The 54570-nt window shown below is 45.8% G+C and carries 53 protein-coding genes and 4 pseudogenes; 4 read left to right on the top strand and 53 right to left on the bottom strand.

The features are described from left to right. Positions 1-65: 65 nt before the first annotated feature. The 9 genes from CK1_RS08420 to CK1_RS08385 form a co-directional block, all read right to left on the bottom strand. Positions 66-440, bottom strand: a complete 375-nt coding sequence (locus CK1_RS08420; RefSeq protein WP_015525839.1) for a RidA family protein — start codon at positions 438-440, stop codon at positions 66-68. A gap of 94 nt (positions 441-534) precedes the next feature. Next, complete coding sequence (locus tag CK1_RS08415; RefSeq protein WP_306288844.1) at positions 535-2013, bottom strand: serine hydrolase; 1479 nt, start codon at positions 2011-2013, stop codon at positions 535-537. A gap of 110 nt (positions 2014-2123) precedes the next feature. Continuing rightward, the gene (locus CK1_RS18215) at positions 2124-3647 is read right to left on the bottom strand and encodes an ATP-dependent DNA helicase (protein ID WP_353611234.1); all 1524 of its coding nucleotides are present in this window, start codon (positions 3645-3647) and stop codon (positions 2124-2126) included. Further along, entirely contained in the window at positions 3583-4491 is a 909-nt protein-coding gene (locus CK1_RS18210; protein ID WP_353611152.1) for a hypothetical protein, read from the bottom strand. Before CK1_RS18210 ends, CK1_RS18215 begins: the two co-directional genes overlap by 65 nt. Positions 4492-4669: 178 nt before the next feature. Continuing rightward, positions 4670-4891, bottom strand: coding sequence for an HPr family phosphocarrier protein (locus CK1_RS08405; RefSeq protein ID WP_015525837.1), 222 nt, complete (start codon positions 4889-4891; stop codon positions 4670-4672). 334 nt (positions 4892-5225) lie between these two features. Further along, a complete protein-coding gene (locus CK1_RS08400) occupies positions 5226-6545 on the bottom strand; it encodes an aspartate kinase (protein ID WP_015525836.1) in 1320 nt (439 codons plus the stop codon). A gap of 181 nt (positions 6546-6726) precedes the next feature. Next, positions 6727-7008, bottom strand: coding sequence for a DUF2325 domain-containing protein (locus CK1_RS08395; protein ID WP_015525835.1), 282 nt, complete (start codon positions 7006-7008; stop codon positions 6727-6729). Positions 7009-7151: 143 nt separating this feature from the next. Next, entirely contained in the window at positions 7152-7841 is a 690-nt protein-coding gene (gene tsaA / locus CK1_RS08390; RefSeq protein WP_015525834.1) for a tRNA (N6-threonylcarbamoyladenosine(37)-N6)-methyltransferase TrmO, read from the bottom strand. 87 nt (positions 7842-7928) lie between these two features. After that, positions 7929-8795, bottom strand: coding sequence for a GGDEF domain-containing protein (locus tag CK1_RS08385; RefSeq protein ID WP_015525833.1), 867 nt, complete (start codon positions 8793-8795; stop codon positions 7929-7931). A 135-nt stretch (positions 8796-8930) separates the two neighbouring features. Between CK1_RS08385 and CK1_RS08380 the strand changes: the two genes are divergently transcribed. Beyond that, on the top strand, positions 8931-9185 hold the full coding sequence (locus CK1_RS08380) for a hypothetical protein (protein WP_015525832.1): 255 nt from the start codon (positions 8931-8933) through the stop codon (positions 9183-9185). A 73-nt stretch (positions 9186-9258) separates the two neighbouring features. Here the strand turns inward: CK1_RS08380 and CK1_RS18205 are convergent, their stop codons facing one another. The 16 genes and pseudogenes from CK1_RS18205 to ppdK form a co-directional block, all read right to left on the bottom strand. After that, complete coding sequence (locus CK1_RS18205; protein WP_353611151.1) at positions 9259-9711, bottom strand: sugar phosphate isomerase family; 453 nt, start codon at positions 9709-9711, stop codon at positions 9259-9261. Between the two features lie 17 nt (positions 9712-9728). Then, a complete protein-coding gene (locus CK1_RS18835; RefSeq protein WP_502685127.1) occupies positions 9729-9917 on the bottom strand; it encodes a DeoR family transcriptional regulator in 189 nt (62 codons plus the stop codon). A 154-nt stretch (positions 9918-10071) separates the two neighbouring features. Further along, positions 10072-10329, bottom strand: a complete 258-nt coding sequence (locus CK1_RS08370) for an HPr family phosphocarrier protein (protein WP_015525831.1) — start codon at positions 10327-10329, stop codon at positions 10072-10074. A 39-nt stretch (positions 10330-10368) separates the two neighbouring features. Next, positions 10369-12282: a PTS fructose transporter subunit IIABC gene (locus CK1_RS08365; RefSeq protein ID WP_015525830.1), complete on the bottom strand. Its 1914-nt coding sequence runs from the start codon at positions 12280-12282 to the stop codon at positions 10369-10371. Positions 12283-12302: 20 nt separating this feature from the next. Next, complete coding sequence (gene pfkB, locus CK1_RS08360) at positions 12303-13214, bottom strand: 1-phosphofructokinase (RefSeq protein WP_173722581.1); 912 nt, start codon at positions 13212-13214, stop codon at positions 12303-12305. Between the two features lie 352 nt (positions 13215-13566). Further along, complete coding sequence (locus CK1_RS08355) at positions 13567-14148, bottom strand: aminotransferase class IV (RefSeq protein WP_353611150.1); 582 nt, start codon at positions 14146-14148, stop codon at positions 13567-13569. Next, on the bottom strand, positions 14109-14360 hold the full coding sequence (locus CK1_RS18200; RefSeq protein ID WP_015525827.1) for an aminotransferase class IV: 252 nt from the start codon (positions 14358-14360) through the stop codon (positions 14109-14111). The genes CK1_RS08355 and CK1_RS18200 overlap by 40 nt, the downstream gene beginning before the upstream one ends. Before the next feature lie 86 nt (positions 14361-14446). Further along, positions 14447-15298 (bottom strand): aminodeoxychorismate synthase component I, encoded by an 852-nt coding sequence (gene pabB / locus CK1_RS18195; RefSeq protein WP_353611149.1) that lies wholly within the window; start codon positions 15296-15298, stop codon positions 14447-14449. Beyond that, the gene (locus CK1_RS18190; protein ID WP_015525825.1) at positions 15214-15867 is read right to left on the bottom strand and encodes an Anthranilate/para-aminobenzoate synthase component I; all 654 of its coding nucleotides are present in this window, start codon (positions 15865-15867) and stop codon (positions 15214-15216) included. The genes pabB and CK1_RS18190 overlap by 85 nt, the downstream gene beginning before the upstream one ends. Before the next feature lie 4 nt (positions 15868-15871). Next, the gene (locus tag CK1_RS08345) at positions 15872-16459 is read right to left on the bottom strand and encodes an anthranilate synthase component II (RefSeq protein ID WP_015525824.1); all 588 of its coding nucleotides are present in this window, start codon (positions 16457-16459) and stop codon (positions 15872-15874) included. Positions 16460-16612: 153 nt separating this feature from the next. Then, positions 16613-16822: a DUF1858 domain-containing protein gene (locus CK1_RS08340; RefSeq protein ID WP_015525823.1), complete on the bottom strand. Its 210-nt coding sequence runs from the start codon at positions 16820-16822 to the stop codon at positions 16613-16615. A gap of 144 nt (positions 16823-16966) precedes the next feature. Next, positions 16967-18094 (bottom strand): MATE family efflux transporter, encoded by a 1128-nt coding sequence (locus CK1_RS08335; protein WP_353611233.1) that lies wholly within the window; start codon positions 18092-18094, stop codon positions 16967-16969. Positions 18095-18111: 17 nt separating this feature from the next. Continuing rightward, positions 18112-18327 (bottom strand): hypothetical protein, encoded by a 216-nt coding sequence (locus CK1_RS18185; RefSeq protein WP_353611148.1) that lies wholly within the window; start codon positions 18325-18327, stop codon positions 18112-18114. A gap of 38 nt (positions 18328-18365) precedes the next feature. Continuing rightward, positions 18366-18830 (bottom strand): GtrA family protein, encoded by a 465-nt coding sequence (locus CK1_RS08330; protein WP_015525821.1) that lies wholly within the window; start codon positions 18828-18830, stop codon positions 18366-18368. 141 nt (positions 18831-18971) lie between these two features. Then, a pseudogene (rsmH, locus tag CK1_RS08325) lies at positions 18972-20023 on the bottom strand (16S rRNA (cytosine(1402)-N(4))-methyltransferase RsmH). A gap of 195 nt (positions 20024-20218) precedes the next feature. Beyond that, positions 20219-22849 carry a pyruvate, phosphate dikinase gene (gene ppdK, locus CK1_RS08320; protein ID WP_015525819.1) on the bottom strand — a complete coding sequence of 877 codons (2631 nt, stop codon included), beginning with the start codon at positions 22847-22849 and terminating at the stop codon, positions 20219-20221. Positions 22850-23118: 269 nt separating this feature from the next. Here ppdK and CK1_RS08315 point away from each other — a divergent pair, with 269 nt between their 5' ends. Continuing rightward, positions 23119-23997, top strand: coding sequence for an aldose 1-epimerase family protein (locus tag CK1_RS08315; RefSeq protein WP_015525818.1), 879 nt, complete (start codon positions 23119-23121; stop codon positions 23995-23997). An 89-nt stretch (positions 23998-24086) separates the two neighbouring features. On the opposite strand, the gene CK1_RS08310 is transcribed toward CK1_RS08315, so the two are convergent. Genes CK1_RS08310 through CK1_RS08295 form a run of 4 tightly spaced genes read right to left on the bottom strand, consistent with a single transcriptional unit; the run spans position 24087 to position 29313 of the window. Beyond that, positions 24087-26267, bottom strand: a complete 2181-nt coding sequence (locus CK1_RS08310; RefSeq protein WP_015525817.1) for an alpha-galactosidase — start codon at positions 26265-26267, stop codon at positions 24087-24089. A 27-nt stretch (positions 26268-26294) separates the two neighbouring features. Next, positions 26295-27137: a carbohydrate ABC transporter permease gene (locus CK1_RS08305; RefSeq protein WP_015525816.1), complete on the bottom strand. Its 843-nt coding sequence runs from the start codon at positions 27135-27137 to the stop codon at positions 26295-26297. Then, positions 27137-28000, bottom strand: coding sequence for a carbohydrate ABC transporter permease (locus CK1_RS08300; protein ID WP_502685126.1), 864 nt, complete (start codon positions 27998-28000; stop codon positions 27137-27139). The genes CK1_RS08305 and CK1_RS08300 overlap by 1 nt, the downstream gene beginning before the upstream one ends. A 17-nt stretch (positions 28001-28017) precedes the next feature. Beyond that, positions 28018-29313 carry an ABC transporter substrate-binding protein gene (locus CK1_RS08295; RefSeq protein WP_015525814.1) on the bottom strand — a complete coding sequence of 432 codons (1296 nt, stop codon included), beginning with the start codon at positions 29311-29313 and terminating at the stop codon, positions 28018-28020. Between the two features lie 417 nt (positions 29314-29730). On the opposite strand from CK1_RS08295, the pseudogene CK1_RS08290 reads away from it, so the two are divergent. After that, positions 29731-30555: pseudogene (locus CK1_RS08290) on the top strand (AraC family ligand binding domain-containing protein); the annotation flags it as partial. Positions 30556-30678: 123 nt separating this feature from the next. Here CK1_RS08290 and CK1_RS08285 read toward each other — a convergent pair. The 8 genes from CK1_RS08285 to CK1_RS08250 all read right to left on the bottom strand — a co-directional run bounded on the left by CK1_RS08285 (position 30679) and on the right by CK1_RS08250 (position 40990). Continuing rightward, positions 30679-32073, bottom strand: coding sequence for a glycine--tRNA ligase (locus CK1_RS08285; RefSeq protein WP_015525811.1), 1395 nt, complete (start codon positions 32071-32073; stop codon positions 30679-30681). A gap of 193 nt (positions 32074-32266) precedes the next feature. After that, on the bottom strand, positions 32267-33025 hold the full coding sequence (gene recO / locus CK1_RS08280; protein ID WP_015525810.1) for a DNA repair protein RecO: 759 nt from the start codon (positions 33023-33025) through the stop codon (positions 32267-32269). Between the two features lie 2 nt (positions 33026-33027). Further along, positions 33028-33936 (bottom strand): GTPase Era, encoded by a 909-nt coding sequence (gene era / locus CK1_RS08275; RefSeq protein WP_015525809.1) that lies wholly within the window; start codon positions 33934-33936, stop codon positions 33028-33030. A 68-nt stretch (positions 33937-34004) separates the two neighbouring features. Next, positions 34005-36926, bottom strand: a complete 2922-nt coding sequence (locus CK1_RS08270; protein ID WP_015525808.1) for an insulinase family protein — start codon at positions 36924-36926, stop codon at positions 34005-34007. Between the two features lie 141 nt (positions 36927-37067). Beyond that, positions 37068-37646 (bottom strand): DUF6553 family protein, encoded by a 579-nt coding sequence (locus CK1_RS08265; protein WP_015525807.1) that lies wholly within the window; start codon positions 37644-37646, stop codon positions 37068-37070. A 92-nt stretch (positions 37647-37738) separates the two neighbouring features. Then, the gene (locus CK1_RS08260) at positions 37739-38296 is read right to left on the bottom strand and encodes a DUF5662 family protein (RefSeq protein WP_331476869.1); all 558 of its coding nucleotides are present in this window, start codon (positions 38294-38296) and stop codon (positions 37739-37741) included. Beyond that, the gene (locus CK1_RS08255) at positions 38247-40172 is read right to left on the bottom strand and encodes a Type II secretory pathway, pullulanase PulA and related glycosidase (RefSeq protein WP_059085211.1); all 1926 of its coding nucleotides are present in this window, start codon (positions 40170-40172) and stop codon (positions 38247-38249) included. Before CK1_RS08255 ends, CK1_RS08260 begins: the two co-directional genes overlap by 50 nt. Before the next feature lie 62 nt (positions 40173-40234). Beyond that, complete coding sequence (locus tag CK1_RS08250) at positions 40235-40990, bottom strand: exodeoxyribonuclease III (protein WP_015525806.1); 756 nt, start codon at positions 40988-40990, stop codon at positions 40235-40237. A 200-nt stretch (positions 40991-41190) separates the two neighbouring features. Here CK1_RS08250 and CK1_RS08245 point away from each other — a divergent pair, with 200 nt between their 5' ends. Then, positions 41191-41565 carry a DUF1292 domain-containing protein gene (locus CK1_RS08245; RefSeq protein ID WP_015525805.1) on the top strand — a complete coding sequence of 125 codons (375 nt, stop codon included), beginning with the start codon at positions 41191-41193 and terminating at the stop codon, positions 41563-41565. Positions 41566-41659: 94 nt separating this feature from the next. Here the strand turns inward: CK1_RS08245 and CK1_RS08240 are convergent, their stop codons facing one another. The 16 genes and pseudogenes from CK1_RS08240 to CK1_RS18830 form a co-directional block, all read right to left on the bottom strand. After that, positions 41660-42172, bottom strand: a complete 513-nt coding sequence (locus CK1_RS08240) for a dCTP deaminase/dUTPase family protein (protein ID WP_015525804.1) — start codon at positions 42170-42172, stop codon at positions 41660-41662. A 42-nt stretch (positions 42173-42214) separates the two neighbouring features. After that, complete coding sequence (gene nrdG / locus CK1_RS08235) at positions 42215-42709, bottom strand: anaerobic ribonucleoside-triphosphate reductase activating protein (protein WP_015525803.1); 495 nt, start codon at positions 42707-42709, stop codon at positions 42215-42217. Then, positions 42710-44803 carry a polyribonucleotide nucleotidyltransferase gene (locus CK1_RS08230; protein WP_015525802.1) on the bottom strand — a complete coding sequence of 698 codons (2094 nt, stop codon included), beginning with the start codon at positions 44801-44803 and terminating at the stop codon, positions 42710-42712. It abuts the gene before it with no gap. 197 nt (positions 44804-45000) lie between these two features. Next, the gene (gene rpsO, locus CK1_RS08225) at positions 45001-45267 is read right to left on the bottom strand and encodes a 30S ribosomal protein S15 (protein ID WP_015525801.1); all 267 of its coding nucleotides are present in this window, start codon (positions 45265-45267) and stop codon (positions 45001-45003) included. Positions 45268-45422: 155 nt separating this feature from the next. Continuing rightward, positions 45423-46322, bottom strand: a complete 900-nt coding sequence (locus tag CK1_RS08220; RefSeq protein ID WP_015525800.1) for a bifunctional riboflavin kinase/FAD synthetase — start codon at positions 46320-46322, stop codon at positions 45423-45425. A 34-nt stretch (positions 46323-46356) separates the two neighbouring features. Then, positions 46357-46686, bottom strand: coding sequence for a hypothetical protein (locus CK1_RS18180; RefSeq protein ID WP_353611232.1), 330 nt, complete (start codon positions 46684-46686; stop codon positions 46357-46359). Next, positions 46681-47162, bottom strand: a pseudogene (gene truB / locus CK1_RS18175) (tRNA pseudouridine(55) synthase TruB); the annotation flags it as partial. The pseudogene truB and the gene CK1_RS18180, both read right to left, overlap by 6 nt. A gap of 91 nt (positions 47163-47253) precedes the next feature. Continuing rightward, the gene (locus CK1_RS08210; protein ID WP_502685099.1) at positions 47254-47883 is read right to left on the bottom strand and encodes a DHH family phosphoesterase; all 630 of its coding nucleotides are present in this window, start codon (positions 47881-47883) and stop codon (positions 47254-47256) included. Continuing rightward, a complete protein-coding gene (locus tag CK1_RS18170; RefSeq protein ID WP_353611147.1) occupies positions 47880-48209 on the bottom strand; it encodes a DHH family phosphoesterase in 330 nt (109 codons plus the stop codon). The genes CK1_RS08210 and CK1_RS18170 overlap by 4 nt, the downstream gene beginning before the upstream one ends. A gap of 9 nt (positions 48210-48218) precedes the next feature. Next, the gene (rbfA, locus tag CK1_RS08205) at positions 48219-48587 is read right to left on the bottom strand and encodes a 30S ribosome-binding factor RbfA (RefSeq protein ID WP_015525797.1); all 369 of its coding nucleotides are present in this window, start codon (positions 48585-48587) and stop codon (positions 48219-48221) included. Between the two features lie 12 nt (positions 48588-48599). Next, the gene (gene infB, locus CK1_RS08200; protein WP_015525796.1) at positions 48600-51293 is read right to left on the bottom strand and encodes a translation initiation factor IF-2; all 2694 of its coding nucleotides are present in this window, start codon (positions 51291-51293) and stop codon (positions 48600-48602) included. A 42-nt stretch (positions 51294-51335) separates the two neighbouring features. Then, positions 51336-51653 (bottom strand): L7Ae/L30e/S12e/Gadd45 family ribosomal protein, encoded by a 318-nt coding sequence (locus CK1_RS08195; protein ID WP_021650310.1) that lies wholly within the window; start codon positions 51651-51653, stop codon positions 51336-51338. Further along, positions 51640-51918 carry an RNase P modulator RnpM gene (gene rnpM / locus CK1_RS08190; protein ID WP_015525795.1) on the bottom strand — a complete coding sequence of 93 codons (279 nt, stop codon included), beginning with the start codon at positions 51916-51918 and terminating at the stop codon, positions 51640-51642. Before rnpM ends, CK1_RS08195 begins: the two co-directional genes overlap by 14 nt. Further along, entirely contained in the window at positions 51918-53111 is a 1194-nt protein-coding gene (gene nusA / locus CK1_RS08185) for a transcription termination factor NusA (RefSeq protein WP_015525794.1), read from the bottom strand. The genes rnpM and nusA overlap by 1 nt, the downstream gene beginning before the upstream one ends. Before the next feature lie 41 nt (positions 53112-53152). Continuing rightward, positions 53153-53616, bottom strand: a pseudogene (gene rimP / locus CK1_RS08180) (ribosome maturation factor RimP). A gap of 735 nt (positions 53617-54351) precedes the next feature. Beyond that, positions 54352-54570 (bottom strand): hypothetical protein (locus tag CK1_RS18830; RefSeq protein ID WP_502685098.1); only part of this gene is annotated, 219 nt, incomplete at its 5' end.

Below are 54570 nucleotides of genomic sequence, written 5' to 3'. Positions count from 1 at the left end.
ATCAACCACGAAAAAAAAATCCCCGCTGTCTGACTGAAATCAGACAACAGGGATTTTTTATCAGATCATCCGATCGCTGCGATCACTTCTACCTCGCAGAGAACGTTCTTTGGCAGTGTCTTGACTGCAACACAGGAACGTGCAGGTTTATTTACGAAATATTTGGCATATACTTCATTAAATGCCGCAAAATCGTTCATATCTGCAAGGAAGCATACTGTCTTGATCGCATTCTCATAGCTGGAACCGGCAGCTTCCAGAACTGCTCCGAGATTCTTCATAACACGGTCAGCCTGCTCCTCGATGGTTGTGCCAACTACCTCTCCAGTTGCCGGATCCACCGGGATCTGACCGGATGTGTAAAGTGTATCTCCATGGATGATAGCCTGGGAGTATGGTCCGATTGCTGCAGGTGCTTTGTCTGTATGTACTGTCTTCATAATAGAATTCCCCTTTCATGAACATTTCGGATACTTCTCTGGCGGAAATATCCATCAGGATCTTACTCAGCTGTTTTTTATTCTAACTCACAGATCACCCCTGGTCAAGGTCCATATTCAGATAATTATAAACAATACCGGAAATATCCCGGATATGCGAAACTGCGTCCCCAGGTTTACAGTCTTCTGACATCACACAGAGGATATATGTAATCTTTTCTCCATATATAATGGCGATATCATGCTGGTCCGTATCCGTTTCTCCAGTCTTATTTGCAATTTCCACGGACACAGATATCCCGCTGGGGATCTTAGTAGTAACCTGCTGGTTCAGAAGCAGGTTCAGCATAGCCTCCGAAGCTTCTTTCGATACACATTCTCCTTTATAGATCCGGGAAAGAAGCTCTGTGCAGTCTTTTACAGAAGTGGTGTTCCTGCCACCGAGGCCGACATCCTTTGAAGAGGACGGGCTTAAGATGTGCTGTACGGAAGTATCTGCAAATTTCTGTTCCGCAAGAAATCCATTTACAGCCTGTGCTCCGTCCTTAAAAACACCCGATGCTGTCTGCAGACGTACCAGCTCATTAAAGGATTCATTGTCACTGACTGTGATCATATTCCAGAGAAGGTCATTGACCTTTGTGGATACGGACGGATCTGTAACATCTTTTTTCATTTTTGCCGCTTCGTTCTGAAGGACTGCATCCATGTTGGCATAGGTCTGGGCCATGACAAACACTTTGATCAGACTGGCTGAGTACAGTGACTGACTGTTCTGTTCAAACTCCTGATCACTGGTTAGATCCTTTACATAAACGCTCCATGTACCCTCATAGGTTCCAAGAAGATCCGCAAGCCGTTTCTCAAGGCCATCCATTCCCAGATCTTTCGTCTCGACTTTTCCGGATTTATCCACGGAAAATCCCTCCGGAGTCTCTCCCTCTTCCTGGAGCAGAACGCCGTTTTCTCCGCCAAAATAATAATATCCGTCAAACATCTGTCCTGCAGCATTCATTTCCAGATAATGGATACCTGGATCTGTAACCATTTTTCCATATTCATCAAAATAATACAGCCCGTTGTATGTTGTTTTGTCCACCACCAGCTCATCCATATAACGTACCTGTGGAGAAGCGCTGAGTTTTCCCAGATTGTTTACCATATAACAGCCGTCAAAAGAAACTTCCTCACCGCTACCGTCTTTTGCCGGAGCCTTCAGATCGGTGATCTGGACCATATGCGAGTTTCCCGCTGTAAATTTACCGCTTTCGTCGTGATAATAATATCCATCAAAAACCGTTCCGTCGATCTCAAAATGATCAAAATAATACACTGCCGGAGTATTTTCTTTGGTTCCATCTTCATTCAGGCAGTAAAAGCCATTGCTTTTCAGAATATATTTCCCGCTTTCACCGGGAATTGGAAGTATCTGGGACTCCTCCGTAACAGAACCAAGGCTTCCCTGTGCCGTCTGCTGCACTGTTGTCGCAAAAACCGGCTGTGCGAGCATCACTGTGCTCAGACAAAATGCCAATGCTTTATATATTTTTTTCGTCTCATATACTTCTTTCACTTTTCTTATGATCCTATTTTACAGTTTCTTGTCCTGATCCGGCATCCACACATTCCTCCAGTGATTTTCCAGATAAAGACTCTATAAGTATATCGGATTTCTCCGTTCTGTCAAGTAAACCTCTTCCAGAACGTCTCCACTGCACCTTCTACCGTATCCAGCCTGCAGCCTGTACGGTCCTGCCATTCCCTGGGAAAGATTTCCTGGTAATCCCGATCCCAGAAGCGGTCATCCAAAAGCAATATCACGCCTTTGTCCTCTTTTGTGCGGATCACGCGCCCGGCGGCCTGAAGCACCTTGTTCATACCCGGGTAGCGATATGCATAATCAAAACCACAGTGATTCTTTTTATCGTAATACTCTTTCAAGATCTCACGCTGACTGCCGATCTGGGGAAGTCCGGTTCCTACGATCACTGCCCCGATCAGACTTTCCCCTGTCAGATCAACACCCTCAGAAAAAATTCCTCCAAGGACACAGAACCCTACCAGGGTACCTTCCCGTTCCTGAAATTCCTCCAAAAATCCTTCCCGTTCCTGTTCTGTCATATCCGGCGTCTGACACACGCAGCGCACCCAGTCTACGGAAAATTCTTCCTCATAAACTTGCAGTACGTCTTCCATAAGACGATACGACGGAAAAAACACCATATAATTTCCCTGCCTCTGCCAGACACATCTGGCAATATATCCGGCGATCTTCCGGTATTCTGCACGATTTCTCCGGGTATACCGGCTGCTTACGTCGCTGCCGATAAGAATCCTGCGGTTTTCTTTTGGGAAAGGAGACTGCACATAAATCCCATAGGCATCACGGTCTGTTGTCAAAAGCTCCCGGTAATAGAGCATGGGAAACATTGTAGCTGAAAAGAAAATAGCACTTTTCCCTTTTTTCAGGTATTCTCCCAGATTTTCTGCCGGGTTCACACAGAACAGCCTCAGACGAAATCCTTCTTCTGCGTTGTTTTCGGTATATACTACATAATTTTCATCTACCAGCTCTGAAACATTTAAAAAATCACGCACTATAAAATAAAATTCCAGTATTTCCCTGCGTAGTTCTTCTTCCAGTTCTTTTTCCTCCAGTATTTCTTCCAGTTCACCTGATATTGTAAGAAATGTGATCGGCAGTACTCCGGGATTGGGAAGCACCTGATACCCTTTTCCTGTTTCCGCAAGATTCTCTTCCAGTTCCATCATCTGGCGATTTGCTTTATCCAGTGTTCTGGCCAGTTTTGAAAATCTCTTTCTTATCTTCTTTCGAAGTGCTACCAGACTCTGACGGGAAATACCGGCACTGTACATCTCTCTGCCACGTTCTACCAGATTATGTGCCTCATCGATCAGAAAAATATAATCCCCGGAAATATTTTCCCCGAAAAAACGTTTCAGATGAACATTGGGATCAAACACGTAATTATAATCACAGATGATCCCGTCTACCCAGATTGAAAGATCCAGACACATTTCAAAAGGGCACACCTGCCATTTTTCTGCATGAGCACGGATCACTTCTCGGGAATATACCTCTTCAGTGGTCCAGAGCTCATAAACCGCATCATTTACCCGGTCAAAATGCCCCTTTGCATAAGGACATTTCTCCGGTGTACATTCCGGAGTATCCTGAAAACACAGCTTTTCCTTTGCCGTGATCGCCGTTACCTTGAATTTCAGACCTTTTTTCCCGCAGGATGTGAAATGCCTCCTGCGCCACAGTTCCTGTGATGGTTTTTGCGGTAAGATAAAAAAGTGTTTCACCTTTTCCCTCACCGATGGCGCGCACGGACGGAAAAATGGCAGACATGGTTTTTCCCACACCGGTAGGCGCCTGAACAAATAAGGTCTTCCCGCTGGAAACCGTATGGTACACACCACTAACAATATCCCGCTGCCCTTCTCTGTATGGAAACGGAAACTGCAGATCCTTCATGGATGCATTTCTCTCTTTTTTCCAGTTAAGAGAATATGCGATCCATTTGTGATAGGCATCCAGAAGCTTCTGATACCAGCCTTTAAGCTCCTCTATGGAAAAATCCTCACGAAATCTCCTGGTTTCTTCCGTCTCAAGATGAGCGTATGTCATCTGAATGTGGATTTCAGAAATCCCTTCTTTTTCTCCCCAGATCATTCCGTAACACATGGCCTGGGCACGGTGGACAGGTATTGGCATGTCCATTGCCTGGACATTTCCGTAAGTCCCCTTGATCTCATCAATATAAACGGCTCCGTCCTCTGTAAAGATCCCATCTGCACGGCCCTCGACCTGAATGACCACATCGTCGTATTCACTTTCTTTTTTCAGAGAAACCTCTGCCTGATAATCGCCCTTCATACTCCGCTGTATCTTGCGGTGAAGCCTTCCGCCTTTTAACATGGCTTCCTTATCTCCGGATGTCCCACTGCTGTTATCCAGATCTCCGCTCCTCAGTATAAATTCCACAAGATTTCTGACAGAAATCCGCACTCTTGGTTTTTCCATATTTTCACTCCCGGCAGCTGCCGGAATTCCAGTCCGGCAGCTATTCTTTTTCCATGCTATACCAGGATTATACCATAAAATATGATCCGAAAGCTTCCCATAATAAAAAGGACGCATGTTCTGCTTTTCTTCTCATGAACTGCGCCCTTTTATCACCGTTTTTCTTTATTCATATTTCTCAACCTGCTGCATACTTGGAAAGAACACGATTAAAATCCTCATCTTCTCCGTAACACTTTACTGTCAGAGTCTTTGTCAGATCCAGACTCAAAAGTCCGAGGATCGACTTTGCATCAATGATAATACGGTTATAAAATACATCAATATCAAAATTACATCTGCTGGCTGCACTGACAAACTCCTGTGCACTTTTTTCATCCAGTTTGATCTGTTTCTCCATAGCTGACCGCCTGCCTTTCTGATTTTTTCATATTTCAGTTTTACACAAAAGTTAAGTTTTTGTCAATACTGTTTATTTCATATCAAACTTTTTTCGACACAATGTACAATATCTTTGTCTTTCCTTTGGAAATCCTGTTGAATTTGATTGTATTATTTTTAGATAAATCTTGGATTTTTTCCAAAAAAATCCGCCGCAGGACGGTATGTTACACGTACTGCGGCGGTTTTAAATAAATCGGATATTCGGAATCCGTTTCCGGATTTATATAAATCGGATATTCGGAATCCGCTTCGCTACTTCCTCATAAACAAAATCCGTTTCCGGATTTTGTTTATATCCGTGTCAGAACAAAAATATCGTAGATTGCTCTGACTGCTTTTTCGAAATCACGATTCTCTACACCGATGATGATATTCAGCTCACTGGAACCCTGGTCGATCATTTTTACGTTTACATTTGCATGGGCAAGAGCAGAGAAGATCCTTCCTGCAGTGCCTCTCTGGGATTTCATTCCACGACCAACAACTGCGATCAGTGCAAGGTCAGATTCCATCTCCACAAAATCAGGCTGCACCAGACGGTGGATACCTGCGATAACCTGCTGCTCTTTCTCCTCAAATTCGTCCTGATGAACATATACAGTCATAGTATCGATTCCGGATGGTACATGCTCAAAGCTGATCCCCTGATCTTCAAATACCTGAAGTACCTTGCGTCCGAACCCGATCTCACTGTTCATCATAGATTTCTCGATATTAATAGAGCAGAAACCTTTCTTTCCGGCGATACCGGTAATAGTAAATTTCGGCTTCTTACAGGTGCTCTCTACGATCAGAGTACCTTTATCCTCCGGGCTGTTTGTGTTACGGATATTGATTGGAATTCCCTCTTTACGAACCGGGAAAATGGCATCCTCATGAAGAACAGTAGCTCCCATGTAGGAAAGCTCACGAAGCTCTCTGTATGTGATTGCCTCGATAGGCTCCGGATTGTGAACGATACGCGGATCTGTTACAAGAAAACCGGAAACGTCCGTCCAGTTCTCATAAATATCTGCATGGATAGCTTTTGCAACCAGGGAACCTGTCACATCAGAACCACCTCTGGAAAATGTCTTTACTGTGCCATCTGCACATGCGCCGTAAAATCCCGGAATAACCGCATGCTGGGATTTGCTGAGTTTTTTGGAAAGGAGTTTATTGGTCTCCTCCGCTTCCAGATTACCAGCTTTATCAAAACGGATCACAGAAGCTGCATCCACAAAATCATATCCAAGATATGCAGCCATGATCTTACCATTGAGGAACTCTCCTCTGGATGCCGCATACTGGATTCCTGCCTGTGCACGGAAATCTTCATCGATCTTCTTGAACTCCTCCTCAAGAGAAAGGCTCAGTCCGAGTCCCTTGATGATCTCATAATATCGCGCCTTGATCGCATTGATCTTCTCAGTGATATCCTCCCCTTTGGATGCTGCGTCATAACATCCATAAAGCATATCCGTCACTTTGATATCCTCGTCAAATCTCTTTCCCGGAGCTGACGGAACTACATAACGGCGGCTCTCATCACTGCGGATGATATCGCCCACTTTCTGGAACTGCTCCGCATTTGCAAGAGAACTTCCACCGAATTTTACAACTTTTTTCATGATAACACCTCTCACCTGTAATTTCGACTTCCAGCGCCGCCTTTTCACCATTCACTGCAACGCTTTACCACAGAAACCTACGGCTATTTTATTGAATAATTTGTAATTTTGCAAGCCTTTCCGTAACATTTCTGCAAAAAAGTCAAATTATACAAGAGAAAAGTATCTCCTGATCTGTTTCTTATGCACAGTACTGCTTCAAAATGTTCTCGAGAGCTGCAGCGCTGCTTGTGTGACAGCGGCATACCGGAATGGATTTTTTCTTTGCTTCTTCTACTGCGCAGTTTACCATTTTGTGGGAAACGGTACTGGTGAACAGGATCATCAGATCCGGCACCCCGATCTTTTTCTTCATGGCTCCTTTTTCCTTGGCAAAAACTTTCGCCTTGCATCCGAAGCCTTTGCAGATATCCTCATACTGACATACCATTCTTTCATTACCGCCTACAATTACAACGCTCATAATTCACTCTCCTTTGATCTCTGAACTTTTATATGACTGTTTCAAGGTTATTTTAAACTAACTTCACTTTTAAAATATTGAGTTAGCACTTGCTAACTCATTTATTATAATACCATCTCACAAAAAGTTTGTCAAAGGTAATTTTAAATTCTGTCTAATTTTTTATATCCTGTGATCTCACATACTGTAAGTATGCCGTTTTTTACCTGAAAATGAACATCCATTCCTGCAAAAGGCATTCCGTATATCCTCTCCGGATCTTTCTGGTAGGCAGGCCTCGGATCCTCTCTGAGCACGCCTTCCAACGCAGTAAGCTTATCCTCCGGAATCCTTGCCTTCCATTCTTCCGGGATCTCTACCTGCAGAAAATGCTGCTCCACCTTCGTCGCAAAGCCGCCCAGCGCTTCCGGATGGCAGTCTGCCACAGGCAGATATGGCTTAATATCATAGATAGGGGTTCCATCCATCAGGTCCGCACCGGATACGATCAGTACAGGAGCTTCTTTGCTTTCCAGATCGATCTTTTCAAGCTTCACACAGGATAAGCCTACAGGATTGGGACGGAAGGGCGATCTGGTGGCAAATACGCCCATCCTTTCATTTCCGCCCAGGCGTGGCGGACGTACTGTAGGGGACCAGTTCTCACGGATCGACTGTGAAAACTCCCACAGCAGCCAGATATGCGAAAAATCTTCCAGTCCTTTTACCGCTTCCCGTACCCGGTATTCCGGTTCAAAAACAATACAGGCTGTCAGTTCTTCCACTCGACCGCTCTGACGCGGGATTCCGAATTTTGTCGGAAAATCACTTCTGATCCTTGCGATTATCTTCATATCCCTATTCTCCCTTTCACTTGCCAGATATACACCTCATGCGCCTGTTACATAATTCTGCTTTCAATGACTGTCATGTCATTTCCGTCAGATCCTCTTGTAGGCAACACAGTTTTTTTGCCGCTTGGCCTGATAGAGAAGCCTGTCCGCTTCCATCACTCCATCTCTGACCTTACAGCTTCCATATACACCTCCCACGCTCATGGAAAGCCGGATTTCTTTGTATTCCGGCACATCTGCCATTGCGATCTCTTCCCGGATATCTTCCAGCTTCTGCTGAAATACCTTTTCCGGGATTTCTTCAAACATCAGAAGAAATTCGTCTCCTCCATAACGCAGTACCACGTCATCTGCCCGCACATGCTCAAAGATCATTCTGACAATGGTACAAAGCGCCGCATCTCCAGCTACATGGCCATAGCTGTCATTGATCTGTTTAAAATTGTCCACGTCGATCATAGCTATAGCCCCCATCTTATCCAGGGATTTCAGCTGTTCCTCAAAATATCTCCGGTTTCTGGCACCAGTCAGCGGATCTTCATATAATTCCCGGTTGAATCTGCTGATCTTATCGATCAGAGATCCGCTTCCATAAGCTCCCAGAAAGATCTTATCCGTCATTTTAAAGACCATTTCCATGACAAGAGGTGTCCCGTCTATAACCACATATTTGGCGATTACCTGATAAATGTCATCATTGACGAACTCAAATTTCGTCATTTTGTTTTTACGGGCAAAAACTTTGGCAGAAATACAGTTCTCACATCTTCTGCCTTTATTCCACACTGCAAAGCATTTATGTTCTGCTTCATAAGAGCAATCGTCTAAGCCAATATTTACCGGAGCTGTACGGCTGACATCCACCAGTCTTACAATGTCAAAAACCGTCTTCAGCATTTCTATTTCCATATTTACTTCCCGGGCAGTCATAAATACACCCTTATCTTTATCCATAGTATTTTCCTGCGTTTCTGAAATATTATATACATTCATGATAACATATTGCACATCAATTCACAATTGTATTTCATCGTCGTTTATGCTATTGTATAGTGTATAAGAAGTAATATTTTTATCAGGAGGTTTCATATGGCACAGAGACGTACAAAGATAGAAGTACTCAATGAGAAAATTTCCAAAGTAGATTCCAAGATTGCTGCCTGCACCGAAAAGATAGCAGCGCTGGAGGATGAAAAAACTGCACTGGCAGCTCAGCTGGATGAGATCCGCAAAGCTGAAAAAAAGGCAAAGGAAGCTGCTGAACTGAAACGTCTGCTCAAGCTGATGCACAAAAAAGACATTTCCGTAGAAGATCTAGAAGCCATGATCTCCAGGGAAGCCTGAAACAGATCCTCAGCAAACAAAAAACCGGTTTACGAAGAATTTTTTCTTCCAAACCGGTTTTTTTGCGATCTTTCTATGATACGATCTGTATATTTCTGCAATCTTTATATTCTTTGGAACAGCTTTCCGTCAGGATCACTGCTCCGTCAAATGAAAAGAACGTCACCGCACTGATCTGTCCGAATTTGGAGCTGTCAGACACTACGTACTTTTCCAGACACTGCTCCATGGCGGTTCGCTTTACCAGTGCTTCATTGGATTCCGGCGTGGTAAAGCCTTCTCTCTGAGTCATCCCGTTGGTCCCGAAAAAGCCCTTTGTAAAATGATAATTCTTCAGCATCTGCATGGCCTGACTTCCGATCACAGCTTCCGTAGATCCCTTCAGTTCTCCGCCGATCAGCAGCACACGGACTCCCATCTGAGCCAGAGCCCTGGCATGGGAAACACCATTGGTGACAAAAGTCGCCCCGGAGCCTTCCAGATGCTCCAGCATATATCCGGTAGTCGTTCCCGCATCCAGATACACAAAATCTTCCGGACGGATCAGAGCTGCCGCATAGGCTGCGATCTTCTTTTTTCTTCAATATTCAGCTCAACTTTCTGGGCTACGGTAGGCTCATAGGCATTGACAGTATGTTCCAGTGCCACCGCACCGCCAAAAACCCTGGTCAGCTTCCCCGCCTTGTAAAGCGCCGTGATGTCTCTGCGGACCGTAGATTCCGATGCATCCAGGATATCTTTCAGTTCTGTTACCGTAACACTGTTTTTTCTCTGAGAAGGTCGAGTATGATCTCGTATCTCTGCTCCGTCAGCATTCCTTTTCCTCCTTCAAAAAAGACATCCCGATCGACCGGACCGGGATGCCTTCTGTTCACTCATTCTGAGATTACAGGTTCTCCTGCATGAATTTGCTTACTGCCTCGTATGCTGCATCCTCATCTGCACCATCGAATGTAAAGGTAACCTCATGTCCCTTCTTTACGCCAAGTCCCATAAGTGCAAGAAGCTTTCTGCACTCTACAGTCTTGCCGTCCTTCTCGATAGTGATCTTGGACTCGAAACCTTTTACAAGCTTCACAAGCTCTCCGGCCGGACGTGCATGGATTCCTTCGTTATCTGTTACCACATACTTGAATTCTTTCATTTCTTTATCCTCCAGTTTTTTATTTTAATTTAAAAAAATTTAAGCAACTTTTTTCTTCAGTACCCCGAGAAGTACAGCTGAGATCAGAGTTCCCACAACCAGTGCGACCAGATACATCATTGCATTACCTACAACCGGGAATACGAAGATTCCGCCATGTGGTGCCATCAGTGTACAGTTGAAGAACATGGAGATCGCTCCAGCTGCTGCGGAACCGACGATACAGGACGGAAGTACATGGACCGGGTCAGATGCCGCAAAAGGAATCGCACCTTCTGTGATAAATGCAAGTCCCATAATAAAGTTGGTCGGTCCTGCCTCACGCTCTTCTTTTGTAAATTTGTCTTTAAACAGCAGGGATGCGAGTGCGATGGCACACGGAGGAGTCATACCTCCCACCATAACTGCTGCCATAATGTCATAGTTGCCTGCCGCAATAGCTGCTGTACCAAATACATATGCTGCTTTGTTGAACGGGCCGCCCATATCAATGGCCATCATACCACCAAGAACCAACCCTAAAATTACTTTACTTGAATTTCCCATGCCTGTCAAGGCATTATTTAATCCTGTATTGATACCGCCCATGATCGGCTCTACAACGAAGGTCATACAGAGTCCCATAAGAAGGACACCAACAACCGGATAGATCAGTACAGGCGCTATTTTTTCCAGTGCTTCCGGAAGCTTATCACAAACCTTACGAAGTCCAAGGATCAGATATCCTGCAAGGAAGCCTGCAAGAAGTGCTCCGAGGAAACCGGATTTTCCGTTTGCCGCGATCATACCGCCCACAAGTCCAACTGCAAGTGCCGGTCTGTCACCGATGGCCATTGCAATAAATCCGGCCAGGATCGGAAGCATGAAACCAAATGCGGTTCCACCAATGTTTTTCAGAACAGCCGCTACCGGTGTGATGGTACCAAAGTTTGCTCTCTGGTCTGCAGGAAGGGAACTCAAATCTACACTTAAACCATCGATCAAGAATGCTAGAGCGATCAGGATACCACCGCCTACAACCAGTGGAAGCATATGAGATACCCCGTTCATCAGCTGCATATAGATCTTGTGGCCTGCTCCGCCGCCTGCTTTTGCATTTGAGGAAGAGCTCTGACTGCCTGCTGCTGCATGATATACCGGAACATCTCCGGAAATCGCACGTTCAACAAGCTGGTCCGCTTTGCTGATTCCATCCGAAACCTGACATTCGATGACTTTCTTTCCATCGAAACGATCCATGGGAACCTTGGCATCTGCAGCTACAATGATGCAGTCTGCCTCCCGGATCTCTTGATCCGTAAGTACATTTTTTGCTCCACCGGAGCCTCGTGTCTCTATTTTAATGAAACAGTCTTTCGCCTTCGCTGCTTTTTCCAGTCCCTCTGCTGCCATGTAGGTGTGGGCAATACCTGTGGGGCAAGAAGTAACTGCCAGCAGTTTAGCTCTGGCTCCTTCGGAACTTCCTGTATCTGCCAGTCTTTCATCAATATCTTTTTTCTCCTCATCGGCCTTGTCAATGATCTCCATAAATTCATCTACAGAACCTGCGTTGCGTAAGGATTCTGTAAAATTATCATCCATCAGCATTACGGAAAGCTTGCTGAGTACATCAAGATGAATGTTATCTTCTGTATTCGGTGCTGCGATCAGGAAAAGAAGGGTAACCGGCTCATCATCCAGTGCCTCAAATTCCACGCCGTTTTTTACTACCATGGCAGCAAGTCCCGGTTTCTTTACCGCATCACATTTTCCATGAGGAATAGCGATTCCCTCACCGATTCCTGTCGTACTTTCTTCCTCTCTTAAATACACCTGTTTCCGATAAGCTTCCCTGTCGCTGATCTTTTCACTTTTTACCATAAGATCTACGGCCATGTCCAGAGCTTCAGATTTCGTCTTCGGTGCAGCATCCAGTGATATGCTTCGTTTGTCAAGCAGATCTGTGATTCTCATCTTCCCTTCTCCTTTCTTCTTTACCCCTCTGTTACCTGTTCATATACTGCCTGAACTTCTTCCCTTGTGGCAAGATTTTCAGAAAATGCACTTGCACTTCCTGCGGAAATTCCCATATGGAATGCATATTCGTGATCCTGTTTTTCCATCCAGCCTGCCATAAAGCCTGCTACCATGGAATCTCCGGCTCCTACGCCGTTTACCAGTGTTCCTTTCGGCGCCGGTTTCTCAAACACCTGACCGTTTTCTGCTACCAGGACAGCTCCCTCACCGGCCATTGAGATCAGCACGTTTCTGGCTCCTTTTTCCTGGAGCTTCTTTCCGTAAGGGATCACATCCTGACGGTTCTTAAGCTCTACGCCGAAGATTTCTCCAAGCTCATGGTTATTGGGCTTCACCAGGAACGGATGATACTTCAGGACATTTACAAGAAGATCTCTCGTTGCATCCACAACGATCATCACGCCTTTTCCGTCCAGTCTCGCCATGATCTTCTCGTACATGTCATCCGGCATGGATGATGGAATGCTTCCTGCCAGGAAAAGCACATCTCCTTCTTTCAGTGTGTCAAGTTTCTCCATCAGCTCCTGAACTTTTTCTGCGCTGATTTTAGGTCCCATTCCGTTGATCTCGGTTCCGTCAATGGATTTCAGCTTCAGGTTGATTCTGGAAACGCCTTCCGGGATCCTGATAAAATCAGATCTCACTCCCATCTCCTCAAGCTTTCTTACAATCTCATCTCCGACGAATCCTGCCATGAAACCAAGTGCTGTATTCTCGATTCCAAGATTCATCAGCACGGTGGAAACGTTGATTCCCTTTCCGCCCGGAAGCATCAGCTCAGAGCTTGTTCGGTTGGTAAGTCCGAGTTTAAAATCCTCCACGGAAACGATATAGTCCAGAGACGGATTAAAAGTAACTGTGCAGATCATTTTTTCTCCTCCCATATCTTTTATCCTGCGGTTTTTGACCGATTTTTGTTGTTTTTCATTTGTTGAACTCAGTATACTTCCAAATTCATTCAAAGTCAATCAAATTACTTCACAAAATTCATGAACGTTTTTGGTTGAGTTTGCACAAAAAACGTGCATCAACCTTAGCTTTCCCTGGTTAATGCACGCTTATCTCTGACTGTATTGGTCACTTTCATTCAAATTCCGTTATAAATCTATGTACCATTCCAAATTCCTGTTTATATTACCTCCATCCTCAGGTACATTTCCCGGAAAGCCGGATCTTCACATTCCATCACCTTTCCTGAATGTGATAGTTTCGCAATAACATTTATCTGATTTGTTTCCTATTCGCAGTATCTCTGACCATCTTCCGATATCTTCTCATCAGCTCCCTTGTCACTTTGTCTTCCTCAAACCGGATTCCTCCGATCTGACGCACCGGCATGATTCCCATCAGGGAATTGGTGACAAAGCATTCCTGATACCATTTAAGATCCTGAACATAGATATAGGTTTCTTCCACCTCTTCCGTGTCACAGAGATATTCACGGAGGATTCCCGGGAGAAGTCCGCAGCTGACTTTTGGTGTATAGATCATGCCATTTCGCACAAAGAATACATTACTTACTGTCCCTTCCGATATCTGTTTCTTTGTATTCAGAAACAACCGTTCATCCATTCCTGCTGCTGTAGCATTACGTTTTTCCAGGATACAATCTCCGTAATTCATGGTTTTGTGATATACAAGAGGTGATGTTTCATTTCGTTTTACCTTGCTGACATCCATGATAAAGCCTTTTTCATAATTCTCCGGCGTATAATGATTGGCACGAAGAGAATACACTACATTTTCCTTTGTAAGCATAAGCTTCAGCGCACAGTGTTCCAGTCCGTCAAATTCTTTCTGCACCCCCGGGCGTTTTTTTGTTCTTCCAGATATTCTTCGATCCTCCCGGCTGTGATCCCACGCACTGCCGGATCACCCAGCTTCAGGAAATCTGCCGCTCGTTCCAGTCTTTTCAGATGCTTTTCCAGAAGTATGGGGGTTCCCTTTTCTATTCCTATGGTCTCAAATGCTCCCAGACCGAACTGAAAACATTCGTCTAAGGTTATGTTGTTCATTTCCTTTGACCTCCTTATGAAGTGTCCCTGTCAGATTCTCTGATCTGTCCACAGAGCCTTTCACTTTTACCGTTCTGTATGTTTCTCTACTGCAGTGCATCCAGGATCGCTTTCGCCTTCTGCAGAGTCTCCTCATACTCAAATTCCAGATCTGACTCTGCTGTGATCCCGCCGCCAACGCCAAGGTAATATTTTCCGTTTTTATGAAGAGCTGTACGGATCACGATGTTGAAATCACAGCTTCCGTCCAGTGTCAGGTAGCCGATAGAGCCTGTATAAAGATTTCTCTTTCCGTGTTCCAGCTCGTCAATGATCTCCATGGCACGGTATTTCGGCGCACCGGTAATAGAACCGCCGGGGAATGCAGCCTTCAGAAGATCCATAACATTTTTTCCGTCTTCCAGTTTTCCTTCAATATCCGATACCAGATGAAAAACCGTAGCATATGCTTCCACTGTAAAAAGCTCGGTTACCTTCACGCTTCCCGGTGTACACACCCGGTTCAGATCATTTCGCTCCAGGTCTACGATCATAAGAAGTTCACTCTTATCTTTTCCGGAATCCTGAAGCTCCCGACGGAGCATTTCATCTTCCTCAGATGTTACGCCACGTTTTCTTGTTCCCTTTATAGGACGGGTATTTACATGACGGTCTTTCATCTTCAGAAAACGTTCCGGAGATGCGCAGACGATCTGATAATCTCCGAAATCCAGATATCCGCCGAAAGGAGACGGATTATTTTTCCGAAGATCATAAAAAACATCCAGAGGTGGTTTTTCGCTTTCAATGGTCAGCTGCTGCGTCATATTGGCAATATAGATATCGCCCTCTATAATATAGCGGATCATCCGGTCTACTGCCTGTTTGTATTCTTCTTTCTCAAAGTTGGGATGAACCTGGATCCTGAATTTCTCACGGTGAGAATTTTCCGTGACCATCCTGTTTCCGGATTCCTTTTTTCCCCTGTTTCCGATCCTTCCTGTTTCCCCGCCTCTGTAAATTCCCGGATTGCTTTTTCCATCGCTCCGATTTCTGCTGCAGCGTCTGCACTGATTCCGTTTGACACAAGATAGGTTCTTTTTTCCTGACAGTCTTCTATGATAAAACAGTCATAAAACGTCAGAACTGCCTCCGGAACAGTCACAAGATCCTTTTCTCCGGATGGTACTCCCATCTGTTTTCTTCCGTAATCATAGGAAAAATATCCTACTGCACCGGATACGATGGGAAGTCCGCTGTTATTTTTGTCTTCATGGGTATTTAAATATTCCCGCATATAGTCTTCAAAGGTTGTTTCTGTTTCCGGCCTTCCGTTGATAGTAAAGTTCTCTCCGTCCTTTACCAGCTTCAGATACGGACATCTTCCGATCACAGAATAATGTCCCAGCTCATTGACAAGGGAGGAATCCAGAAACGCTGCTCCGGGTTCTCTCTCGTAGATCCGAAAAATGTCCACTGCCGGGATATATGGGGTCAGTTCTTTTATTCTTCGCTGATTTTTGTACATATTTTTACTCCTCCTTCTGAAAATTCTCCGCGATCCTGCAAAAATTCTCAAGAAGCTCATGTCCATATTCCGTAAGAACGGCTTCCGGATGGAATTGCACACCATAGATAGGCAATGCTTTATGGGAAATTCCCATAACAGCACCATCATCAGAAAGCGCATCCACCTGATACTCCTCCGGAATGCTGTCTTCCCGCACGATCAGGGAATGGTATCTTGTCACCTTGTATTTCTCAGGCAGGCCTGCAAACACTCCTGTTCCGTGGTTGTGGATCTCTGTTACTTTTCCGTGCATGGGACACACTCCCTTTTCCACTACTGCTCCCGCACAGTGGCCAATCACCTGATGCCCCAGACAGACACCAAGAACAGGAATCCTTCCCTGAAATCTTTTTACGGTATCTACGCAGAGCTTCGCATCCCAGGGACGCTTCGGTCCCGGAGAAAGGATGATTCCTTCCGGGTTCAGCTCTTCCAGCTCCTCCAGGGTGATCTCGTCGTAGCGTCTGACCAGGATCTCTCTTCCAAGTTCCTGAAAATATGCCTTGAGATTATAAACAAATGAATCGAAATTATCGATCATCACATACATGCTTTTTTCCTCCATATCAAGCAGATATTTAAGACTCTCTTTATCGTCTGCTCACAAAAAAAGGGATAACGACGGCATGCCAAAAAGACATGCACAGTCGTTATCCCCTTGCGGTCCGTAATCTGTACGTTCTAATATAAATTGTACTGCTGATTATTTCTTTTTCTTGGTTTCCTCATAATGATGGATGTCTGCCAGTACAGCGTTTACATCAAGTCCGTGTACCATACATGCCTCCTCAAGAGACTCACCGATAGAAGACGGACAGCCGATGCAGTGCATTCCTTCCTGCATAAGAATGTATGCGATCTTCTCATCGTATGCAAGCATCTCGCCCATTGTTGTTTCCTTTGTGATTTCCATGATCTATATTCTCCCTTCTGGATCTGTAATCTTACCCGGAATCCCGGTTTCCTGGTTTTTTCCGCAGTTATAATATCATTATAACTGTATCTTCCATAATTGCAAGCCTAAATTTATTCTTTTCATTTTCTGTATTATACCCACTCAGGCAGCAGTTTCCTTTTTTCCCCTGCTCCACTTTTTCATCACATAAATATAATACGGGATCAGAGGGATCAGCGCTGCGATCCATGCGGCAGGATCCGCCAGACATACACCTGCAAAACTTGTTTTTCCTGCAACAAACATAACGATCGCACTTCTTGCCGCCAGTTCAAACACACCGCCCAGCATGGGAACCAAGCCATATCCCAGTCCCTGAAGTCCGTTTCTGTAGAGGAAGATACTTCCAAGGAACGGATATGCCCAGAATACCGTATGAAAATAAGTAACAGAAACATTAATAACATCCGTCTGGGACTTGTCAATAAATAACCAGGTCATGTACTTTCCGAAAAAGAACATTATGATCATAGTGATCACACTCCAGATCAGGACCATGATCTGGGTATATTTCATTCCTGCTTTTACACGGTCCATCTTTCCGGCGCCCCGGTTCTGTCCTACATAGGTTGCCATCGTCGCACCAAAAGCTACAAATACAGTTGCAATGATATTCTGTATTTTTCCCGCAGCGGAAAATCCTGCCATATATACAGAACCGTAAATATTTACCGCACCCTGCACAATAATGGTTCCGATCGCTGTGATGGAAAACTGAAGTCCCATGGGAATACCAAGGGCCAGCAGATAACGGAAGCTGGTAAAAGAAACTTCAAAGTTTTCTTTCTTCAGATGCAGGATCGGGAACTTTTTGATAATATAGATCAGGCAGCAGACTGCGGAAATTGCCTGCGCGATAACCGTAGCATAGGCACAGCCTTCCACTCCCATCCCGATTTTTACAATAAACAGAATATCCAGGAACACATTGATCACTGCCGAAATGATCAGAAAATACAGCGGAGATTTTGAATCTCCAAGTGCACGGAGAAACGCTGCCAGTGAATTATATGCCGCTGTTACAATCAGGCCTGCATAAATAATTCCCATATATCCCTTCACAGATCCCATCAGATCCTCCGGTGAATTCATCAGCCGCAGAATCGGTTCATTCAAAGCCTCAAAGCCAATGGTCATCACAATGGCAAAGGCTGCTGCCAGATAAATGGACATAGCTACGTAATGACGCATCTTATCATATTGCTTCGCCCCGAACCACTGGGATACCAGAATGGCAAAGCCACTGCTCAGTCCGTTAAGCCATCCGGTAACAAAAACATCAGTGAACCGGTGCTTCCGATTGCAGCCAGCGCATCTACTCCCAGGAACTGCCCCGCAACAATGGAATCCGCAATGTTATAAAACTGCTGAAAAATATTTCCGAGACACATGGGAATCATAAAGCGGATGATCAGGCTCACCGGATTTCCCACGGTCATATCATTGGTCTTGTCCTTTGTCAATTTCAGTCCAACTCCTTTTCCACAAATATAACTATCTTTTATTTTTTAAAAACAATCAATTTACTGATCACATAATTCAATACGATCACAACCACCTGAGCAACAAGTTTCACTGCCATGCTGTTAAATCCAAGCCAGGTGATAAATACCGCAAGGATTGCTTCCTCCACAATCAGAGTAAAGAGCCGTCCTCCGAAAAACGAAGCCATCTGCTTTAAAAATCCGGCGGCGGAATCCACCTGCCCGTCGAATACCCATGTCCTGTTTGTAAAATACTGGAACAGTACGCAGACCACCCAGCAGATCACATTGGCAATCAGCGCATTCATGCCCAGGCCCTTATCCAGCCATGCATACAATGCAATGTTCAGAAAAAATGTGAGCCCTCCAAAGAACAGATACATCAGAACTTCCTTATGTTTCTTATAAAAAGGTTCAAATATATTCAGCACCGGAAGATGCATCAGTTTATCAAAAATGTCCTTCTTTTCCTCCACATCCATACCCTTTCTCCTATTCAGTTTAAGCCGTAGCTTTATCATATGTAAACTTATATAACATAGCAAAAAAAATCCCGAATGTCAACGCATTCCAGGATTTTTCTGTTTCTGTATTTGTATCAGAACTGCTCTTTCACTCTTCACTCAGGCCTTCACAGCCCAGCGCATCTTCGTGGATCTGGCGCGCCCATTCTGTGCACATTCCTGTGCGGAAGGACGGATCACATCTTTTGAATAGTCGGAATAGATGCCGTCTTTATAGCCCTGCTTTAAGGCTTTCTTTACCAGCTTGTCCTCTCCGGAATGGAAGGTAAGGATTGCTACACGGCCGCCTGGCTTCAGCGCTCCGGGAAGTTTTTCCATAAAATCATAGAGGACCTCGAATTCCCGGTTCACATCAATACGCAGTGCCTGGAAAACTCTCTGGCATGTTTTTTCACCGTGTCTTTCCTCTCTTTTTCAGGAAGGAAAGACAATGTCTTCTCAATGACTTCACGAAGCTTCGTAGTGGTATCTATGTGGTTTCCTCTTCGGATCTCATCTGTGATGGCCTTCGCGATCTCCTCACAGTACGGCTCATCGGAATTCTCATCCAGCATTCCGGCAAGCTCTTCTCTTGAAATGGTATCCAGACGCTGTGCTGCGCTGATCCCGGTTTCCTGGTTCAGCCTTAAATCCAGAGGACCATCCACCTTAAAGGAAAACCCTCTCTTGGGATTGTCGATCTGCATAGAAGACACCCCAAGATCCGCAAGGATAAAATCAAAGCCTCCAACTTCCTCTGCGATCTCATCAATGGTGCAGAAATTCTGGAGTTTAATTGTCAGGATATCTTCTCCGAATCCCTGCTCTGCCAGACGTTTTCTTGTCTTGGCAGATTCTTCCGGGTCCACATCCGTGGCGTACATGTGTCCCTGACCTCTCAGACATTCCAGCATGGCCTTTGTATGCCCACCGTAACCAAGTGTAGCATCAAATCCAACCTGTCCCGGCCTAATCTCCAAAAAATCAATGATCTCTTTTACCATAATGGAAATATGCATTCCAGCCGGTGTGTTTCCCTTGCTGATCACATGTTCAATGGTATCCTTATACTTTTCAGGCTGAAGCTCTTTATATTTCTCCTCGAATTTCTTCGGATATTTTCCTTTATATCGTACACGTCTCTTATGAGGTGTCTGTGATTCCTGATTCATAAAATTCTCCTTATCCTCCGGCTTTATCTGCCCTGTTTCTTTCATGATACCATGAATCCTATTTTTCGTAAACCGTCGGAATACTTCAAAAAATATCATAAAGAAAAAAAAGCCTCTGACAATCTGTATTTCTACAGACTGCCAGAAGCTTTATATATGCTCAGACTGAAACTTCAGCCTGAAATGTATTCTTACTTATGCGTTCTTCTTAGCGATTGCTGCCTGTGCTGCTGCAAGACGAGCAATCGGTACACGGAACGGTGAGCAGGATACATAGTCAAGTCCGATCTCGTTGCAGAACTCTACGGAAGACGGATCTCCACCGTGCTCACCGCAGATACCTACGTGAAGTTTCGGGTTAACCGGTTTTCCAAGCTCGATAGCCATCTTCATAAGTTTGCCGACACCTGTCTGGTCAAGCTTAGCAAATGGATCGTTCTCGAAGATCTTAGCATCATAGTATGCGTTAAGGAACTTACCAGCATCATCACGGGAGAATCCGTATGTCATCTGTGTAAGGTCGTTTGTACCGAAGCAGAAGAAGTCAGCCTCTTTAGCGATATCATCAGCTGTAAGAGCTGCTCTCGGGATCTCGATCATAGTACCAACCTCGTACTCAAGGTCAGAACCTGCTGCTTTGATCTCAGCATCTGCTGTCTCTACAACGAATTTCTTAACATATTTAAGCTCTTTGATGTCACCAACAAGCGGAATCATGATCTCCGGTTTGATGTTCCAATCCGGATGATTCTTCTTAACGTTGATAGCTGCGCGGATAACAGCGCTTGTCTGCATCTTAGCAATCTCTGGATAAGTAACAGCAAGACGGCATCCACGATGTCCCATCATCGGGTTGAACTCGTGAAGGGAAGCGATGATTGTCTTGATCTGCTCTACAGTCTTGCCCTGAGCATCAGCCAGTTTCTTGATGTCCTCTTCCTCTGTAGGAACGAACTCATGAAGTGGCGGATCAAGGAAACGAATTGTTACAGGATTTCCTTCAAGTGCCTCATAGAGTTTCTCGAAGTCTCCCTGCTGCTCCGGAAGGATCTTAGCAAGTGCTGCTTCTCTCTCCTCTACTGTCTCAGAGCAGATCATCTCACGGAATGCATCGATTCTGTTGCCCTCGAAGAACATATGCTCTGTACGGCAAAGACCAATTCCCTCTGCACCAAGCTCACGAGCTTTCTTAGCATCAGCAGGAGTATCAGCGTTTGTACGAACTTTCATTGTTCTGTACTTGTCAGCCCATCCCATGATACGTCCGAACTCACCAGCGATCTTAGCATCTACAGTCGGGATAAGTCCGTCATAGATGTTACCTGTTGTACCATCAATGGAGATTGCATCTCCTTCATGGAATTCTTTACCAGCAAGTGTGAATTTCTTGTTCTCCTCATCCATAGCAATATCGCCGCATCCGGATACACAGCAGGATCCCATACCACGAGCAACTACAGCTGCGTGAGATGTCATACCACCACGAACTGTCAGGATACCCTGAGCAGCTTTCATACCTGTGATATCCTCTGGGGATGTCTCAAGACGAACAAGAACAACTTTCTCTCCTCTTGCAGCCCACTCAACAGCGTCCTCTGCAGAGAATACGATCTTACCGCAAGCAGCTCCTGGAGAAGCACCAAGACCTTTACCCATCGGTGTAGCAGCTTTAAGAGCAGCTGCATCGAACTGCGGATGAAGAAGTGTATCAAGGTTACGAGGATCGATCATTGCAACAGCCTCTTCCTCAGTTCTCATTCCCTCATCAACGAGGTCACAAGCGATCTTAAGAGCAGCCTGTGCAGTTCTCTTACCATTACGTGTCTGAAGCATATACAGTTTACCATGCTCTACAGTAAACTCCATATCCTGCATGTCTCTGTAATGTTTCTCAAGAGTCTCGCAAACCTGTTTGAACTGTACGAATGCTTCCGGGAACTTCTGCTCCATCTCGGAGATGTGCATAGGTGTACGAACACCAGCAACTACGTCCTCGCCCTGTGCATTGGTAAGGAACTCACCGAACAGACCGTTAGCACCTGTAGCAGGGTCACGTGTGAAGGCAACACCTGTACCACAGTCATCACCCATGTTACCGAATGCCATCATCTGTACGTTAACAGCTGTACCCCAGGAATATGGGATATCGTTGTCACGACGATATACGTTCGCACGTGGGTTGTCCCAGGAACGGAATACGGCTTTGATTGCGCCTACCAGCTGCTCCTTCGGATCAGTTGGGAAATCAGAACCGATTTTAGATTTATACTCAGCTTTGAACTGGTCAGCAAGCTCATGCAGGTCAGCAGCTGTAAGCTCAACGTCCTGCTTAACACCTCTCTTAGCTTTCATCTCATCGATGAGCTCCTCGAAGTATTTCTTACCAACTTCCATAACTACGTCAGAGTACATCTGGATGAATCTTCTGTAGCAGTCCCAAGCCCAACGCTCATTGCCGGATTTCTCAGCAAGAGTGTTAACAACTTCTTCATTTAAACCAAGGTTGAGGATTGTGTCCATCATACCTGGCATAGATGCTCTCGCACCAGAACGAACGGATACAAGCAGAGGATTTTCTTTGTCACCGAATTTCTTACCGGTAACTCCTTCCATCTTGGTAATTGCTTCCATGATCTGAGCCATGATCTCATCGTTGATGGATCTGCCATCCTCGTAGTACTGTGTGCAGGCCTCTGTTGTGATTGTGAAGCCCTGCGGTACAGGAAGACCGAGGTTTGTCATCTCAGCAAGGTTGGCACCTTTGCCGCCCAGAAGATTTCTCATAGTAGCATTACCTTCTGTAAACATGTAAACCCATTTTGCCATTTTACATTTTCCTCCTAATTATTGTTCTTTAAAACATAAAAAATGTATGTTTTCTACGCACATAATTATTTTATAGATTTATCCTTCATTAGTCAAGGTTATTCTTCCAAAAACAGCAATTTCTCTTGTGAAATATGACAGATTTTCCAGTTATATTTTTCACAGATTGTATTTTTCTCGTTATCATCTGAAAAATGTGCTAAAATAGAAAAAACATGCAGCAATTCCGAGGTAATATTACCCGAATGCTGTCATACAGGAGGTTTATCATGACACGAACGATTGAAAATAGCTTTCTTAAGATTTCCGTTTCCGATCACGGTGCTGAACTCACCGGCATCTATGACAAGACTAATGACAGGGAGATCCTCTGGCAGGCAGATCCGGCTTACTGGAAACGCCATGCGCCTGTACTTTTTCCCAACGTGGGACGTAACTACAAAGATATCTGGCGTCTGAACGGAAAGGAATATCCTTCCAGCCAGCACGGCTTTGCAAGAGACAGCGATTTTATCTGCACGGATATCACCGATACTTCCCTTTCCTTTGTCCTTAAGTCCTCTGAAGAAACCTTGAATGTTTATCCGTTTGCTTTCGCTCTGAAGATCACCTACACTCTGAAGAAGCACGACCTGGAAGTATGCTGGGAAGTAGTTAATAATGATTCTGAAACTATGTATTTTACCATCGGCGGCCATCCGGCATTCCGTGTTCCGGTACGTGAAGGCGAATCCCAGAGTGATTACCGTCTTGCTTTTGAAGGCCTGGACACTCTTACCTATCTCCTTATCGATACGTCTGTAGGAACAGTCCTTGCTGACGAGCCACATACACTTTCCCTTGAAAACGGAACCTGTTCCATTGCTCCTCACATGTTTGATAAAGACGCTCTTGTTTTTGATAACGGCCAGATCCAAAAGGCCGGTATCCTCTTCCCGGACGGAACTCCATATCTGACACTTACCAGTGAGGGCTTCCCGAATTTCGGTATCTGGTCCGTACCCGGTGCTCCCTTCGTATGCCTGGAGCCGTGGATGGGACGCTGTGATGACTGTGGTTTTGAAAAACCTCTTTCCGAAAAAGCAAATATCAATGTGCTGAAACCGGATGAGGAATTTATCAAGAGCTATCAGATCACCGTACACTGAGCTATGATAAAAAAGATCCGCCATACATCGGCTTTTTCAGCTGTCTGTATGACGGATCCTTTTATTTATCTTACTGTCTCAATACGCTCTTATTCTCTCACAAAATGATACTGATAAGCTCTGTACTCCCCAAACTCTGCAGGAAGCGGCATTCCACCATGCATCAGAGCAGCTCCGGAATAGATCCTGCCGGTAGTCTGTTCCTTATAAAGTGCACTCTCATCAAGGCCGCGAAGCTGCACATAATTCACAGTCATATTTCCATGGAACTCCTCCATGACAACATTGAGCAGAACTTCTTCCTGAGAATTTCCAACGATCTCCCATGCACAGACCTCACTCTTAAACGGATCTGTCAGGCGATAGTACCGTCCGTTCTGGATCAGTGGCGCATATTTACGGAATTCCCCGATCTGGCTGCGGACCTCATCTTTTTCTTCCTCAGTCAGCTTCAGAAGATCCAGCTCGTAGCCGAAGGTTCCGGACATAGCAACCACACCTCTGGTATGTAACGGGGTGATCCTTCCTGTCTGATGGTTCGGCACTGCAGACACATGTGCTCCCATGGCCGATACCGGATATCCGAAGGAAGTTCCATACTGGATCCGAAGCCTGTCAATAGCATCGGAGTTGTCGCTGCACCAGATCTGCGGTGTGTAATACAGCATACCTGCGTCAAATCTTCCGCCGCCGCCGCTGCAGCCCTCGATCAGAAGATCCGGATAACGGTTCACCATACGGTCCAGAAAATCGTACAATCCCAGGACATAATCATACATTACACGTCCCTGATCCTTGGTCATTACGGAAAATACATCCATCAGGCTTCGATTCATGTCCCATTTAACGTACTCAATATTGGCATTATCCAATACCGCACTGATCTGTCCGAAGATTCCGTCTACAACTTCTTTTCTAGAAAAATCAAGTACCAGCTGATTTCTGGATCTCACTGGTTTTCTTCCCGGAATCGTAAGTGCCCAGTCCGGATGCTCACGGTAAAGATCACTGTCCTCAGAGATCATCTCCGGCTCGATCCAGATACCGAATTTCACTCCAAGGTCATTGACTCTTTTTACCAGTCCGCCGAGAGTCTCTCCAAGCTTCTTCTCATTGACATACCAGTCCCCAAGACCACTGTTGTCATCGTCACGTTTTCCAAACCAGCCGTCATCCAGAACCAGCATATCGATACCAAGGCTCCTTGCCTCTTTTGCCAGATTATATAAAGTCTCCCCTGTAAAATCAAAATATGCTGCCTCCCAGCTGTTTACCAGCACTGGACGGACCTCTGTCTTATATTTACCACGGCAGATATGATGACGGATGCAGCTGTGCAGATTCTGGGAAAGACGGTTCATTCCCTGATCTGTGTAGCTTAAGATCACCTCAGGTGCATAGAAGGTCTCCCCGGCTTCCAGCGGATACCGGAAGCACTCCTCCTGTACACCAAGGAGCATTCTTGTCTGATTGTACTGATCTTTAAGAACCTCACCCTGGAAATTTCCACTATATACAAAGGACATAGCATAGCAGCCTCCATGATCCTCTGTTGTGTCCTTCTCTGCCAGGATCATCATCGGATTATACTGATGGCTGGATGTGCCACGGACACTGCCGATCATCTGACTTCCATGAGCCACCGGTACTCTCTGCAGATTCCGCTCCATGGCATGTCTTCCGTAAAAAGTAAGCAGGTCATAATCTCCGTAAAGAAAATCCAGTTCTGCGGACATCACCTTGTTCACATAGATCTTCTCACTGCTCTGATTGCGGATATAGACGCTTCTTGTAATGATATCCAGTTCCGGAAGTACACCGTAAAGAAGCATGGCCTCCACGCCAGTAGCCGGATCCTCCAGTACGATCTCCAGAGTCTGTGCCTCATCATTATCTGCATAAACCGCCGGAAGCCCCGGAAGGCTGTATTTACCGTCACGGATAGTATAGTTCTTGTAACGCATATCACAGCTCATGCTTCCGTCACCGTTTTCCAGCATCAGTGATGCACTGCGGAAATCTCCGTTTCCGTAGCAGGAAAGCTCCTGTGGAAGAGAGTCCATGGAATAGGTTCTGTCTGTTCCCGCATCATAGGGATTTCCGGAAAATCCTCTGTCATAGTAGGTCAGAAGATAATCCATGCAGCCTTCTGCCTTTTTACCATAATAGAGATGAAGAAGAAATCCGTACTGATCCACCTGCATCTGATATGTAGTTTCTTTTGTCTGCAGGGTAAACGTTCTGTCTTTCTCGCAGTAGATGATTCCCATATGTGAATCCTCCTTTTTCTTGTGTTTTTATTTTACGGCACCGTTTACAACACCATTTAAAATATGCTTCTGGCAGATCAGATAAAACAGAAGGATCGGAAGCAGTGCCAGCAGATAAGAGGCAAACGCAAGGTTATAGTTTGTTCCGAACTGAGTCTGGAAATTCAGCTGTGCCAGAGGCAATGTGGTTCCACCCGTAGATCCGGACATGATAACCAATGGAGTCATAACATCATTCCAGGTTCCAAGTGCTGTCAGAACTGCCACTGTGGCATGCATCGGCTTCATGATCGGAAAGATGATCTTCCAATATGTTTTCCAGGTGCTGGCTCCATCCACACAGGCAGCCTCCTCAAGGGCCATTGGAATGTTTGTCAGATATCCGGAATAAAGAAGCACATTCATAGGCATATAAAATACCGTGTAAAGAATGATCACACCGACTTTGTTATCAAGGCCCATCTCAGCAGTCTGCTTTACAAGCGGCATCATCAGGATAGCAAACGGAACAAACATACCGCTCACTACATAGAGATAGATAAATTTATAAAATTTACTTCTCTTGTTTCTGGCTATAGCATAACCTAAAAGTGAATGAATTACAATAGCAAGAACCACTGTAATCACAGTGATCAATACACTGTTTCCAAGAGAATGCCAGAAGTCTGTTACCTCCATAGCTTCCCTGAAATTGGCAAGACTGAATTTCTCTGGCAGAGACAGGATCCCGGCTACACTGTTGGTCATCTCTGTCGGCTGCTTGAATGCGATCACAATTGTCATATAAAGCGGAAATACCACTGTGATAAGGCCAAGGATCAGAAGGATCGTTACCGGCCAGTTCGCTTTTTCTCTTACTTTCGTTTTCATTACAGCTGCTCCTCCTTTTTCCCTGTGATAGTCAACTGCACTGCAGAAATGATCACGATCACAATAAAGAATATAACCGCATTAGCGCTCTGGAATCCAAACTGACCGCCACTCATACCATTGTTATAGATCAGATAGGAAATGGATTCTGTACTCTGTGCAGGACCACCCTTTGTCAAAGCCATGATCTGATCAAATACCATCAGGAAGTTTTTCACACAGAGAACCATGTTGATACTGAAAAACGGAACGATCAGCGGGAATGTCAGATAACGGAACTTACTGAATCCGGTAGCACCGTCAATAGCTCCTGCCTCGTATACATCCTCCGGCACTGTCTGGAGGCCCGAAATATAGATAATGGTATTCATTGCGATGGACTGCCATGCACAAACGATCACGATGGCAACCCATGCCAGGCTCGTACTGGAAAGCATGCTGGAAGACAATGTTTTATTTCCGATCATCTTTCCGAATGCAGGCAGGATATATGTAAAGAAATAATTGAAAATATATCCTACGACCAGTGCGCCAAGTACATTAGGAATAAAATAAGCTCCACGCAGTGCACTCTTGAAACGGATCTTGCTGTTCAGTCCAAGTGCCAGGATCAGGCTGAGTACATTCGTTACAATAGTTGCCACGATGGCCAGCTTAAAGGTAAACAGATAGGAACCGCCAACACGGCTGTCTGTAAAAAGATCCTTATAGTTTCGAAGTCCTACCCAGTCATAGCTTCCATAGCCTTTAAAGTTCGTAAAGCTGTAGATCACACCCTTGATCAGAGGCAGTGTGTTAAAGCAGAAAAATAATGCCACGATCGGAATGGTGATCAGAAGAAAGGTCAGCTTTCTTCCACTCATAGATTTTTTTCCCATGATCAGTTCTCTCCTTCCCCGTTCTTCTCCTCATAGTCCTGTACTTTACGGATAATGTCACGGTTATATCTTGTCCAGTCTGTATCAAATTTTTTCAGGAATGCATCTTTATCCTTTTTCATCAGGAAGGTCTGGATCTGTGCATCCACAGCCATCTCTGTAGGATAATAATGATCCTGGTAGTCGGCCATCCTTCCCTCTTCTATGTATTCCTTCATACCATCCAGCGTAGAGGGAAGTGTGAAATCACCCTCTTTACAGGGAACTGCCTTCTGGTCATCCAGATATGTCTGTATATTCTCATCCTCAAGAAGGAAATCCAGCACTTCATATGCAGCTTCCTTATTCTCACAGTCATCCATCACACAGAACTGAAGGTCAACTCCGGAATTCAGTTTGTTTTCTGACGGATCATTGCTTGCCGGTGTTACAAAAGAATCAATATCCATATCCGGATTTACACTCTGGATTTGCGGGATCGCATAGCTTCCGATGGGATACATGGCAGCCTCCCCTTTTGCAAAAGCGGTGCAGGCTCCATTGTAATCATAGGCAAAGGGATCATCCGGTCCATACTGGATAAGCTCCAGCATACGGTCTGCTACTTCCTTATACTCTTTTGCAAAAGTAGTGTTTCCCTGGTTTACCTGGCGGCATACATCGGCTGGTGCAAGATCTACCGCAATAGAATTCCACGGTGCAAGACAGGTCCAGGTATCTTTAAATCCGAAATAAAGCGGCTGGATACCTGCATCCTGAATTTCCTGGCAAAGGCTCATAAATTCATCCCATGTAGTCGGGATCTGCCAGCCATGCTCCTTGAAAAGCTCACGATTGTAAAGGATTCCGGCGGCATTGGCCACGTAAGGAACCGCATAGACTCCGTCTTCCGGAACGAATTCCAGCGCTTTATCAATTTCTTTATATGCATCTTTGATCGAATCCAGTCCCTGATAATCGGAAATATCCATCAGCATATCAGAATCAATAAAATTGGAAAAGTTAACATCGCCTCCGATTCCAATGATATCCGGATTATCCTCACGGATAAATCTTGTCTTCAATACAGTCATAGCATCGTTTGGTGATTCGATGGTAAGATGGATATCATCATGAGTGGCATTGAATTTTTCTTCCAGTTTTTCAAATGCCTTAACCGCTTCCGGTTTATACTGCACAAGTTCGATCTCTGTCTTTCCGCTATCCTTTTTACCTGTGCCGCATCCGCTCAATGTAACGGAAGCTGCCATGGTAAAGGCAAGTCCCATACAGAGGATCCATTTACTTCTGTTGCGCATCTTGTAATGCTCCTTCCTTTTCCTTTTATTTGATAAGTCGGATATCACCCATTTAACTGATATGGCTATCCGGGTTCTCCAATACTTATTCTCTGGTTTCTTTTTTCTGAAAGCTATTTTAACATAGCTTTATGCTTGCATAAATAGCAGTGTTTTTCTTGTTTTATACCAAAATGCAATTTTTCTCTGTCTTCATTAAAGTCATCTAGCATTTTGATATATTCTATACCTATATCACTACTTTTATCTAAAATTAGTATATTCCTGATTCATCGAAAATCAATAGGTTTCTCGCGAAACTTAATTTTCTCACAAAGTTTTCTCGATTATTTTTCTCTTTTTTGTATATTTTACAGGCTGTTTTTGTAATTGCATTTTTTATACATATGTTGAAGTTCCCTGCTGTTTTAATATATAATGTTACTGAAACCAGACAAAATCATGCGCCTAAAGGATAAAAATATGAATGACCTTCTCTTCTCCGTTTTTCCAAATGAAAACTTTGTTGATATCGGACTATACCAATATGGCTGGGAGCACTGCGCTCCGGCACATTCATTCGGCCCGGCCGCACGAAACCATTATATTTTTCATTATGTGATCTCCGGTACAGGAACTCTGATGGCAGACAATTCCGCAGGAGAGACCATCACCTATCAGGTAAAAAGCGGCCAGGGTTTCATGCTTTTTCCCGGTCAGATCAACACCTACATTGCAGATACCGACTTTCCATGGGAGTACACCTGGGTGGAATTTGACGGGCTCCGGGCAAAAGAGATCGTGGAAACTGCAGGTTTAAGTCCGGATCATCCGGTCTATCACAGCCACTCTGCAGATCTCCGCCAGAAAATGATGGAGGAAATGCTTTATATCAGCCATAATTCCCAGGAATCACCCTTTCATCTTATCGGACATACCTGGCTTTTTCTGGATTACTTTATGCGCTCTACTGAAACTGTCCGCATGAAACAGGATGGAAGTATCCGTGATTTTTATATCAAGGAGGCGCTCTCTTTTATTGAACAGAATTTCCAGAATGATATTTCCATTGAGGATATCGCAGCCTGCTGCGGCCTGAACCGAAGCTACTTCGGTAAGATCTTCCACGACACCATCGGACGTTCTCCCCAGGAATTCCTGATCAGCTATCGCATGACCAAAGCTGCAGAACTTCTTAAGATCACAGCCCTGTCTATCGCAGATATCGGAAATGCAGTCGGATATCCCAATCAGCTGCATTTTTCCCGGGCTTTCAAAAATGTATACGGAATGTCGCCAAGAAACTGGCGGATGAAAAACAGACTTATTGAAAAAAGCCTCCGGCCAGAAAATAGCCGGAGGTTTTTTATTAAAAAATGTATTTACTTAAAATGTAAATTTATCAGCAAAGTATGCATCAAGCTCATCGATCTTCACACGTACCTGCTCCATAGTGTCACGGTCACGGACTGTAACTGCACCGTCATTCTCAGACTCGAAGTCATAAGTGATACAGAACGGAGTACCGATCTCATCCTGTCTGCGGTAACGTTTACCGATATTTCCACGATCATCGTACTCACAGTTGTACTTCTTGGAAAGCTGCTGGTAGATCTTCTCAGCACCCTCGTTAAGCTTCTTGGAAAGCGGAAGCACACCGATCTTAACCGGTGCAAGCACCGGATGGAAATGAAGGACTGTACGGACATCGTTCTTCTCTGCATCCAGAACTTCCTCATCGTAAGCGCTGCAGAGGAAAGCAAGTACCATACGGTCTGCTCCAAGTGATGGCTCGATAACGTATGGGATATATTTCTGTTTCTTCTCATCATCAAAGTATGTGAGATCCTGGCCGGATACATTCTGATGCTGTGTCAGGTCATAATCTGTTCTGTCAGCGATTCCCCAGAGCTCACCCCATCCGAATGGGAAAAGGAATTCCACATCTGTGGTAGCCTTGCTGTAGAAGCTCAGCTCTTCCTTATCATGGTCACGGTAACGAACCTCATCATCCTTAAGTCCGAGAGCACTCAGCCAGTCAAGGCAGAACTTCTTCCAGTATGCAAACCACTCAAGATCTGTATCCGGCTCGCAGAAGAACTCAAGCTCCATCTGCTCGAACTCACGGGTACGGAATGTGAAGTTACCCGGTGTGATCTCGTTACGGAAGGATTTACCGATCTGGCCGATACCAAACGGGATCTTTTTACGGGATGTTCTCTGTACGTTCTTGAAGTTTACGAAAATACCCTGTGCAGTCTCCGGTCTTAAATATACAGTATTCTTGGCATCTTCGGTAACACCCTGGAATGTCTTGAACATCAGGTTGAACTGACGGATATCTGTGAAGTTGTGTTTACCACAGCTCGGACATCCTACCTCGTGTTCTTTGATGAAGTCCATCATCTTCTCCTGGGACCATGCATCTACGCTTCCCTCAATGGCAATGTCATGCTCTGCACAAAAGTCCTCAATGAGTTTATCTGCACGGAAACGCTCGTGGCACTCTTTACAGTCCATAAGAGGATCAGAAAATCCGCCAAGATGTCCGGAAGCGATCCATGTCTGCGGGTTCATAAGGATCGCACAGTCAACACCTACATTGTACGGAGACTCCTGAATGAATTTCTGCCACCATGCACGTTTTACGTTATTTTTAAGCTCTACACCGAGATTTCCATAATCCCACGTGTTTGCCAGGCCGCCGTAGATCTCGGAACCCGGGTAAACAAATCCTCTGGCTTTTGCAAGAGCTACGATCTTTTCCATTGTCTTTTCCATGATTTCTCTCCTCTTGACTTGCAGCTGTTCCGCCAAATGCGTCCGGAAAGCTCCGGAAAAAGCTGCTTTTTTACATTTTTGGTCTTATTATACTAGTATCCTCATGATTTTTCAAGGATATTTCCATTTGCATTGCTTCCTGTCCTGCTTTTGAAAAATAAATCGTTACGGTTATTCCGCAGCCGGCAGTGATCTATCTCATCAATTCCAGGATCTCCAGACTTTTAAACCGCTTGTCTGTATTCAGCTCCGTATACCGGTAAATGTGGCGTTCCAGTTCCCGCAGCACATCATCCCGTACTGTAAACGTATACAGCTTTGCCAGGGGGGACACGGCTATGTAGCGCATGGCATACAGGGCAGCCGCTGAGATCCGTTTCCTGTCCATGGCCATCCTGCTGCAGTCCGCACACAGGATCCCATGCTCGTCCTGGGAGAAAAAAAGTTCTCCGGTTTCTTCCTCCGTAAGCTCTCTCCCGCAGCCCGCACACTGGAACAGCTGCGGCATCACGCCCTGGATCACCATAGTCCGCAGTTCATAGATACAGCGCACCAGCCGGTCTTCTATATGAGGATTCAAAATGGCTTTGATGGTCACATAGAGAAGATTCATCATCTCCTTCTCATCCGTTCCCTCTTTGCCAAAATAATCTGCCAGCTCCAGAAAATAATATCCATAGTAAACCCCCGGCTGCCGGGTGGCCAGCTCCACAAAATGATGCTGCACGCTGACCTGATTCAGATTATAGCTCGTCCTTCCCTCATAAAGAGTAAAGCTTCCGAATACAAACGGGTTAGCTGCTGCCATGAACGGACTGTTCTGCCGTCTCGCTCCCTTGGCAAAAGCGGAGATCTTCCCCCTCTCTCTTGTGAGAAGGACGATCCGCTTGTCATAATCCCCTACCGGCATAGCAGAAAGTACCACTCCCTGTACGGTAATCAGATCACTCATTTTCAGATTTCTTTCTTATCATATCCAAAGTTCTTGATCAGGAAATCACTGTCTCTCCAGTTCTTAGTCACCTTGACCCAGAGCTTTAGGTTTACCTTTGCTTCCAGCATACGCTCCAGCTCATAGCGGGCATTGCTTCCGATCTTTTTCAACATGGCACCCTGTTTTCCGATGATGATGCCTTTGTGGGAATTACGCTCGCAGATGATGGTCGCATCAATATCTATGATGTTGCTTCTTCCCGGACGTTTCTTCATCCGGTCGATGGCAACGGCGATTCCGTGAGGGATCTCCTCATCCAGTGCATGCAGAGCCTTCTCACGGATGATCTCTGCGGCGATCTGGCGCTGAGGCTGGTCGGTAACTGTATCCTCATCATAGAACATCGGTCCGTACGGAAGATATTTGAAAATACTTGGAATGATATCCTGTGTGTTTTTTCCGCGGAGGGCAGAGCAAGGAATGATCTCTGCAAAATCGCAGATCTTACGGTAGGTATCGATCGCAGGAAGAAGCTCTTCTTTTTTTACCGTATCGATCTTGTTGATGATGAGAATCACTGGAACTCCAACCTTCTGCAGCTGCTCGGCAATGTGGCGCTCTCCCGCACCTACGAATGTGGACGGCTCCACCAGCCACATAATGGCATCTACTTCCTTCAGGGTTCTCTCCGCAACCTGTACCATGTATTCTCCAAGCTTGTTTTTTGCCTTGTGGATACCCGGTGTGTCCAAAAATACGATCTGTCCCTCATCACAGGTATACACAGTCTGTATCTTGTTTCTGGTTGTCTGTGGCTTGTTTGATGTGATGGCGATCTTCTGTCCGATAAGATGGTTCATCAGCGTGGATTTTCCAACATTCGGTCTTCCGATGATCGCAACAAAGCCTGATCTAAAATTATTATCCATTCTTTATCCTCTCATAATCCTTTCACAGCCTGCTATCCCATTTAACGGACAGCAGGCTTTGTTTCTCATCAGCCGATCAGTGGCTTCACTTCCATGAATACATCTTCCGCCTTCTCTATTGCAGTCTCACTTCCTACTACGCAGATCTGATCATCGGAAAGTACTGCTTCTACAAGAGCTGCCAGTTTCTGGATATCCTCCTTCTGCGCTCCGAGGATCTGATTTCTTTCCTTCTGGAGCATATCCTCTGTAACATTGGAGAAATATGCGGTTTTTGAGATACTTCCCTGCATCTGCGGAGTTCTCGGCACATCCTTGTTGCTGATCGTTCCGATAATATATTTTGTCATCTCACGCTCGTCTGCCTCAAAGGCACGGATATAATCCGGCACTCCTTGGTATACTTCCAGGGTTCTCTTTAGATGGGGATCACGGTAGGATACCAGGAAGCTCTCTCCGTTTCTCTTAAAGCCACTCATGCAGCCATACGCTCCACCCTTTACACGAAGGTTGATCCAGAGATAATCGTAGCTTAAGATCACTTTCAGGATCTCCAGTGCACCGGTATACTCCAGGCCTTTTTTGCGGAAGTTTCCGTTCTGTGCCACATACTGGACCTGGCCGGAGGTCTTGAAGGCTTCGTTTTTCTTTATGCAGGGGGCCTGCTTCACAGACTCCGGCTTCTGTCCGTTAAACAAAACTTTTTTGATCCCGGCAGCCTGTGCTTTTACTACATCCAGAGATTCTCTCTCTCCGGTATAGCTTACACAGAAATTCTCCGGACGAAGGACCTCTTCCATCACCTTACGGAGATTTTTCACGATCTCATCCTTGCAGCTGTCAAAATCCTTCTCCAGTTTTTCGATAAACTGATAATATCCGATTCCTGCCATCTCATCCTGGAATGCCGCCATCGGAGATGCGTAGGAAGCACCACGGAGAACGGCGGTGGAATGGCCTGCACTTGCAAGGCTGGCCTGGGCTCTGGATCTCACTCTGGCAATGATCTCGTAGAGACGTTTGGTGTCATCCAGCTTCGAAGTTGTAAGAACCTCCCGGATCATGGAAAACATGAAATCCATCTCCGGATATAACGCTTTTCCTCTTACGGCAAACATGGCACGGAATGCATCGGTATCCTGGGCATCATCAAAAACCTCTATCCCATAGGCAATACCGCCGGTTCTCGCATTCACTTCATTAAACAACTCGCCATATGTGTAATTCTCTGTATCCACTGCACCAAGCACAGATTTCAGAAGTCCCAGATAATGGACTGTGTCAACATCAAAGTCATGGATCTCAAAAAGAAGATCTGCATAACCGATACCATTGGTGCACACATCATGATACAGAAACAGGCTGTCCTCCACATGGTGCTCCTCGTTTGTCAGTCCTGTGATCTCTTTTTTGATATCTTCTCTGGAAAGCATCGGGATACAGGTCAGTGTTTCCGGATCTTCCTCGGATTCCTGATAAGCTTCCAGGGCTTTTGTATTCTCTACCATCCGGGTAAGCTCTTCATCAGAAAGGCTCTTTCTGTAATTCTCCAGTTTTTCTTCCAGTTCTTTGTCTCTCTTAGCAGCAAGGCCTTTCTCCGGTACCAGGGAAAGGATCGCGCCATGGGTATTATCCAGAAGATATTTACGGATCAGATCCTCAAAATATCCCTCTTCCAGAGCTTTTTTGAGGAACTCAAATCCCTCAAGAAGCTGTACTTCACAGAACGGCTTTGTATCGTCATAAAGCCAGCTGCTTAAAATATCCAGGCCATACATCAGTCCCTTCGGATAGGAAGAGAAATCTGCCTCACGGAAACGGAATTCGTAGTAGTTGATTCCGGCTGTTACTGCCTTCTTGTCGATACCTTCCTCCATGATCTTTGTGAGGGTGTCACGGATCACTTTGACAAATTCCTCTTTCTGGCTTAAGTTGGCTCCCTTTGCCACGATGGAGAAATAGGTCTGTTTGATTCCATCCTCAAAGGAGCCATAGATATCCTTGCCAATCTTTGCATCCAGAAGTGCCTGTTTCAACGGTGCACCCGGTGCGCTTAAAAGTGCGTAATCCAGGACTTCGAAAGCAAGACTTAAGTTGATATCTGCTGCTTCACCCACAACCATATTGTAGGAAAGATAAGTGTTATCCTCTTCTCCTTCGTCCTCTGACACCGGATAATTTTTCTGGATATCTTTTACCTGGGCAAAAGCTTCCTGATCCCGGATCTGGGAATCAATGGCAAGGGAATCAAAGGCAGACAGATAATGGCTGTCAATAAACTCCAGTTTCTCCTCCATATCCATGTTTCCATAGAGATAGATAAAGCTGTTGGACGGATGATAGTACTGTCTGTGGAAATCCAGGAATTCCTCGTAACTGAGATCCGGGATATTTACAGGATCTCCGCCGGACTCACAGCCATAGGTGGTATCCGGGAACAGGGAATTCATGATCTCACGCTCCAGAACATCATCCGGTGAGGAAAAAGCACCCTTCATTTCATTGTAAACGACACCGTTGTATTTCAGCGGGCCTTCTTTTTTCTCCAGATGGTAGTTCCAGCCTTCCTGACGGAAGATCTCTTCTTTTTTGTAAATATTCGGATAGAATACCGCATCCAGATATACATGCATCAGATTCTGGAAATCCCGGTCATTACAGCTTGCTATCGGGTAGCAGGTCTTATCCGGATAGGTCATGGCATTAAGGAAGGTATTAAGAGAACCTTTTACCAGCTCCACAAAAGGATCCTTAAGCGGAAATTCCCTGGAGCCGCACAGTACGCTGTGTTCCAATATATGAGCAACACCTGTGCTGTTTTTCGGCGGTGTACGGAATGCAATGTTAAAAACCTTATTCTCATCACTATTCTCGATGAGCATCACTCTGGCTCCTGTTTTTTTGTGTCTCAGAAGCCATCCTTTTGAATGAATATCCTGAAGCTCCTCTTCCTTCAGGACTTCATATGCTTTCAGATGATTGGGATTCATAAAATAGTAACCTCCTGAATGTTTCTCTTCACACCCGACATGGATCTTCGTTCAAAAAATCTCAGAATATTTTATCGGATGCATGGCAACAAAAGGCTGCCTGAGTAGTCAGACAGCCTGAAACGGAAGCTCTCCGGCCTCCTAAATGTTTCCTTCGTTGGGATAATACTGCCTGTAGATCTCTCTGGCAGCTCTTGTGATGATTCCAAGCTCAGCTTCCATTCCAAGATTAGCCGGAAGCTCCACAGCTGTTTCCCTGATGTCTCTCTGGACCTTGGCCTTCGCACTGTCCTCCTTGATGTGGATCAGGCCGAAAATCGTTGTGTTATAGGATTTATCTGTCTGACAGAGATCCATGTAGACCAGAACCAGATGACAGCATTCCCGGTAAAGAAGCTCCTCATAAAGGCCGCCCCTTTCCTGGAGCTCCTGAAATTTCAGCTTCTTAAGATACTTGCCTATCTCTTTCTTCGCACTTCTTGTACCAAAGAATCTGGAAGCGGAATTCCGGTTAAACTCCATGGTCATCCAGAGACCGAGATAACCGTCTGCCCTGGTATCACCAGTCTCAGCTTTATCGCTGTAACGGATCTCCCAGAGTTCCTTGCGGATCCTGTTTTCTTCCGGTTCTTCTCCTGCTGCAATGGACTGCTCCAGAAGCTTCAGGCGCTCCATGGGATCTTTCTCTCTATAGTATTTCGCAATTGTTGGTGTATCCATTCATTCTTCCTCCTGATATCTGAATATTATATCAGACAACCTGCCAAAAATACACCCCTATCTGTGATTTCGAAGCTTTTTCCCAGGGCTTTTCACTTTTTTCCGCGGTTATCACATAGATATACATTGCGGATATACCACAGGGTCTTATCCTCTCCGTATTTATCCAGGATCCGGAGAAGTCCCTCCAGCTCTTTCTTTGTCTGTGGGTGGATAAACCACAGCTTCTCCTTGCTTTTCAGAAAATACTGCAATGGTTCATGATAGGTATATTCCTCTCCCAGATAGTTTCTGGATGCACTGATCCGGTCCATGACCATTTCCGCCACATATTTTCTGGGCATTCTGGCTCCCATGATCACATGCTCACCGTCAAGGGAATAGTCTACCCAATGTTCAAAATGGTGTCTGTTTCTTCCCTTATGGTGCAGCCAGGACATGGATACGCCGGTTGCCTCACGTTCTGCGTTGTTGGGACTTCTTGTCCCCTGATAATATTTACAGCCTACCAGAAATTCCGTCGGGGAATATTTGGACAGGTCATGAAGCAACCCCTGCTTATATAACCCGATACGAAAACAATATTTCATCACCAGAAGCTTATGCCTCGTGATGGTCCTGAAGTGCAGCCACGGGTGCCATGATCGCATCTTTCTCCGCCTCCTGTCTGCCCAGCAATACCACAATGGCGCGGGGGCCTATTTCGATTGATTTTTTATATTCTTCTTCCTCCTCCAGACAGAATCCTGTTCCGTGAAGAGAGGTATCTGCGATTTTTTTCCAGCACATGCCTTCCGGGAGATTGGGCAGAGCAAGGCTCCGGTTTTCCCAGTGGAAATTATAGCCGATGTAAATAAAATCATCCTCTGCAGCCTCCAGATCCTCTTTTTCCCTTGCATAGGCTCCGTAGTACATCATACCAAGAAGCCTGCTGGTATTCTCATAGCTCAGATACCAGGCACGTTCCCCGTGAAGAGACACATCCGGGAACCCCTTGGTCAGATAATCTACCCCTTTCAGTTCCACCGGCATATGAAGAACGGGATGGGCCTTACGAAAAGCAATGGCATCCTTTACAAATTTCCTCAGTCCCTGGTTTCTGGAAAGGCCCTTCCAGTCTGTCCAGCCGGTAGCATTATCCTGACAGTAGGCATTATTGTTTCCGCTCTGGGAATTGCCGAATTCATCACCGTGATAGATCATGGGAACACCCTGACTCAGCAGCATCATCAGAAAGGCATTTTTGATCTGGCGTTCCCTCATCTGACGGACGGAAACCTTACGGGTAGGGCCTTCCACACCACAGTTCCAGGAATAATTATAGCTGCTTCCGTCCTGATTGCCCTCGCCATTGGCCTCGTTATGTTTATAATTGTAGCTCACCAGGTCATTCATGGTAAATCCGTCCTGGCAGACCATGTAATTGATCACTCCATGATTCTCGCTGTTATGACGGATATGCCATGCTGCAGCCTCCACCATACCTTCATCGCTTTTCAGGAAACGGCGCATATCCTGGAGAAAATTCATATTGCTCTCCGCTCCGCAGCGTCTGACCGGAAGCTTTCCTCTGTAAAAATGATCAAAATCAAAGCCCTGGAAGATCAGTTTTGCTCCGGAAAGGATCCCATCCCGAAGAAGCATCTCCCGGTTAAAGCCCTCTCCCAGCACATGAAATCCATCTACATGGTAAAAATCTCTCCAGAACTGCAAAGCTCGAAGAGCCATCAGGCTGTCTGTTTCCTCTGGAAAATAGAATTCCATGATACAGGCAATGCCGTTCTTGTGCAGCTCCCGGATCATATACCGAAATTCCTGCTCCGGTTCTCTGGTGCTGCAGTAAGCACTCTTCGGGCTGAAATAGAAGCCGGATGCATAGCCCCAGTAATTCACTACATTTTCCTTTCGACGGGTCTTGATGTGTTCACTGCCTTCCTTCGGTTTATTGATCGGAACCTCACAGAATTCATAGGCAGGCATCAGTTCAATGGCATTGATCCCAAGTTCTTTCCAGTAAGGGATCATCTCTGTCAGGCCAAGAAAAGTCCCCTTATGGGAAACCATCTTTCTGGCAAGCTTCGTATAACCACGGACATGAAGCTTGTACAGGATCATATTTTCATATTCTACTGCCGGTGCAGTTTCATTTTCCCAGCCGGAAACATTCTCATTAAGGAAGCGACAGCGGACCTCCTTTTCCGGATCGTAAGGTACTCCGAAATGCTCTCTCCCGTGAAGTCCGTATGCATACGGATCCTGCACGATCTCACCGTCTATTTTATAATTATATTCAAACTCCTTCAGAGAAGCACTGCACAGCTTCAGTGCCCACACACGTCCTGTATGGAAATCCTTTGGAAAAACGATCTCCACCGGTGCGGCAGCTCCTCTTTTTTTATATAAAAGCAGGGACACTTCGGAATCCTCCGATGCCTCCACTGCAAAATTATAACCGCCCTCCATTTTGTTGGCGCCAAGTATCAGCGGCTGACCTTTTTCCACTCGACCTAATCTGCGGCTTGCCAAGGCAACTCCTCCTTTTCTCTTTTTATTATTCAAATCCATAGAAATCCTTTTCGCCGGATCCGTCACAGATCAATATCCAGCTCAACCGGGCAATGATCGGATCCCATGATCTCTCCGTGGATCTTCGCATCCTGAAGCTTTTCTTTCAGGGAAGGGGAAACAAGGAAATAGTCGATACGCCAGCCGGCGTTCTTCTCTCGTGCACGGAAACGGTAGGACCACCAGGAGTAAACGCCCTCTTTATCCGGATAAAAATAGCGGAATGTATCAATAAAGCCACTCTCAAGGGCTCTGGTAAAGCAGGCTCTCTCTTCATCAGTAAAGCCTGCATTTTTGCGGTTGGTCTTCGGGTTCTTGAGATCGATCTCCTGATGTGCCACATTAAGGTCGCCACAGCAGATCACCGGTTTCTTCTCCTGCAGTTTCAGGAGATAAGCCAGGAAATCCTCTTCCCATTTCATACGATATTCCAGACGGCGGAGCTCACTCTGGGAGTTGGGAGTATATACAGTCACAAAATAATACTCATCGAATTCCAGCGTGATGACACGTCCTTCTTTATCATGCTCCTCTATCCCGATCCCGTAAGCCGCAGACAATGGCTCCCTCTTCGTAAAAATGGCTGTACCTGAATAGCCTCTGCGGTTTGCGTAGTTCCAGTACTGATGATATCCGGGAAGTTCCAGCTTTACCTGTCCCTGCTGGCATTTCGTCTCCTGCAGACAGAAAATATCCGCATCCAGCTCATGAAAGCGTTCCTCAAAGCCCTTGGTGATACAGGCCCGGATCCCATTTACATTCCAGGAAATAAATTTCATATTTTTATATTTTCTCCTCATTTTTTCGTCATATTTTTATTATATCTCACATTGTCGGATTAAGCAAAAAATATTTTGAAAGTTTTCTCAGGCTCTCAAATATTTTGTTGCTGTTCTACGTCATATCTGTTAAAATGTTCTCTATATCATGCAGAGCTGCCCCCTTATTTACAGGCAGCAGCAGAACGGAGGATTTTTTTATGAGTGATGAATTTAACAAAAGCGGATGTGCACCAAGCGACTGCGCTTCCTGTACAGCCAACTGCGAAAGCAAGGTAGATGAGGCACATCATACCATTACCCTGACTATGGATGACGATACTGAGGTAGAATGTGCCATCCTTACTATTTTCCCTGTAGAGAACAAAGAATATATCGCACTTCTCCCACTGGATGAGAACGGCCAGAATGAGACCGGTGAGGTTTATCTCTACAGCTTCTCCCGCACAGCAGACGGCGATCCGATGCTGGCAAACATTGAAGATGATGAAGAGTACGACGCTGCCGCAAATGCCTTTAACGCAGTCGTGGAAAAAGCACGTGCAGACGAGGAGGCAGACGCACCTCTCAGCTAAACCGTGCATTTATCGGAAAGCAGTAACTACACAAAACAAGCCCGGAAAATCGGATGTATGTGGTCTTCACACCTCCGCCTTCCGGGCTTTTGTTTTATTTTGTGGTACTTCCGAAGCCACCGTTTCTTACTGCATCTGCATCGTCATCCACAGTGATTCCGTATTCCACAAAGATCCCCTGCATAAAACCGGTTCCTGCCGGGATCTGGATCGTTTTATCTTCTCTTGTATCGTTAGTCAGCTTGGCAAAGATATGACCTTCGTTGTCGGAAAAGAAATAATCGCTGTCAATGATTCCCACTGTGTTATTCAACTGCAGCCGGAATTTAAATCCCAGTCCGCTTCTCGGATAACATTTCAGAACCCAGCCCTCTTCCATCTCTACACGGATACCAGTCGGTATCTTTACGATCTCACCTGGCTTCATGGTCACATCCACAGGTGCATAAAAATCATATCCTGCACTTCCGGTCGTAGCTCTCTTCGGAAGCTTCAGACTGTCGTAGATATTCCGGATCTCCTCTTCTGAATACTGTTCAAAGGTATCCTTCCAGTCCTTTGCAAACTGTTCAAAACTTACCTTGTGAAATTTCGCAATTCTTTTCATTTTTCGTTCCACTCCCAATAGGTAATTTCAAAAAACCTCTGATCACTCCGTGTACAGAACCACACGGTTCTCACGAAGTGACGCCTGTACATCGATCACCCTCTGATTTGAGGAGCCTTTCCATTTCAGACGAACCTCTTTCTTGTCCACCTGAAATTCCCCGTCCACGCATACATCCAGATAATGGATGATCTCGTACTGCTGGATTTCTTCCCAGAGAGAACCCGTATACAGCCAGATCGTCTTATCCGGATACTTCTCTCTGATCTCTCTTGCAAGAGCTGTTACCTCAGCGATATTGGAAGGATGCAGAGGATCGCCTCCTGAAAAGGTGATCCCGCTGATATAATCCTTGTCCAGCTCTGCAAATATCTCAGCTCGCTCGCTGTCCGTAAAGGGCAGACCTCCATTCGGATCCCAGGTAATGGGATTCTGGCACTCCCGGCAGCCGTGTGAACAGCCAGCTACCCAGAGCACTACACGAAGTCCGTCTCCGTTTAACATATCGTCCTTGGTAATATTGTGGTATCTCATCATTTATGCTTCTTCCGGTACATCCTTCATGCTGAAGCTGATTCTTCCCATCTTGTCCTTGCCAAGGCAGATAACCTTAACTTTGTCGCCAAGTGTGAGAACATCCTCAACACGGTTGATCCTCTGTTTGGAGATCTTGGAAATGTGTACCATTCCCTCCTTGCCCGGTGCAAACTCAAGGAATGCGCCAAACTCTTTGATGCTGACTACGCGTCCTGTAAAGATCTGTCCTGCCTCAAACTCGGTAGTGATGATCTCGATCATACGTTTTGCTTCATCCATACCCTTCTGGTCTGTTCCGCAAATAGAAACTGCGCCGTCGTCTGTGATGTCGATCTTCACACCTGTACGCTCGATGATCGTGTTGATAGTCTTTCCTCTCTGTCCGACTACATCACCGATCTTCTGCGGGTCGATCTGGATCTGGATGATCTTCGGAGCAAACTCCCCAACAGTTGTACGAGGCTTGTCGATACATTTCTCCATAACTTCTGTCAGGATATATTCTCTTGCCTCTTTTGTTCTGCGGATCGCTTCCTCAACGATCGGTCTTGTAAGACCATGGATCTTAATATCCATCTGGATCGCTGTGATTCCGTCATGTGTTCCGGCTACCTTGAAGTCCATATCTCCGAAGAAGTCCTCAAGGCCCTGGATATCTGTAAGAACGATGTAATCATCGTCTGTTTCACCTGTAACAAGTCCGCAGGAAATACCTGCAACCGGTTTTCTGATCGGTACACCGGCAGCCATCAGTGACATGGTAGATGCACAGATACTTGCCTGGGATGTGGAGCCGTTGGACTCAAATGTCTCAGATACGGTACGGATTGCATATGGGAATTCTTCCTCTGTAGGAAGTACCGGTACCAGTGCTCTCTCAGCAAGTGCTCCGTGACCGATCTCACGACGTCCCGGTCCTCTGGAAGGCTTGGTCTCACCTACAGAGTAGGACGGGAAGTTGTAGTGGTGCATATATCTCTTGGATGTCTCAAACTCATCCAGTCCGTCAAGACGCTGTGCCTCTGTAAGAGGAGCAAGTGTAGTAACGGTACAGATCTGAGTCTGTCCTCTTGTGAACATGGCAGAACCATGAACTCTCGGGATGATATCTGTCTCTGCAGCCAGCGGACGGATCTGTCTGATCTCACGTCCATCCGGACGTTTATGATCTTTGAGGATCATCTTGCGGACAGTCTTCTTCTGGTACTGATATACAGCCTCACCGAGAACGGCAAGCCATTCCTCATTGTCTGCAAAAGCTTCTTTCAGCTTATCAGTGATCTCGCTGATGTTATTCTCACGTGTCTGCTTGTCATCAGAGAATACGGCAACCTCCATCTCTTCCGGAGGAACGATCTTCTTGATCTCATCAAAAAGCTCCTGAGGTACTGCACAGGACTCGTAGGAATGTTTCTCTTTTCCGCACTCTGCTACGATCTGGTCAATGAATTTGATGATCTCCTGGTTCACTTCATGAGCCTTGTAGATAGCCTCGATCATCTTATCTTCCGGGATCTCATTAGCTCCGGCCTCAATCATGATAACCTTCTCTCTTGTAGAAGCAACCGTAAGCTGAAGATCAGAAACTGCCTTCTGTGCAAGTGTCGGGTTGATGATAAACTCGCCGTCGATCATACCAACCTGTGTGGTTGCGCATGGACCGTCAAATGGGATATCAGAAATACAGGTTGCAATGGAAGAACCAAGCATAGCCGGGATCTCCGGATTGCATTCCGGATCAACAGACATAACCATATCTACCAGAGTTACGTCATTTCTGTAATCCTTTGGAAACAGCGGACGCATCGGACGGTCGATAACACGGGATGTAAGGATTGCATGCTCGCTTGCCTTACCCTCTCTCTTGTTGAATCCTCCCGGGATCTTTCCTACTGCATACATCTTCTCCTCATACTCAACACTTAACGGGAAGAAATCGATTCCTTCTCTTGGCTCTTTGGATGCGGTAGCAGTAGCAAGGACTGTAGTATCACCATAGTGCATAAGAGCAGCACCATTGGCCTGTTTCGCTACACGTCCGATATCTACAGTCAGTGTTCTTCCTGCAAGTTCCATGGAATAACTTTTGTACATATTCGTTCTCCTTTTCTTATTATATTAATATCTGACAGGAGCCCGAAACAACTGAAAAGACCACTTCCTTTGAAAAAGATCTCGACCGGAAATGGGCTTTTCAGTAGTCTCGGAAATCACTCCTGCGGTAATTCCGTCTGTGTTTATCACACATGTTAAAATGGGGCGGATGGAATCATCCGCCCCTCCCGTAGCAATTATTTTCTTAAACCTAATTTCTCAATCAGTGCACGGTATCTTTCGATGTCTGTTTTCTTAAGATAAGCAAGAAGGCCACGTCTCTGACCTACCATTTTCAGAAGACCTCTTCTGGAATGATGATCTTTGTGGTGTGTTTTAAGATGCTCTGTGAGCTCCTGGATTCTTGCTGTAAGAACTGCAACCTGAACCTCCGGTGAACCTGTGTCACCCTCTGTTCTTGCATACTCTTTCATGATCGCTGTTTTCTTTTCTTTAGAAATCATTATTGTTTCCTCCTTGAAATTTTAATTAAACGCCGGGTATTAAGAAGTGGTCGGAGTCTCCGGCTTCTGAATACTGGCTTTTTTCACCTCGAACAGTATAGCACACGGTTTCTGACCTGTAAACTGTTTTTTCGAAAAGTTTTTCCCGAAAGTTTTTATTTTTCGAGGCTGCGGAAATAAGCCTTTCCCTTTTCTGCATCCTTCAGGAGCTGCTGCTTCAGTGCTTCTATGGACGAAAAGCGCTTCTCCGGTCTGGAATAATGAAAGAATTCCACTCTGCAGGGCTCTCCGTACAGATCCTCTTCACAGTCAAAAAGATAGGTCTCAACACCCAGGAATTTCTCTCCGATGGTTGGTTTATATCCTACGTTTGTGATCCCGCAAAGGGTTCTGTCCTTAAAATGGGACACGGTATCATAAACGCCATTTGGCGGCATCAGCTTTTCTTTTGCAGGAACGATATTGGTAGTGGGAAGAAGGACCTTATGTCCCATTCCTCTTCCATGTTCGATCACACCGTCCACAAAAAAGGGGATTCCCAGCAGATCATTAACCTTTTCCATATTTCCCTTTTTCAGTTCCTCACGGATAAATGTACTGCTGATCTTTCTGCGGCCTTCCATTTCTTTCGGAACAACATCCACAGTAAAGCCAAGCTTCCTTCCCATAGTCTCCAGAAGCTGTGGTGTTCCCTTGCGTTCATACCCGAACCTGAAATCTTCTCCCACTGCAACATGCTCCGCCTGAAGATCTCCCACCAGGATTTCTTTAACAAAGGTTTCCGCTTTCATATGACGGATCCGGTTATCCAGCGGACATTCGATCAGCACATCCACGCCTGCTTTCTCAAGAAGCTGACATCGTTCCTCTTTTGTAAAGATCATCTGACTGCCGATGCCAAGAGAAAAAAGGACTGTCTGCAGACCTTTTTCTTTCTGTTCCAGGATCTTCTCCACCAGTTTCTGGTGTCCACGGTGTATGCCGTCAAATTTTCCAAGTGTCACCGCACTCTTTGAAAGGCGCGGAAATTCTCCGTCGATCTTCAAGTATTCCATATCTTCTGCTGCTCCTGCAAGTTTTTATAAAATGTCATACAAAAAACATGCGGATGGGTACGTATTTCTGTTTTCTTTCATCCCAGCCGTATATTCCTGTGAAATTTCCGCTGCTTTTATACATCCGGACTTTTTCTTCCCTGCTGCCTCCCTGTACCAGTTCTTCCGGAAGCGGGTTTCCGTTATTGAGAAGTCTGTCTCCCTCCGGTGTACAGGTAAGGACCGGATACACGGAAAGTACATCCTCGATGGAAACAAGCTTTTCCCCGATGGTCCCATCGGCAACCGCTTCCTCCACCTGGGAAAGTGTCATGCTCTCTTCCAGAGTGAAATTTCCGGACCTGGTCCGAAGCAGCTCTTCCATGGCTCCGCCGCAGCCTAATTTTTCTCCGATGTCATTGCAAAGTGTACGGATATAGGTGCCCTTGCTACAGGTAACGCTTATGCGTACCAGCGGAAGCTCCATATCCAGTATCCTTATCTCATAAAAAACCACAGGGCGCGGCTTACGCTCTATGGTTTTTCCTTCTCTGGCCAGTTCGTAAAGCTTCTTTCCATTTACCTTCAGGGCCGAATACATAGGAGGGACCTGCTGCTGTTCTCCCACAAAGGATCCCACTGCCTCACGGACTTCCTCTTCCGTGACGGTCACAGGTTTCTCAGAAAGAACAGCTCCGGTCATGTCCTGGGTATCTGTGGAAACTCCCAGCCTTAAAACCGCCTCATATGTTTTTCTTTTTCTGTAAGAAGCTCCACCAGCCGGGTCCCCTTGCCCAGTGCAACAGGAAGTACTCCCTCTGCTGCCGGATCCAGAGTCCCGGTATGGCCGATCTTTTTCATGTGGAGAATCCCACGCAGCTTTGCAACAACATCATGAGAGGTATAACCTTTTTCCTTTCGGATCACAAGTATTCCGTCCATGATCTTATCTTTACTCCTCTGCAAGCTGTTTTTCAATTTCAGCGGTAAGGTTGTTGATCACATCGTACATGGAGCCCTGCATATCACAGCCGGCTGCACGCACATGTCCGCCGCCTCCGAAAAATACGGCAATCTTGCTTACATCCACCTTACCATTGGAACGGAGAGATACCTTAAAGAACTGCGTCTGCATCTCATAGATAAAGATCGCAACCTCCACACCAGCAGTCAGACGGAGCTGGCTCACGATTCCCTCCAGATCCTTTCCTTCCACACTGTAGAAATCCATCTCCCGTTTTTTCAGATATCCGACCACACACTTACCGCCCTGAAGGAGAATACTCTCTGCCAGGACACGTCCCATGACCTGATTCTGAAGATATGTTTTCTGGTAAAAGGACTCATCGATGATCCTGCTGAAATCAAATCCTGTTTTCATCAGTTCTCCGGCAATCCTCATGGTTTCCGGTGTTGTGGAAGAATACTGGAACACGCCGGTATCATGTGCCATTCCTGTATAAATAGGAACCGCAATGGAACGATCGATCTTGTCTGAATCCAGAAGTCCGTAAAGAACTTCGCTGGCAGAGCTGATCTCGCCTCTTACATGATTGACATCCGCAAATCCGTTATTGCTCACATGATGATCAATGCAGGCTGTCTTTTTTGCTGCATCGAAATATTTCCGAGCAACAGCAAGCCTGTCCAGTGCGCTGACATCACAGGTGATAAAAGATCATACACCTTATCTTCTTCTGCTTCTGTCTTAACCTCATCCATTCTGTCAATGTAATCAAATACAGGTTTCCGGTCTTCCAGATAAACATCTGCTTCTATATCAGGAAAATATTTCCGGATATAGAGATACAGAGCCATACAGGAACCAATGCAGTCCCCATCCGGACGGATGTGACCGCCAATGCCAACGGTTTTTACATTTTCCAGTATTTCTGAAATGTTTTTCATTTTTTCCACCTATTCCTCTGTTTCCATCCCACTCATTACGTCATTGATCTTCTTTGACATATTTACACCATATTCAATAGACTCATCCAGAACAAAACGGATCTCCGGTGTATTGCGGAGATTCAGTCTTCTGGCCAGTTCTCTCCGAACATAGCCCTCTGCATTCTTTAAGCCCCGGAGGGTGGAATCCTTGGCCTGTTTCTCGCCCAGCACACTGATGTAAGCTTTGCAGGTCTTAAGATCCGGTGCCACCTCAACAGCTGTCACAGAAGTCATCGGATGAATTCTGGGGTCCTTGATCTCGCTGTGTATGATGGTGCTGAGTTCTTTTTGAACTGCACCATTCACACGTGTATTTTTAATGCTGTTTTTTCTCATTACGAATCACTCCTATCTTGGTACCTCTACCATGATATATGCTTCGACTTTATCTTCTTCTTTGACATCATTAAAGTCATTAAATACAAGACCGCACTCATATCCGGCACGAACTTCCTTGACATCATCCTTAAATCTCTTCAGGGATGCAAGCTCACCCTCGAAGATCTGGTCCTCACCTCGTGTGATACGAACCTTACAGTTACGCTGGAATGTACCATCCAGCACATAGCTTCCTGCGATGGTTCCGACACCGGATGCCTTGAACAGCTGACGAACTTCTGCGTGACCGATAACCTTCTCCTCGAATACAGGATCCAGCATACCCTTCATAGCTGCCTCTACATCCTCGATCGCCTGATAAATGACTTTATAAAGTCGAAGGTCAACGCCCTCCTGCTCAGCAAGCTGTTTTGCTGTAGTATCCGGACGTACGTTAAAGCCGATGATAATCGCATTGGATGTTGCAGCAAGGCTGACATCAGACTCATTGATGGCACCTACACCACCATGGATCACCTTAACGATAACTTCCTCGTTGGAAAGCTTGGTAAGGCTCTGTTTAACAGCCTCAACAGATCCCTGTACATCGGCCTTGACGATGATCGGAAGCTCCTTAAGATCGCTGGCCTGGATCTGGTCAAACAGGTTATCCAGAGAAAGCTTGCCTTTGGTCTCCTCGAGAAGACGGCTCTTGTTCTCTGTAACGAATGCGCCTGCAAAGTTCTTGGCTTCTTTATCGCTCTCAAAGGACATCAGGATCTCACCTGCATTAGGAACATCACCAAGTCCGAGAATCTCAACCGGAGTAGACGGACCTGCCTCTTTTACACGACGTCCCTTATCATCCATCATTGCACGTACCTTACCATTGCATGCACCTGCGGCAATAAAGTCTCCCACATGAAGAGTACCCTTCTGAACAAGGATGGTAGCAACCGGTCCTTTACCTTTATCAAGCTGAGCCTCAATAACAAGACCTCTTGCCTCACGGTTCGGATTGGCTTTGAGCTCGGAAACCTCAGCAGTAAGAAGAATCATCTCAAGAAGATTCTCAATTCCTTCTCCTGTATGTGCGGATACCGGAACAAAGATGGTGCTTCCGCCCCAGTCCTCAGGAATCAGTTCATACTCGGAAAGCTCCTGTTTTACACGCTCTACATTTGCACTTGGTTTATCGATCTTATTGATGGCAACGATGATCTCAACACCGGCTGCCTTTGCATGGCTGATCGCCTCTACTGTCTGCGGCATTACACCATCGTCTGCGGCAACGACCAGAACTGCGATATCTGTAGCGTTGGCACCACGCATACGCATAGCTGTGAACGCCTCATGTCCCGGTGTATCCAGGAATGTGATCTTCTGACCTTTGATATTTACCACGTAAGCACCGATGTGCTGTGTGATTCCGCCGGCCTCGCCTCTGGTTACGTTTGTATTACGGATGGCATCCAGAAGAGATGTTTTACCATGGTCAACGTGACCCATAACACAGACTACCGGAGGTCTCGGAACCATATCATCCTCATCCTCTTCGTCCTCTTTGAGGAGCTCTGCGATCACATCCACCTTTTCTTCCTTCTCAGCAATGATATCAAAGCCAAGTGCGATCTCTTCTGCCTTTTCAAAGTCGATCTCCTGGTTTACGGTTACCATGACACCTTCCATGAAAAGCTTCTTAACGATCACTGACGGCTGCATCTTCATCGCGTCCGCAAGCTCACGGATAGTAAGCTTCTCCGGAATGGTGATCTCCTTGATCTCCGGTTTCTTCTCTTCCTGCTTCGGCTGTGGATTCGGTTTCTGAAGTGCTTTCGGGATTCTGGAATTCGGTCTGCGTCCGCCCTGATTTGGTCTGCGTCCGCCCTGGGTACCTTTCTCGAATTCTTTCTTCTTGTTCTTATTCTCTCTGTCACGCTCACGCTTGCTGTCCTTGGATGTCTTGGTCAGCTCCGGAGTGAATACAGCATCTGAAGAGCCACCGCTTCTTCTCTGTCCCGGACGCTGTCCGCCGCCCTGGCCACCACGGTTTGCTCCGCTGAAACGGTTGTCTCCGCCTCTTCCGCCTTCGGAACGTCCGCCCTGGCCACCCTGGCCACGGTTTGCTCCACCGCCAAAACGGTTTCCTCCGTCTCTTCTTCCTTCAAAGCTTCCGCCCTGACCTCCCTGGCCACGGTTTGCTCCACCGCCGAAACGGCTTCCGCCTCTTCCGTCATTCTGACGTGGGCCTCTGTTTCCCTCGCCCTGTCTTGCCGGACGTCCCTCACCATTCTGGGAACGGTTTCCGCCAAAACGATTTCCGCCGTCTCTTCTTCCCTCGAAGGTTCTTCCGTCACGATTTCCGTCTCTTCTTCCTTCCGGACGGTTGCCCTGCGGTCTTCCGCCCTGAGTACGATTCTGGCCACTCTGACCGTTTCTCTGCTCACCGGACTCACCGTTTCTTGTGTTTGCTCCTGCGCTTCTCTGACCGCCGTTCTGTGGACGTGCCGGTCCCTTTCTCTCGCCTGCTGCCGGTTTTCTTCTTCCTTTACCGCCATCGCTGGCATTCTGTGCATGAAATACACGGATGATATTTTTTTTCTTTTTCGGTGCTTCAGATTTGTTACCCTCTGTATTCACCGTTGTTGTCTTTTCTTCTGTTTTTGGAGTATCCAATTGTCTATATTGCTCCTTTCCCGATCTGTTGAATTTATCTTTTATCATTTCTATCGTCAAACCTCCTTACAGACGCCTGTATCATGCAGGTTATCTGCCGGATTCTTTTTCCAGCGCCTTCATGATCGCCTTTGCAAAATTTTCGTCCTGCACGGCAAGGCTGGCACGGAATTCTTTGCCCATTGCTCTGCCCAGGCTCTCTTTGTCTGAAAGGAAATATAACGGAACTTCATAATAGGTACACATATTCCGAAATTTCTTTTTTGTGTTTTCGGAAGCATCATCTGCCACCAGTGCCAGGAAACCTTTTCCTGTTTTTACGGATTTCTCTGTGGAAAATTCTCCGCTCACTGTTTTTCCTGCTTTTGTCGCAAGTCCGATGAGTGATAAAACCTTATTGTTTTTCAATTGATCCAAACTCCTTTTTGAGGTTCTGATACACTTCATCCGGAACTGCCATTTTCAAGGAACGCTCCAGGCCATGGTTTTTGATAGCCTTTTCCAGGCATTCCTCTGAGAAACAAAGGTATGCGCCGCGTCCGTTTTTCTTACCTGTAGCGTCCAGGATGATCTCATTCTCTGATGTCCTGAGAACTCGTATCATTTCCTTTTTGCTTTTCATTTCCCTGCAGCCGGTACACTGACGCATGGGAATCTTGGTTCTCGTTTTCATTATTCTTCGGCATCTCCATCTGCTGTTTCTTCAGCTTCTGTTTCTGTCTCTTCTGTATCTTCCTCTACTTCTTCAAGCTCTTCGGAAACAGCCTCTTCTGTCATTTCTTCCTCTGCTTCCTCGTGTTCCTCATCGTAATCATCGTAGAAGTCACCGGACTCTCTTGCCTGTGTCTCGCTCTTGATGTCGATCTTGAAGCCTGTAAGTCTTGCAGCAAGACGTGCGTTCTGTCCTTCCTTACCGATAGCAAGGGAAAGCTGGTAATCCGGAACTACGACCAGTGCGGTCTTCTCATCCGGGTCAGCCATAACTGCGATAACCTTTGCAGGGCTTAATGCATTCTCAATAAGGATCGCCGGGTTCTCATCCCAGTTGATGATATCGATCTTCTCACCGTGAAGCTCGTTAACAACTGCCCCTACACGTGCACCGTTCATACCAACGCATGCTCCCACAGCATCTACATCCGGATCGTTGCTCCATACAGCGATCTTGGTACGGGAGCCTGCCTCACGGGCAATGCTCTTGATCTCAACGGTACCGTCTCTTACCTCTGCAACCTCGGACTCGAAAAGTCTCTTTACAAGACCGGGATGTGTTCTGGAAACCAGGATACGCGGTCCCTTCGGGGTATCCTTAACTTCAAGAATGTAAACTTTTACTCGCTCAGTTGGCTGGAAGGTCTCACCCTTTACCTGTTCGTTCTCTGTAAGTACTGCGTCTGCCTTACCAAGGTTGATGCTGACATTTTTGCCCATTACTCTCTGAACAATACCGGTTACCACTTCTTTTTCGATTCCATAGTACTGATCGTAAAGAACTTTACGCTCTTCCTCACGGATTTTCTGAAGAATGACATTCTTTGCATTCTGGGTTGCGATACGTCCGAATTCCTTGGACTGGATCTCAACCTTCATAACATCACCGATCTCTGCGTTCGTGTTTGTTTTCTGTGCATCCACCAGAGAAATCTCCAGCGCCGGATCCTCCACATGCTCTACAACAGTTCTGTCAGCGTAAACACTGAAGTCACAGGTCTCCGGATCGATCATAACGTGAACGTTATCTGCCTTTCCGAAATGGTTCTTACATGCCTGGATCAGTGACTGCTCAATTGCCTCCAGCAGTGTATCCTTACTGATGTTTTTCTCTTTTTCGAGAACGTCCAGCGCATCTCTTAAATCTCTGCTCATTTTTCTTTTTTCCTCCTGAATTTTACAGATTCGATTCTCTTTTAGAATTCGATCGCGAGACGAATCAGGGCAATATCTTTTTTATCAAAGGTACGTTCTGTGCCGTCTTCATCGATTGTCACACTGTTACTATCATATGCATTTAAAATACCGCAGAATTCTTTCTGTTTCTCGATGGGCCGGTAGGTACGGATCTCCACCAGCTTGCCAAGGCTTCTCTTAAAGTCTTTTCTTTTTTAAGAGGCCGGTCAAGTCCCGGAGAACTGATCTCCATAATGTAGCTGTCCTCGATGAAATCCTGCTCATCCAGTATATCGCTGAATGCACGGCTTACGTCCTCGCAGTCATTGACTGTGATTCCGCCCGGCTTGTCGATATAGCCTCTGAGATACCAGGTTCCGGCTTCCTTGACATACTCCACGTCTACCAGCTCAAAGCCCCTGGACTCCACGATTGGTGTAAGGATCGCCTCTGTCTTCTGTTCATATTCTTCCCGTCTGCTCATGCTTCCCACCTGCCTTTCCTATTTCTGCCTATTTCTGAACAAATTCCTTCTCAGCAAATAGGAGCGGGCTCTCGCCCACTCCTATGCCAACAAGTTCTTAGTTTCGTTCATTGTAACACCAATGTCTGTTAAATGCAAGTATTAATTGCGATTTCCGGTTTTTGTCCCCGCATAGGGAATGTCCCATGTACCACACCGTTTGATTTCCTCTTTGTTATTTCAATTCACGTTCCCACGTGGGGAACGACCCTTTCAATCTCCACGAATCTCTTTGCGTTGATATTTCAATCCACGTTCCCTCGTGGGGAACGACATCATCAACCAGGCTATCACTATCTTCTACACTCATTTCAATCCACGTTCCTGTGTGGGGAACGACGGCATATTACCAGAATGCAGCTAACTACTTTGCATTTCAATCCACGTTCCCGCGTAGGGAACGACGGCTGGAGCTACAGTGATCGCATATGTGATCGGGATTTCAATCCACATTCCTGCGTAGGGAACGACACGAAATGCGAAAAAAATTAAGGTCATATCCAGATTTCAATCCACGTTCCCTCGTGGGGAACGACGATAGCAAGCATCCCAGACATTGCTTCTTTTCCATTTCAATCCACGTTCCCTCGTGGGGAACGACTTCCGGATCCGCACGAGATCACCGCAAAGACAGAATTTCAATCCACTTTCCCTCGTGGGGAACGACGGTGTTAGCCCTATTACAAATACCATTTACTATGATCTCAATCCACTTTCCCTCGTGGGGAACGACACATGTACCACAACTTTTCTGCTGACCTGTGATAATTTCAATCCACGTTCCCTCGTGGGGAACGACGGTGGCAGTATACTGTAACTCGTGGAGTAAGCGATTTCAATCCACGTTCCCTCGTGGGGAACGACTATACGCTCCCTTCTTTTATAATTCAATTTAATTATTTCAATCCACGTTCC

Origin of the sequence: Ruminococcus sp. SR1/5, assembly GCF_000209835.1 — a bacterium.
Taxonomy (GTDB): domain Bacteria; phylum Bacillota; class Clostridia; order Lachnospirales; family Lachnospiraceae; genus Blautia_A; species Blautia_A fusiformis.
This window is presented reverse-complemented; position numbering and strand designations above follow the sequence as displayed.

Excerpts from the sequence above, each read along its gene's own strand:
- CK1_RS08400 (WP_015525836.1), bottom strand. The coding sequence starts at position 6,545 with ATGAAAAAAGTTGTAAAATTCGGTGGAAGTTCTCTTGCAAATGCGGAG.
- nrdG (WP_015525803.1), bottom strand. The coding sequence starts at position 42,709 with ATGATGAGATACCACAATATTACCAAGGACGATATGTTAAACGGAGAC.
- CK1_RS08230 (WP_015525802.1), bottom strand. The coding sequence starts at position 44,803 with ATGTACAAAAGTTATTCCATGGAACTTGCAGGAAGAACACTGACTGTA.
- CK1_RS08270 (WP_015525808.1), bottom strand. The coding sequence starts at position 36,926 with ATGAATCCCAATCATCTGAAAGCATATGAAGTCCTGAAGGAAGAGGAG.
- pabB (WP_353611149.1), bottom strand. The coding sequence starts at position 15,298 with ATGGTCACGGAAAATTCTCACCGTGAGAAATTCAGGATCCAGGTTCAT.
- CK1_RS08315 (WP_015525818.1), top strand. The coding sequence starts at position 23,119 with ATGACACGAACGATTGAAAATAGCTTTCTTAAGATTTCCGTTTCCGAT.
- pfkB (WP_173722581.1), bottom strand. The coding sequence starts at position 13,214 with ATGATCTGCACAGTTACTTTTAATCCGTCTCTGGACTATATCGTTTCC.
- CK1_RS08345 (WP_015525824.1), bottom strand. The coding sequence starts at position 16,459 with ATGTATGTGATGATCGATAATTTCGATTCATTTGTTTATAATCTCAAG.
- CK1_RS18190 (WP_015525825.1), bottom strand. The coding sequence starts at position 15,867 with ATGTACAAAAATCAGCGAAGAATAAAAGAACTGACCCCATATATCCCG.
- CK1_RS08395 (WP_015525835.1), bottom strand. The coding sequence starts at position 7,008 with ATGAGCGTTGTAATTGTAGGCGGTAATGAAAGAATGGTATGTCAGTAT.
- rbfA (WP_015525797.1), bottom strand. The coding sequence starts at position 48,587 with ATGAGAAAAAACAGCATTAAAAATACACGTGTGAATGGTGCAGTTCAA.
- CK1_RS08300 (WP_502685126.1), bottom strand. The coding sequence starts at position 28,000 with ATGAGTGGAAGAAAGCTGACCTTTCTTCTGATCACCATTCCGATCGTG.
- CK1_RS08420 (WP_015525839.1), bottom strand. The coding sequence starts at position 440 with ATGAAGACAGTACATACAGACAAAGCACCTGCAGCAATCGGACCATAC.
- CK1_RS08405 (WP_015525837.1), bottom strand. The coding sequence starts at position 4,891 with ATGGAGAAACAGATCAAACTGGATGAAAAAAGTGCACAGGAGTTTGTC.
- CK1_RS18180 (WP_353611232.1), bottom strand. The coding sequence starts at position 46,686 with ATGGAAGAGCTGCTTCGGACCAGGTCCGGAAATTTCACTCTGGAAGAG.
- rnpM (WP_015525795.1), bottom strand. The coding sequence starts at position 51,918 with ATGAAAACGAGAACCAAGATTCCCATGCGTCAGTGTACCGGCTGCAGG.
- CK1_RS08380 (WP_015525832.1), top strand. The coding sequence starts at position 8,931 with ATGGCACAGAGACGTACAAAGATAGAAGTACTCAATGAGAAAATTTCC.
- nusA (WP_015525794.1), bottom strand. The coding sequence starts at position 53,111 with ATGAGCAGAGATTTAAGAGATGCGCTGGACGTTCTCGAAAAAGAGAAA.
- era (WP_015525809.1), bottom strand. The coding sequence starts at position 33,936 with ATGGATAATAATTTTAGATCAGGCTTTGTTGCGATCATCGGAAGACCG.
- CK1_RS08330 (WP_015525821.1), bottom strand. The coding sequence starts at position 18,830 with ATGGATGTGGAGGAAAAGAAGGACATTTTTGATAAACTGATGCATCTT.
- CK1_RS08285 (WP_015525811.1), bottom strand. The coding sequence starts at position 32,073 with ATGGAAAAGACAATGGAAAAGATCGTAGCTCTTGCAAAAGCCAGAGGA.
- infB (WP_015525796.1), bottom strand. The coding sequence starts at position 51,293 with ATGATAAAAGATAAATTCAACAGATCGGGAAAGGAGCAATATAGACAA.
- CK1_RS08220 (WP_015525800.1), bottom strand. The coding sequence starts at position 46,322 with ATGGAATACTTGAAGATCGACGGAGAATTTCCGCGCCTTTCAAAGAGT.
- tsaA (WP_015525834.1), bottom strand. The coding sequence starts at position 7,841 with ATGAAGATAATCGCAAGGATCAGAAGTGATTTTCCGACAAAATTCGGA.
- CK1_RS18170 (WP_353611147.1), bottom strand. The coding sequence starts at position 48,209 with ATGAAAAACATTTCAGAAATACTGGAAAATGTAAAAACCGTTGGCATT.
- CK1_RS08240 (WP_015525804.1), bottom strand. The coding sequence starts at position 42,172 with ATGAAAAGAATTGCGAAATTTCACAAGGTAAGTTTTGAACAGTTTGCA.
- CK1_RS08295 (WP_015525814.1), bottom strand. The coding sequence starts at position 29,313 with ATGCGCAACAGAAGTAAATGGATCCTCTGTATGGGACTTGCCTTTACC.
- CK1_RS08305 (WP_015525816.1), bottom strand. The coding sequence starts at position 27,137 with ATGAAAACGAAAGTAAGAGAAAAAGCGAACTGGCCGGTAACGATCCTT.
- rpsO (WP_015525801.1), bottom strand. The coding sequence starts at position 45,267 with ATGATTTCTAAAGAAAAGAAAACAGCGATCATGAAAGAGTATGCAAGA.
- CK1_RS08385 (WP_015525833.1), bottom strand. The coding sequence starts at position 8,795 with ATGGATAAAGATAAGGGTGTATTTATGACTGCCCGGGAAGTAAATATG.
- CK1_RS08310 (WP_015525817.1), bottom strand. The coding sequence starts at position 26,267 with ATGGGAATCATCTACTGCGAGAAAGACAGAACGTTTACCCTGCAGACA.
- CK1_RS08370 (WP_015525831.1), bottom strand. The coding sequence starts at position 10,329 with ATGAAAGAATTCAAGTATGTGGTAACAGATAACGAAGGAATCCATGCA.
- ppdK (WP_015525819.1), bottom strand. The coding sequence starts at position 22,849 with ATGGCAAAATGGGTTTACATGTTTACAGAAGGTAATGCTACTATGAGA.
- CK1_RS08340 (WP_015525823.1), bottom strand. The coding sequence starts at position 16,822 with ATGGAAATCACAAAGGAAACAACAATGGGCGAGATGCTTGCATACGAT.
- recO (WP_015525810.1), bottom strand. The coding sequence starts at position 33,025 with ATGAGTGATCTGATTACCGTACAGGGAGTGGTACTTTCTGCTATGCCG.
- CK1_RS08365 (WP_015525830.1), bottom strand. The coding sequence starts at position 12,282 with ATGAGAATCACAGATCTGCTTGACAAACGAAGCATATCACTGGATGCT.
- CK1_RS18200 (WP_015525827.1), bottom strand. The coding sequence starts at position 14,360 with ATGAACAACATAACCTTAGACGAATGTTTTCAGTTCGGTCTGGGAGCA.
- CK1_RS08265 (WP_015525807.1), bottom strand. The coding sequence starts at position 37,646 with ATGGATACACCAACAATTGCGAAATACTATAGAGAGAAAGATCCCATG.
- CK1_RS18210 (WP_353611152.1), bottom strand. The coding sequence starts at position 4,491 with ATGGAAAAACCAAGAGTGCGGATTTCTGTCAGAAATCTTGTGGAATTT.
- CK1_RS08245 (WP_015525805.1), top strand. The coding sequence starts at position 41,191 with ATGAGTGATGAATTTAACAAAAGCGGATGTGCACCAAGCGACTGCGCT.
- CK1_RS08260 (WP_331476869.1), bottom strand. The coding sequence starts at position 38,296 with ATGCGATCATGGCACCCGTGGCTGCACTTCAGGACCATCACGAGGCAT.
- CK1_RS08250 (WP_015525806.1), bottom strand. The coding sequence starts at position 40,990 with ATGAAATTTATTTCCTGGAATGTAAATGGGATCCGGGCCTGTATCACC.